Here is a 57,179-nt window from a genome sequence, read left to right on the forward strand (position 1 = left end):
CAGCGGCGACCCGCTGGGCGACCCCGAGTCCTGGGACCAGGCGATCGCGGCCTGGCTCGGCGAGTGCCGCGCGCACGCGTGGATCCCCGGCGCGGTCAGCGTCGGCGAGCGCGCCGCGCGCATCTACCGGCGGCACGGCTTCGACGCCCTCGAACTGGGCGACGAGGCGATCCTGGACCTCACCGACTTCAACCTCGACGGCCGCGAGATGCGGCAGGTCAGGCAGGCCGTGCGGCGGGTCGAGCGGGCCGGGTACACGGTGCGGATCCGCCGCCACTCGCAGATCGCCGCGTGGGAGATGGCCAAGCTGATCCGCAGCGCCGACGCCTGGCGCGGCGAGGACACCGAACGCGGGTTCTCCATGGCGCTCGGGCGGCTCGGCGACCCCACCGACGGCCGCTGCGTGATGGTCGAGGCGTTCGACGCCGAGGGCGAGCTGCGCGGGCTGCTCAGCTTCGTCCCGTGGGGCCGCACCGGGCTGTCGCTGGACCTGATGCGGCGCGACCGCGCGGCCGAGAACGGGCTGAACGAGTTCATGGTGGCCAAGCTCGCCGAGCGGGCCGGCACCATCGGCGTGCAGCGGCTCTCGCTCAACTTCGCGATGCTGCGGTCGGCGTTCGAGCGCGGCTCGCAGATCGGCGCGGGCCCGGTGGCGCGGCTGTACTACCGGCTGCTGTCGTTCGCCTCCAAGTTCTGGCAGCTCGAATCGCTGTACCTGTCCAACGCCAAGTACAACCCCGACTGGCGGCCCCGGTTCATCTGCTACATGCAGAACCGCGACGTCATCCGCCTCGGCCTCGCCTACGCGCGGGCCGAGGGCTTCCTGCCCAACCTCAACCGGCCCAAGCTCGACCGCGCCGCGCGGATGGCGCCGTCCCGGGAGCTGGTCACCAAGATCCATGAGATCGAGGAGGAGGCGGAGGCGGCGCGCGCGCCGCAGCGGCGGCTGTCGGAGCAGGAGCGGGTCCGGCACGCCAAGCTGGAGCAGATCCGCGAGGCGGGGATGGAGCCGTACCCGCTCGGCTTCGAGCGCACCGACTTCGCCGCCGGCATCCGGGAGCGCTTCCCCGATCTGGCGCCCGACACCCTCACCGGCGCGTCCGTCTCCGTCGCCGGGCGTGTCATGCTGGCCCGCGAGCACGGCCGGCTCATCTTCGTGTCGCTGCGCGACGAGACCGGCGACCTGCAGATCATGCTGACCTCCGACGCGCTCGGCGCCGCGTCGCTGAAGTCGTGGAAGTCGCTGATCGACCTCGGCGACCAGGTCGGCGTGACCGGCGAGGTGGTGACGTCCCGCACCGGCGAGCTGTCGGTGCTGGCCCACTCCTGGAAGCTCACCGCCAAGTGCCTGCGCCCGCTCCCGAACAAGGCGACGGGCCTGGCCGACCCCGAGGCGCGGGTGCGGCAGCGCTACGTCGACTACATCGTCAACGACGAGTCGCGCCGGATGCTGCGGATGCGCGGCGACGCGGTCGCGGCCGTACGGGACGGGCTGCGCGATCGCGGCTACCTGGAGGTCGAGACGCCGATGCTCCAGCCGATCCACGGCGGCGCCACCGCACGGCCGTTCACCACCCGCATGAACGCCTACAACATGCAGCTGTACCTGCGGATCGCACCCGAGCTCTACCTCAAGCGGCTGCTGGTCGGCGGCGTCGGGAAGGTGTTCGAGCTCAACCGCAACTTCCGCAACGAGGGCGTGTCGCACAAGCACAACCCCGAGTTCACGATGCTGGAGGCCTACGAGCCGTACGGCAACTACGACACCATGGCCGTGCTCACCCGCGACCTGGTCGTCGCGGCGGCGCGCGCGGCGCTGGGCACCACGGTGGTCGTCCGGGACGGCGTCGAGTACGACCTGGCCGAGCCGTGGCGCGAGATCACCGTGTACGGGTCGGTGTCGGAGGCGCTGGGCGAGGAGCTGACGCCCGACACCGCGCTGACGGCCGTCCGGTCCGCCGCCGAGGGGGCCGGGGTGAACGTCGACCCGGCGTGGGGGCAGGGGCGCGTCGTCCAGGAGCTGTTCGAGGCGCTGGTCGAGGATGACCTCAAGGCACCCACGTTCGTGCGCGACTTCCCGGCGGAGACCTCGCCGCTCACCCGGCCGCACCGCAAGGACCCGCGGCTGGCCGAGAAGTGGGACCTCATCGTCTTCGGCCTCGAACTGGGCACCGCCTACTCCGAGCTCATCGACCCGATCCTGCAGCGGCGGCGGCTCACCGAGCAGTCGCTGCAGGCGGCGGGCGGCGACCCCGAGGCGATGGAGCTGGACGAGGACTTCCTGCGCGCGCTGGAGTACGCCATGCCCCCGGCCGGCGGCATGGGCATGGGCATCGACCGGCTGCTCATCACCCTCACCGGGCGCAGCATCCGGGAGACGGTCCCGTTCCCGCTGGTCCGCCCCGGCTCGTGACCTGCTAGAGGAAGGGGCGGGGGCCGGGGCGGTAGCCGTGCGCGGCGAGCCAGCTCCGCGCCCTGCCGCGCTGCGCCTCCTCGCCCGGTCCGCCGGGGCCCGGCCCGCCCGGGACGAACGTCAGCCACCGCCCCGGGTCGTCGGCGGTGTCGAAGGGCGGCGGGCCGCCGTCGATCTCAGAGTCGATGTCGCCGGTGCGCAGGTCGACGACGTGGACGCCCTCGGACGGGTCGGCGTCGAGCCGGGGGCCGAGCGCGGCCAGGTCGACGGGCGCGTCCGCCAGCGGCGTGGCCGTCCCGTCGAGAGCGGCGGCCAGCTCGGCGGCCAGCTCCGCGTCGCCGGGGCCGTCGCGGCCGGTCAGCTCCTCGACGCATGTGCGTGCGAGCCGGTCGGCGCCGGTTAGCGCGCCCTCCAGCGCCGCGATCAGGACGTCGCCCGCGTACTGAAGCACCGGCCCCAGCGGACGGCCGGCCAGGACGTCGAGCCCCCGCCGGGCGTCCCGCCGGTGCACGGCGGCGCGCAGTCGCCCCCGCGCGTCCTCATCCCAGTCGGCCACGCCTCCCTATATACCGACAACCACTGACACCCGGCGTCACGTCGGGGAATTCTCCTGGTGGGGCCGGTCTCAGTCGCCGCGCCCGCGCTTGTCCTCCACGTGGACGACCTCGAGCTCGCGCCCGTCCTGGTCGCGCCGGGAGCGGCCGAGCAGCCCCACCTTCAGCTCGTCGGCCTCCTCGACCTCGTCGGGCGCGACGTAGCTGAGCACGTCGTCGTGGTGGTGGCCGTACACGACCCAGCCGGGCGCGTCGTCCAGCTCGATGATGCCGAAGTCGGCGGACGGCGTCCCGGCGTGCACGGGCCCGTACTCGCGCAGGATCCCGACGGCCTGCGCGGCGAGGTCCTCCTCGGGCTCCATCAGGATCACGCACGTCCCGTTCCCGAACATCACCCACGACTTGTGGTCGCCCAGGATCACGGTCCGCCAGATACCGATGATCTCTTCTGTCCGCATACAGAGATCATGCCGTTCCGGCCCGCTCCCTCCCACCGATATGTCAGACCCGATCCGTCTCGGGACCCGCGCGTGCCCCCCGGTTTACCGGATGTCCGCATGTGGGCACCTTCCGTCAGGCCGCTCCCCCGCAGGTCACCCGGCTCTAGCGTGCGACCATGCAGAGCTCCGAGCACCCTGGTGAATGGGCGCTCGTGGACGTGGAGACCTCCGGTTTCCGCGCGCACGAGCACCGCGTCCTGTCCCTGGCGATCGTGACCGTCGGCTCCGACGGCGCGCGGACCGGCGAGTTCACGACGCTGCTGGATCCGGGCTGCGACCCGGGGCCGGTGCACGTCCACGGGCTGACCGCCGGGCGACTGCGGGGCGCCCCGAGGTTCGAGGACGTCGGCGGGAAGGTCGCCGAGCTGCTGCGCGACCGGGTGATGGTGGCGCACAACGCGCCGTTCGACTACGGCTTCCTCGCGCACGAGTTCGCGCGCGCCGGGCTGGCGCTGCCGGTCCGGCGGCGGCTGTGCACGCTGGCGCTCAACCGGCGGCTGGCGCCGCCGACCTCGGATCTGCGGCTGGGCACGCTCGCCGCGCACTACGGCGTCGCGCACGCCCGCGAGCACGACGCGCTGGAGGACACCCGCGCGCTCGCCGGGGTGCTGCGCGGCTCCCTGGCGTCCGCGGCGGAGATGGGCGTGCCGCTGCCGCTGGTGCCCTGCCCGCCCAAGCAGAACGGCGCGTACCGGCCGAGGACGTCCAAGGTCCCGTGCGCGTACCGCAACCCGGGGCGGCTTCCCGACGGCGGCCCGCTCGTGCAGGGCATGAAGGTCGCGGTGACCGGCGAGACGGGCGTGCCGCGCGAGGAGCTGGCCGCGCGGGCGGCGGCGGCCGGGCTGAACGTGATGAGCTCCGTCAGCCGCCACACCAGCGCGCTGGTGGCCGGCGACCCGAGGTCGGACTCGGGCAAGGCGCGGCGGGCGCGGGAGGAGGGCGTCCCCGTCATCGACGAGCGGACGTTCGTGCGGCTGCTCGGCGACGTCCGGGCCGGGGTGCCGCACGACGCCCCGGCCCCGGCCGCCGACGCGCCGGAGGCGGCGCCACAGGGCGGCGGGAACGGCGGCAGGGGCCGGAAGGGCGGTCCGCTCGCGGGGCGGCGGGTGCTCGTCGTCGGCGGGAGCCACCCGCAGGCGTCCGGCGCCCGCGGCAGGGTGGTCGAGCTGGGCGGGGCCGCGGCGGTGAACCTCTCGGCGAGCGTCACCGACGTGGTGGTGCTGGCGGGCGGCGAGTCCGACCGGCGCATGGCGCGGGCCCGCGCGCTGGAGCTGCCGGTGTACGAGGGCGAGTGGCTGCGGGCGCCCGTGCCGCGTCCGGCACCGGACCGGGCGGCGGACCCGTTCGTGCTGGCCAGGGGCGCCGTGGCCGACCTGCCCGTCAGCGCCGGGGCGACGCGGTGGACGGTGGCCGCGTCCTGGGCGCAGCACGCGGCCTGCGAGGTCGACGTGGTCGCGTTCGCCGTGGACGCCGACGAGCAGGTCGCCTGCGACGAGGACTTCGTCTTCTACGGCGCGCCGGAGAGCCCCGACGGCGCCGTGCGGCTGTCCGCCGACGGCCCGGCCGAGCAGGCGGTGACCGTCGACCTGGCGCTGCTGCCCGCCGGGGTGCGGCGGGTCGTGGTCGCGGCGGCGGTCGACGGCGACGCGACGTTCGGCGACCTGGGCGCGGTCGAGATCGCCGCGGGCCCCGGCCGGCACGCCCGGCCGCTAGCGCAGGCGACGCTGGACGCGGCGACGACGGAGCGGACGATGCTGCTCGCCGAGCTCTACCGGCGCGGCACCGGCTGGCGGCTGCGCGCCGTCGGGCAGGGCTACGGGTTCGGGCTGGACGGCCTCGCCCGCCTGTTCGGCGTCGACGTCGCGGACTGACCGGTCAGCCGAAGATCTCCCGGTACTGCTCGACCGCGTACCGGACCCGCGCCCCCACCAGCAGTGCCTCGTCCGCCGGGCAGTCCAGCAGCCGGGCGACCAGGTCGACGAGCCCGTCGTCGTCGAGGTCCGGCTCGCGCAGCGCGACCTGCTCCACGATCTCCACCAGCTCCGGGCGCTTGTAGACCGCGATGGACCGCCCCGGCCTGACCCGGACGACCTTCGCGACCGCTTTGGGCTGCCGCCGCTGCCGCGGAGGCTCGGGTTCGGGCGGAGGCGCGGGGGCGGGCTGGGGCTCGGGCTCGGGCGGCTCGGGTTCCGGTTCTGGTTCTGGTTCCGCTTCGACGGGAGGGTCGGGGGCGAAGCGGGTCAGGAGGATCTCGAAGAGCGGCGCGGTCGGGGTGATGATCTCCGCCAGGTCCGGCGGCGGGGCCGAGACCGGCACGGGGCCCTCGGGGGCGGGGAGGGCCGGGCCGCCCTGCCCGACGATGATCACGCGGGGCGCGTGCCACAGGAGGAAGAGGGCCTCCGCCCCCGCGCCGTGCTCACCGTCCGCGATCACCACGTCGAACGCGCCGGGACGGGGCGGCAGCGCCTCGGGGATCCGCCACAGCGGGACGATCCACACCGGGACGATCTCCGCCGGGTCGGTGGCCGCCGGGTCCACGCCCGGCAGGCAGGCGCCCCAGACCTCCTCCTCGGCCAGCCGGGCCGTCACCTCGTCCAGGTGCGCGCGGGCCCGTCCGAGGTCGGCGCGCAGCCGGTCCTCGGCGCCGGAGCGGGACAGCGCGGCCAGGCGGGACGCCGCCGCGGCCCACGCCCACGCCTCCTCCCAGCGCTCCACCCGCCCCGGCCAGGACTCGTCGGCGACGGTGGCGGCGAGCAGGTCGGCGAGCTCGGGGTGGACGGCCCGGACGCGGCCGAGCAGCTCGGCGCAGCGGATCTCCAGGGCCCGCTCGTGCCGCGCCTCGGCGAGGGCGCGCAGGCACCGGCCGTACGCCTCGGCGTCGCGGGCGTCGATCGCGGCCATGGCGGCGTTCAGCTCGGGCGGGCGGTCGCCGTCGTCGCCGGCCCGGGCGACCGCGTCGCGCAGGGCGGTGAGGTCGGCGGTGGCGCGGTTCACGCCCTGGTTGAGCCGGGCGCTCTCCAGGCCGGCGACGTACCCGTACCACTGGAGCGGGTGGGTGAGCGGGATGCCCAGGCCGGCCTGGAAGAGGAGGTCGACGGTCTCGTCGATCGCGGGGACCACGTCCCGGACGCGGGCGAGGCGGGCGTGCGCGCGGCGGAAGCGGGCGACCCGCGTCCCCGGCGGCACGTCAGCCGGGAACGACACCCCGGCCGCCTCCCACACGTACTGGAGCTCCTGGCAGGCCATCCGCACCATCAGCTCGGTGAAGACGGCGTCGAGGGCCTCGGGGGTGGCCGGCGGGCGGCCGTCGACGGTGATGCCCTGGAGGAGGGGTTCGGCCTGGCGCTGCGGCGCGGAGCGCAGCGGGCCGCGCTTGAGGGTGCCGCCGTCGGCGAGGTAGTTGCGGAGCTGCTGGGCGGCGGCGGCCAGCCCGCGCAGGTGCAGCTCGCCCGGCGGGAGCTCGACCCGGTGGCCGGCCAGGGAGCGCAGGGCCCGGTCCGCCCACTCGGCCTGCGAGGCCATCTCCGCGACGCGTTCCCAGACGGCCGGGCGGCGCCGTCCGAGGGCGTCGGTGAACGCGCGGACCGCGTGGTCGGCCTGGTCCCACGCGTGCGGGTGGCCCTCCAGGCCCAGATCGCGGAGCGCGGCGTTCACGGCGGCCGCGCAGCTCTCCAGGCGGGCGATCAGGTGGACGTCGCAGTGCCGCAGCCGCCGGGACAGGTCGCTCTCGGAGCGTTCGGCGCGGGCGGCGGCGGTGGCCTCCGCCTCGATCAGCGTCCGCACGTAGGGAGGGCTGGGAAGGGTGGCCGGGTCGACGTCGCGCTGCGCCGCGCGGGCCTGCCGGACGGGGGTCCGCCCCGCCAGCAGCCGGACCAGCTCGGCGGCCTCGGCGCCCCGCAGCGGGGCGGGGCCGAGTCCGGGGCGCGGCGGCAGCCACCCGTGCTCGGCCTCCTCGGCGCGTATCCGGCGTTCGAGGTCGGCGCGGCCTCCGGTGTAGCCGCCGCCGAGGTCGTGGCGCTCCTCCTCCTCGGCCGCGCGCAGCCGCCCGGCGAGGTCGTCGACGGCGGCCTTCACCTCCTCGTGCCGTTCGACCAGCTCCTCGGTGAGCGCCCGGTGCCGCTGCCGGTCGTGCCCGGCCACGCGGGCGAGCACGGCCGCGGCCACCCGCTCGGGGGACGCGGCGGCCGCCTCGCCCTCCTCGAAGCCGGTCACGGTCGCGCAGAGCCCGGCGACCCCGGCGGGCAGGGAGGCGTGCAGGCTCCGGGCCGCCTCGTCGTCCGGGACGGCGACCAGCACCCGGCGGCCCCGGTTCAGCATCCCGCCGAGCAGGCCGGCGACGGTTTCGGCATCGCGGTCCTGGACGTGCAGCAGCGGCGAGCGGCCGCCCGGCGCCAGGAACCCGGCGAGCCCGGCGGGCACCGGGCCGTCGCCGAGGAGTTCGAGCAGCGTGTCGTAGTGGGCGGCGACGGCGGCCCGGCCCGGCGCGCGGGCGACCAGCGCGGGCGCCAGCCGCAGCCGCGGCACCGGCGGCGGGGGGCCGGCGGGCTGGGCGGGCGCCCAGTCCTCCCGGAACGCCACCGCCTCGCCGCGGTCGCCGAACGCCACCGAGCACCACTTGCGGAGCACGTCCGACACCGAGGCGTGCAGGCCGAGCCCCTGCCCGGACGAGCGCACCGCGTCCCACACCCAGTCGGTGCGGGCGGGCTGGAAGCCGGGCAGCCCGGCCAGCAGCTCGCGGTCGCGCGGGGTCGCGTGGCCGGCCAGGACCACGTCCAGCCGCCCGGACCGGTCGTCCACGACGATCCGGACCGGGGTGGACAGCAGGTGGTCGTGCACCGCGGGGCCGTCGGCGGGACCCCAGCTGAGCAGCCCGGTGGCCAGCACCACGTCCGCGCCGCGCGCGGCGGCGTCCTCGGCCATGTCGTGCAGGGCCCGGTACCAGTGCCGCATGCCCAGCCAGCCGTCGAACTCCTCCAGCACGCCGGGCGGCGACAGCGGGATCACCGGGACGCTGAACAGCACGTCGCCGGGCCCGGCGTCGGTCTCCACGTAGACCTCGCCGGGCAGGTCGGCCAGCCAGTGGACCTGTTCGCGGGCCGCGCCGTCGCGGACCGGCCCGCGGCGGGCCCGGGCCAGGTCGCGCAGGTGCCCGAGCAGCGCGCGGGCGCCGTCGGCGGTGCCCGCCTCCGCGCCGGGGCCCGGCCACCGGCCCTTGTCAGGCACTGGGCTCCCTCCCGGACTCTCGGAAACGCCGTGCCACGATCTAACACCGTGGGATCCCCGGGTCCAAGGGGCTCCGCCGGTCGAAACGGCGTCAGGACGTTATCAGTGCGCCCGCGGGAAATTCAGGAGGAGCGCGCCAAGTGCCGGTCTTCGTTCGGCAGCATGACCCACAGCACGAGGTAGACCACGAACTGCGGGCCGGGCAGCAGGCAGGACAGCAGCGCCAGGATCCGGACGGTGGCGGGCGTGGTCCCGAACCTGCGGGCCAGCCCGGCGCACACGCCGGCGATCATCCGTCCGCGGCGCGGGCGGTAGGTGCCGTTCATGAGAATGCTCTCCCCGTTCCACTTCGCTTGATGCGTGTCCGCCACCTGCGGACACGACATCAACGGTAGGAAACGGGCGGCCGGACGAAATCCCTCTGACGGCCGGTCTTGATGCCCTACTCACGAATTAAGGGATGACCCTTAGGGGCCGTGGGCCCGCCGGAGCCGGGCCGCGAATGGCAATTCCCGGGAAAGGGCGCGGTCAGGCGGCGGCATTGTGCGCGGCGACCAGGGCGGGCAGCCCCTCCAGGTCGTCCAGCACGAACGTGCAGCCCTCCAGGGCCTCGTCGTCCCCCTGGATGAACCCCCACGGGCCGCGCCGCAGGAAGGCCGCCTGCATGCCGTACGCCAGGGAGGGGCGCACGTCGTTGTCGACGCGGTCGCCCACGTACAGCACCTGCCGCGCAGGCACGCCCGCCAGCTCCTCGCACCGCGCGAAGAACGCCGGGTCGGGCTTCTGGAGGCCCCACACGTCCGAGATCCCGACGACGTCGGCCTCCAGGCCCAGCGCGGCGAACTGCTCGGCCGCCTCGACCGGCTGGTTGCCGGCGACCCCGACGAACAGCCCCTGGGCGCGCAGCGCGGTCAGGCAGCCGCGGGCGTCGGGGTAGAGGTCGGCGGGTCCGAAGCCGTTCGGCACCCCCGCCTCGACGCGCCTGCGCTGCTCCTTCTCCAGGTCGAACCCCGGCCGGAAGTACTCCAGGAGGTCCATGTGGGTGCCGCCGGTGGCCAGCAGCGCGCCCAGCTTGGTGAGGAAGGTGTGCCGCGGCACGCCCAGCCAGTCGGCCCACCGGCCGTAGATCTCGCCCTCGTTGATCAGGGTCTCGCCGATGTCGAAGAAGACCGCGCGTATCTCCCTCATGACGCGAGGTCGACGGACTCGCCGGGCTTGAGGCGGCGGAAGTCCTTGCCGGCCTCCTTGCCCGCGTTGGTCACGTGCGTCTCCATCACCGACAGGCCGTTGTCGTTCAGCAGCCCGTCGTGGATGACGAACGCGCGCTCGGGGCGCACCTCGCGGGCGTACTGGTACAGCTCCGGGATCTTCATCCAGGGCGCGTTGCCGGGCAGGCACAGGGTGCGGACGGGCTCGCCGGGGACGGTCAGCGCGTCGCCCGGGTGGAACACCTCCCCGTCGACCAGGAAGCCGGTGTTGGGGATCGGCGGGATGTCGGGGTGCAGGATCTCGTGGTCCTCGCCGTAGACGTGCACCTCGAAGCCGGCCACGGTGACCGCGTCGCCGTGCCCGACCTGGTGGACGCGCCCGCCGAGGTCGGCCAGGTTCTCGGCGACGACGCGGGACGTCCACGCCTCCAGCGCCGGGTTCTCCGCCATGGCCTTGCGCAGCCGGTCGGGGTCGAAGTGGTCGAAGTGCTCGTGCGTGATCAGGACGGCGTCGGCGCCCTCCAGGGCGTCGGCCTCCGTGGTGAACGCCCCCGGGTCGATGACCAGGGTCCGGTCGTCCTTCTGGAGCCGCACGCAGCTGTGTCCGAGCTTGGTCAGTCGCATGATCCGATCCTTTCACGCCCGCCTGGCCCGCCGGGGGCGCCGGATCGCCCGGGGCATTGACCGCGCCCCGGGGCGTTGATAGAACACGTTCTAGTTTGGTGTCCGCCCGGCGTCCGGGGCCGGCCGCCCCACCCTCACCCGGCCGCCCCGGCACCGGCGGCGCGCGAGGAGGCGGCCATGCCCGTACCCGACCAACGCGACCCCGAGATCACCCTGAGGAGCCTGGCCGGCTGGCTGGACGGCCGCCTGCCCGGAGCCCGGATCCCGCACCTGGAGACCCCGTCGACCAGCGGCTTCTCCAACGAGACGCTGCTGTTCGACGCCGCCTGGACCGACCCGGACGACGGCCGCGGGCGGCGCGAGCCGTACGTGGCCCGGGTCGCCCCGGCCCGCTACCAGATCTTCCCCGAGCCGCGCTTCGAGGAGCAGTACCGCCTGATGCGGATCCTGGACGCGCACACCGACATCCCCGTGCCGCCCATCCGCTGGTACGAGCCGTCCGCCGACACCCTCGGCGCCCCGTTCTTCGTGATGGGGCGGGTCGAGGGCCGCGTCCCGACGGACATGCCCCCGTACCACATGGACGGCTGGGTCACCGAGGTGTCCCCTGAGGAACGCGCCGCGATGTGGTGGTCCACCCTGGACATCCTCGCCCGCGTCCACAGGCTCGACCCGGTCGCCCTGGACCTGGGGTTCCTCGACCAGCCCCAGTGGGGCGCCCCCGGGCTGGGCCAGCGGCTCGCCTACTACGAGCACTACCTGCCCTGGGCGTACGACGGCCCGCAGGAGATCGCCCACACGGCCCTGGCCTGGCTCAAGGCCAACCGTCCCGAGGAGCTCGACCCGCCCGCCCTGCTGTGGGGCGACGCGCGCATCGGCAACGTCATCTTCCAGGACGGCGTGCCCGCGGCCGTCCTCGACTGGGAGAACGCCGTGCTGGGCGCGCCGGAGGAGGACCTGGCGTGGTTCATGTTCCTGGACCGGCACCACTCCGAGGGCATCGGCGTGCCCCGCCTGGAGGGCTTCCCCCCGTACGCCGAGACCGTCGCCCGCTACGAGGACCTGCTCGGACGGCCGGTCCGCCACCTGGAGTACTACGAGATCCTGTCCGGCTTCAAGTTCGCCGTGATCATGGCCCGGATCGGGCAGGCGATGATCGACTTCGGCTGGATCGAGCCCGGCAGCGACTTCCCGTACGACAACAACTGCACCCGCCTGCTCGCCCGGATCCTCGGAGGGGACCAGTGACGCTCTCGCCGCTCGACGACTACCCGATCCACCAGGCGCCCGAGGTGATGCGGCACGTCACCACCTCCGACCGCAACTTCTACGACCGGTACTACTTCAACGCGCACGGCTGCTCCGGCGAGCTGATGATGATCGTCGGGATCGGGCAGTACCCGAACCTCGGCGTCACCGACGCGTTCGCGGTGGTGCGGCGCGGGCCCGTCCACAAGGTCGTACGGGCGTCGCGCGAGCTGGGCCTGGACCGGATGGACACCGCGGTCGGGCCGTTCCGGGTCGAGGTCGTGGAGGGCCTGAGGCGGCTGCGGGTCGTCCTGGAGGAGAACGGGCACGGCCTGTCGTTCGACCTCGCCTGGGAGGGCGCCATCCCGGCGCAACTGGAGCCGCCGCACTACCTGCGCTGGCAGGAGCGGGTCGTGTTCGACTCCCGGCGGCTGGCACAGACGGGCCGCTGGACCGGGACGATCGTGGTGGACGGCGAGCGGATCGAGGTCACCCCCGACCGCTGGTGGGGGTCGCGGGACCGGTCCTGGGGCATCCGCCCGGTCGGGGAGCCCGAGCCGCCCGGCATCCAGGCGAAGAACGCGGGGACCTTCTACTGGCTGTACGCACCGATGCAGTTCGAGGACCACTCGATCCTGTGCATCGTCCAGGAGGACGAGAAGGGCCGCCGTCTCCTGGAGGAGGCCGTGCGCGTGTGGCCCGACGAGATGCGCGACCCCGGCTCTGCTTCCCCGGGGACGACCCCGGACCCCGAGTATCTCGGCCGCCCCGAGTACCGCCCGGTCTACAAGGAAGGCACGCGTGAGGTCTCCACGGCGACCATCGCGTTCAACCCGCCCGGGGGCGGCGAGCCGTTCACCGTAAGGGCCACGCCCATCCTCCCCGTCCACATGATGGTCGGCACCGGGTACGGCCTGGAGCCCGAATGGAAGCACGGCATGTACCAAGGGCCCGACCTCAAGGTGCAGGGCGTCTCCTACGACACGCGCAAGGAGGAGGACGCCGCCCGCATGTGGGGCATGGTCGACGCCGTCGCGCGCTACGAATACCTGGACGGCGCGGCGCCCACCCCGGCCGCCACCGGTTACGGCCTGTTCGAGTACTGGGCGCTGGGCCCGCACCCCTCGTTCAACGGGCGGCCATGACCACCGCCACGACGGCGAAAGCGAACGCCGCCGTGGTCAGGAGCAGGAACGCAGCGACGACGGCGCAGGCCAGCCCGCGCGGCTGGTCTCGCCAGTTGCCGTAGTGGTCGCGCACCTGCCGCTCCAGTTCCTCCCGTGGCGGCTGAGGCCGCTCCTCCGGGCCGGGCGGAGAGGACGAGGGCGTCACGCGCCCAGTGTCGCAGAAGCTCCCGGAGCGCGGAGGACGACAAAAGGGCCGGGCGCCGGTCCCTGGTGGGGATCGGCGGCCCGGCCCTGGCCGCGGGGGCGCTCCTGGTCGAGCGGGAAGGGATCAGGAACGCCCGTGCCCGTCCGCGGTCCGGAAGCGGTTCAGTACCGGTTCAGACGCCTCTACCGGTTCAGACGCCTCAGTTCCGGTTCAGACGCCCGGTCCCCCGGGGCCGCCCTGTCCTCCCTCTGCGATGGTGAACGCGACGTCGCCCTGCGGGTCGACCTGCGCGTCCAGGGTCTTGTCGTCGAGCAGCTGGGCGACGGTGGGCTCCAGGTAGACCCGGGCCCCCTCCGCCTCCACGACCTGGTCGCCGGCTTCCGGCTCGGGAGCGACCGAGAGCCGCAGTGCGTCGGAGCCGTCGATCCCGGCCTCGATGCGGATCCCGGTCTCGGGCGGCATCTCGGGGTTTGCGGTCACGGTACGGATCACCTGGACGGCGCCGCTGGTCAGGGTGAGCACGGTCGGCTCCTCATGTCTCGGTTGCAGGCCAGGGCAGGTCAGTGACCTGTTCGCCCCACCCTCCCCGGCGCGCGCGCCGGTAAACCTCCTTCTCCGGCAATCCGGGTGAACGCCCCGTAAAGGACCGGGCCCGGCGCGTCACCGCGACCGGGCCCGGAATCACCGCGACGAACGCCCCTTAATCGCCGGGGGCGAGGGCGCGGACCGCCTCGACCGTCGACAGCCCGCCGCCGGGGACGATCGCGAGCACGGGCGTGGTGAGCCCGTTCTCGACGTACTCCCGGACGCGGGCGCGGCAGGCCGCCGGCGAGCCGTGCACGATCAGGTCGTCGACGACCTCGTCCGGGATCACCTCCAGGGCCTTCTTGCGGTCGCCCGCGGCCCACGCCTCGTTCATCGGTCGCAGCGCCTCGCCGCGTCCCAGCCACTGGTGGAACGCCTGGTAGACCGGCACGTTCATGTACGCGGCGATCATCCAGCGGCCGATGGAGCGGGCCTCCTCGGCGTCGTCGGTCGGGCAGACGAACAGCCGGGCGAGCAGCTCGGGCTCCTCGCCCAGCTCGCCGCGCACGGTCCGCACGTCCCGGGGCGCCAGCCAGTTGGTGATCGCGCCGTCGGCCTCGCGGGCGGCCAGCCGCAGCATGCCGGGACGCAGCGCGGCCAGCACGATCGGCGGCGGCGTCGCGGGGGCCGCCTCCAGCTTGAAGCCCTTGACGGAGAACGTCGCGAAGTCCTCCTTGATCTTCTCCCCGGCCAGCGCGCGGCGCAGGAACCGCAGCGTGTCGCGGGTGCGCTTGTACGGCTCCTCGAACGGGATCCCGTTCCAGCGCTCGACGATGGTGTCGGAGGAGGTGCCGATGCCGAGCACGAAGCGGCCGGGCGCCAGGTCGGCGAGGGTCGCGGCCTGCTGCGCCAGCAGGGCCGGGCCGCGCGTGTAGACCGGCACGATCGCCGGGCCGAGGCGCAGCTCGGGCGCCCACTGGGAGGCCAGCGCCAGCGGGGTGAAGCCGTCGGTGCCGTTGGTCTCGGCGGACCAGGCGTCGGTGTAGCCGAGCGAGGGCAGCTCGGCGACGATCTCGCGGTGCTCGCCCAGGGCGAGCCCGCCCAGCGGAATGGTCAGTCCCCAGCGGTTCATGGTGCCGCTCCTCACGCGATCGAGGGCCGGATGATCGCGCCGCCGTCGATCACCATCGTCTGCCCGGTCATCCAGGACGCCGCGTCGCCGGCCAGGAACACCGCCGCCTTGGCGATGTCCTCGGGTGCGCCCAGCCGGCCCAGCGGCAGATGCTTGCTGATCTGCTCCTCGTTGTTCTCCCACAGCGCGCGGGCGAGCGCGGTCTTGACCAGCCCGGGGGCGATGCAGTTGACCCGGACGGCGGGGGCCAGCTCCATCGCGAACTGCCGGGTGAGGTGGATGACCGCGGCCTTGGTGGCGTTGTAGTACCCGATCCCGTGCTCGGTGATCATGCCGCCGACCGAGGCGATGTTGATGACCGAGCCGCCCCGTTCGCGCATCGAGCGCTTCCAGGCCAGCTGGGTCCACAGCACCACGGCGAACTGGTTGACCTGGACGGTCTTCTCGGCGGCGGCGGGCTCGATGTCGACCATCGGGCCGAAGTACGGGCTGGTGCCGGCGTTGTTGACCAGCACGTCCACCCCGCCGAACTCGGCCACGGCCGCCTCCACGCAGGCCGCGGCGGCGTCGGGGTCGCCCACGTGGGCGGCCTTGGCCAGCACGCCCGCGTCCGGGTGGGCCGCGCGGATCTCGGCGGCGGCCTCGTCGAGCGCCTCCTGCTTGCGCGAGGAGAGCACGACGTTGGCGCCCTCGGCGGCCAGCGCGACGGCGGTCGCCTTGCCGATGCCCCGGGAGGCCCCGGTGATGAGGGCTGTCTTTCCCTGCAGTCCAGTCCGCATGCGCACTCCAGAATCCGGCTCGGTTCGGTCTCACTGTACCGAAGTGACTGACGCGTCAGTTAGGAGACCTTCCCGTCACGCCCGGCCGTCCGGCCTCCGGCCGTTCGGTCCAGCACGAAGCGGCGGAATCCGTCCGCGGCGGGGGTCAGGGTGCGCCCGCCGTGCCAGGCCAGCCCGATCGTGCGCTCCGCGCCCGGATCCTCCAGCGGGATCTCGGCGAGCCCGGCCGACCCGCCGCCGCCCGTCCCCTCCCCGGCGGGCACCACCGCCACACCCAGGCCGGCGGCCACCAGCCCGCGGATGGTGGACAGCTCGTCCCCCTCGAACAGGATCGACGGCCGGAACCCGGCCCGCCGGGCCAGCTCCTCGAAGGTGTCGCGCACCCCGGCGCCCGGCCGTACCGCCACGAACGGCTCCCCCGCCGCCTCGGCCAGCCGCAGCGCCGCGCGCCCGGCCAGCCGGTGATCGGCGGGCACCGCCAGCAGCAGCCGCTCGGTGACCATCGGGGCCCAGGCCAGGTCCCGGGGCCACGGGCTGGTGATCGCCAGATCGGCGGCGCCGCCCCGGACCGCCTCCTCCAGCCCCGCCGCGGTGTCCTGGGCGAGCCGGAACCGCACCCGCGGACGCTCCCGCCGGAAACGGCGCAGCAAGTCAGGGACGAGCCAGGTGCCCTGCGTGTGCAGGAACGCCAGCGCGACCTCGCCGCCCTCGGGATCGGCGGCCTGCGCCAGCGCCCGCCGCGCCGCCTCCTCCTCGGCCAGCAGCCGGCGCGCGTGCGCGGCGAACACCTCCCCGTACCGGCTCGGCCGCACACTGCGCCCCTCCCGGTCCAGCAGCGGGACGCCCAGCTCGCGTTCCAGCCGGGCCACGGCCCGCGACAGTCCGGGCTGGGAGAGGCCCAGCTCGGACGCGGCGTTCGTCACATGCCCGTGCTCGACCACCGCCAGGAACCACCGCACCGTCTCCAGATCCACGCACTCATGCTTACCCGTCATCGATTTCCGTGACAACTCTCATTGGACGCATCACCCCTGCACGGCGGACCCTGGAGCCCATGACGGTCACGGTGGAGGCGGCCGGGCGGCACCGGCTCGGCTCGCCCGGCCTGCGCAGGATCAACCTCGCCCTGTTCGCGGCCGGGCTCTCGACGTTCATGTCGCTCTACTGCACGCAGGCGCTGCTGCCCGAACTCTCCCGCGCCTTCCACGTCCCGCCGGCGAAAGCGGCCCTGCTGGTGTCGCTGACGACCGGGGCGCTGGCGGTCGCGATCATCCCGGTCAGCTCGCTGTCGGAGCGGTACGGCCGCACCCGGGTCATGCTCGTCTCCTCGGTGGCGGCGGCGCTGGCCGGGCTGCTGCTGCCGCTGTGCCCGTCGTTCCCCGCGATGGCCGCGCTGCGCGCCGTCCAGGGCGTGGCGCTGGCCGGGGTGCCCGCCGTCGCGATGGCCTACCTGGCCGACGAGGTCGACCCCGGCTCGCTCGGCGGCGCGATGGGCCGGTACGTCGCGGGCACCAGCCTCGGCGGGCTGCTCGGCCGACTGGTGCCCGGCAGCGCGATCGACGTCGCGGGCTGGCGCTGGGCGCTGGCCGCCACGACCCTGCTCGCGCTCGGCTGCACGCTGCTGTTCTGGGCGCTGCTGCCGCCGTCCCGGTTCTTCCGGCCGGGCCGCGCCGAGCACCGCGCCCTGCTCGCCCACCTGCGCGACCCTGGGCTGCGCCGGCTCTACCTGACCGGGTTCCTGCTGATGGCGGGCATGGTCACGGTCTACAACCTGCTGTCCTACCGGCTGCTGGACGCGCCGTTCCACCTGCCGCGCGCGGTGGTCGGGCTGATCGCGGTGATGTACCTGGGCGGGTCGTTCGCGGCGGCCCGCGCCGGGCTGCTGGCCGACCGGCACGGAGGCCGTCCCGTCCTGCTCGCCGCGGTGGTGGCGACGGCCGGCGGGCTGGCGCTCACGCTGCCCGACTCCGTGCCGCTGATCGCCGCCGGCCTGCTGGTCTTCACGGCCGGGTTCTTCGCGGCCCACTCGGTGGCCGGCGGCCGGGTCGGCCTCCGCGCCACTCGCGGCCGGGCGCAGGCCTCCGCGCTCTACCTCTTCGCGTACTACATGGGCGCCGGCGTCGGCGGGACGGCGGGCGGCCTGGCCTACGAGCACGGGCAGTGGACGGGCACCGGCGTGTACGTGCTCGTCCTGCTGCTCGTGGCGGCGGTGGCCGTCGCCACCCTTGATTTGAACGTGCGCTTGGTTGGTAAGCTGCGCTCGTGACCCCCGGGAGGCGGCGTTGAGCGACACGGCCACACCAGGCGCGAAGGAGCGGCGGCCCGCGGTCGACGGCTGGTTCGCCGCCGCGCCCGCGGACGGAGGCGGCGCCCGCCTCCTCGGCACCCGCTGCGCGTCCTGCGGCACCCCCTACTTCCCCCGCAACGACCTCGCCTGCCGCAACCCGGCCTGCACCGGCCCCCGGGACGGCTCGGAACTGGAGGAGTACGCCTTCTCCAACCGCGGGCGCGTCTGGTCGTACGCCGACTCCCGCTACCAGCCCCCGCCCCCGTACGTCTCCCCCGACCCGTTCCGCACCTACGCGGTCGCGGCCGTCGAGCTGGAGGCCGAGCGGATGGTCGTCCTCGGCCAGGTCGTCCCCGGCGTCGGCGTCGCCGACCTGGAGGTCGGCATGGAGGTCGAGCTGACCGAGGGCGTCCTGTACGAGGACGACGAGGCCCAGTACACCGTCTGGATGTGGAGGCCCTCCCATGGGCGCTGATGTGGCGATTCTCGGTGCGGGGATGCATCCGTGGGGGAAGTGGGGGCGCAACTTCGTCGAGTACGGGCTCGTGGCCGCGCGGGCGGCGCTGGCGGACGCGGGCGTGGCCTGGCCGCAGGTCCAGTACGTGGCGGGCGCCGACACCATCCGGAACGGATATCCGGGGTTCGTCGCCGGTGCGACGTTCGCGCAGGCGCTCGGGTGGTCGGGCGCCCGGATCTCCAGCAGCTACGCGGCGTGCGCGTCCGGGGCGCAGGCGATCAACGCCGCCCGCGCGCAGATCCTGGCGGGCCTGTGCGACGTGGCGCTGGTGGTGGGGGCGGACGCGGCGCCCAAGGGGTTCTTCAAGCCGGTCGGCGGCGACCGTCCCGACGATCCCGACTGGCTGCGGTTCCGGCTGCTGGGCGCGACCAACCCGATCTACTTCGCGCTGTACGCGCGGCGCCGGATGGCGCTGCACGGCGCGACGCGGGACGACTTCGCCGCCGTGAAGGTCAAGAACGCGCGGCACGGCCTGGCCAACCCGCACGCCCGCTACCGCAAGGAGGTGTCCCTGGAGGACGTGCGGGCGTCCGCCGTGGTCGCCGATCCGCTGCGGCTGCTGGACATCTGCGCGACCAGCGACGGCGGTGCGGCGCTGGTGCTGTCGTCGATGGACTTCGCGCGGTCGCGGGGGGGCGCGGATCCGGTGCGCATCCCGGCGCTGTCGACGGTCACCCCGACGTTCCCCAAGACGGTCCTGGACCTGCCCGACTTCGCGACCGATTCGGCGCTGGCCGTGCCCGCGCCCGACACGGCGTTCCGCCCGGCCATGGTGCGGGCCGCCTACGAGGAGGCGGGCCTGGGCCCGGAGGACCTGTCGCTGGCCGAGGTGTACGACCTGTCCACGGCCCTGGAACTCGACTGGTACGAGGACATCGGGCTGTGCGGGCCGGGCGGGGCGGAGAAGCTGCTGCGCGCGGGTGACACGGCGCTGGGCGGGCGGGTGCCGGTGAACGCCTCGGGCGGGCTGGCCTCGTTCGGCGAGGCGATCCCGGCGCAGGCGATCGCCCAGGTGTGCGAGCTGACCTGGCAGCTGCGCGGCCGGGCGGAGGGCCGCCAGGTGGAGGGCGCCCGGGTGGGCATCGCGGTGAACCAGGGCCTGTTCGGCCACGGTTCGGCGATCATCACCGTCCGCTGACGTCCCGGGCACCGGGGGCGTTCCCGGCGACCTTGAGCGCCCAGGCGACCAACGGGACCTGGAGCGGCAGCCGCCCGTACGCGGCGGCGCGCTGCGGGAGCGGCCGGCGGCGCCAGTCGTGCGCCATCTTCACGTTGGCGGGGAAGACGGCGACGAACAGGGCGGCGGTGGCCAGCGCCCCGGCGCGGCGCGTCCTGGGCACGGCGACGGCGGCGGCGCAGGCGAGCTCGGCGACACCGCTGAGGTAGGTCCAGGTGCGCGGCGTGCCCGGCAGGTTCGCGGGGACGACCGTGTCGTAGGGCTTGGGCGCGACGAAGTGGGTGACGCCGGCCGTGGCCAGGAAGGCGGCCAGGGCGCGGGCCGGACGCGCCGAGGGGGAAGCCGAAGCGGGCATGGGCGCAACGCTCTCACACCCCCGTCCCGGCGGGATACGCGCGTCATTGACATAGCGCGCGTCACGGTTGTGCCCGCCGGATCAAGGCATGCGGCGCACCTGTTCGATAAGGCCGGGCATGGCCTCGTTGCCGCCCTGGACGTAGCCGGACAGCAGCCGCAGCTGCGCGTCGGAGTAGCCCGCCATCCGCTCGCCGAACGCCCGCGCGATCGGCTCGAAGTACTGCTCGAACCGCGCCGCGTTCTCCGGCACCAGCTCCACGATCACCCGCCGCCGGTCGTCGGGGTCGCGGCTGCGCTTGACGTACCCGGCCCGCTCCAGCCGGTCGATGACCGCGGTGATCGCGCCGCCGGTGGTGATCCCCATGAGTGCCGCGAGCCGTCCCGGCGTCAGGGGGCCCTCCAGCGACAGCGCGTTCAGGCACTGCGCGTCGGTCACGTTCAGCCCCGCCTTACTCGCGGCGGTGTGGTGGAGCAGCATCGTGTAGAGCGTGCTCCGTTGCATCGCCTCCCGCAGCTCCGCCACCGCCCGCTCGCGTTCCGGGGTCGACACGCTTCCACCTCGATCTCCAGGTTTTCCGAGGGGAGCCTAGTGCCCGCGGGGCACCCTCCACTCCCGACACACAGAGATCAACGCCTGGGCGCGTCCATCCTCTCCAGCTTCTCGCTCACCCGGCTATCCCGCCGCCTCCTGGGCGACCTGTTTGGCCCACCGGTAGTCGGCCTTGCCCGCGGGACTGCGCTTCATCTCCCCGACGAACGCGTACACGCGCGGCACCTTGTAACCGGAGAGGTTCTTGCGGCAGTGGGCGTCGAGGTCCGCCGGCGCCGGCGCCTCCCCCTGCGCCTGGACGACGGCGGCCACGCGGAACCCGAAGCGCTCGTCCGGGATCCCCGTCACGACCGCGTCGAACACGGCCGGATGCCCCTTCAGCACGGCCTCCACCTCCTCCGGGAACACCTTCTCGCCACCGGTGTTGATGGCCTGCGAGCCCCGGCCGTAGACGGCGATGCTGCCGTCCTCCTCCACCGTCGCGATGTCGCCGGTCAGCAGCCACCGCCGCCCGTCCACCTCGGGGAACGTCCGCGCGGTCTTGTCCGGGTCGTTGTAGTAGCCGCGCGCGATGTAGCCCGTGCGGGCCACCTGCCCCAGGACGCCCGACCCCGGCTTGACCGGCTGGAGCGCGTCGTCCAGGACGGTGACGTTCTCGACGTCGGCGGTGAACCGCAGGCCCTTCTCCGGTGTCGAGCCCGCCACCGCCTCGGCCGTGGAGCCCGACTCGGTGGACCCGAACCGGTCCATGATGATGACGTTCGGCATCGCCGCCGCCAGCCGCTCCCGGACCGTTCCGGTCAGGATCGCGCCGGTCGAGACGTAGGCGAACAGCGACGACAGGTCGTACGACGAACGCTCCAGGTCCTCCACCATCGGGATCGCCATCGCGTCGCCGGTGATGGTGAGGGAGTTGACCTTCTCCCGCTCGATCGTCCGCCACACCTCGGCGGCGTCGAACCTGCGCACGTACACCACGGTCGCGCCCATCCACCAGGCGATCCACGTCGCCATCTGCGCGGCGCCGTGCATCAGCGGCGCCACCGGCATCATCACCATCGGGCCCGAGTTCCGCGCCATCTCCACCACGTCCTCCGGGACGTCCGGGCGCGGCAGCGTCGGGTTCCAGAACGCGAAGAGCAGGTCCTTCAGCCCCCACATCACCCCCTTGGGCATCCCGGTCGTGCCGCCGGTGTAGATGACGTAGGTGTCCTCGGGCGAGCGCGGCCCGAACCCGCGCGTCGCGGGCTGCGCGGAAAGGGCCTCCTCGTACTCGACGGCGCCGGGCACCGACGTCGGGCCGCCGACCGCGACCAGGTGCCGCAGCCCCTCCACCTGCGGGACGGTCGCCGCGACCCGGTCGTCGAACTCCACGTCGTACAGCAGCGCCACGCTGTCGGAGTCGCGGAACAGGTAGAGCAGCTCGCTCTCCACGTACCGGTAGTTGACGTTGATCGGAACGGCCCGGATCTTCAGCGCGGCGACCAGCGCCACGGCGTACTCGACGCCGTTGTACAGCTGGAGGGCGACATGCCGGCCGGGCTCCACCCCGGCCGCCTCCAGATGGTGCGCGAGCCGGTTGGCCTGCGCGTCCAGTTCGGCGTAGGTGAGACTCCTGTCGCCGCAGACGAGCGCGACGCGGTCCCCGATCGCGTCCGCGACTCCCTCGAACAGATCGGCGTGGTTGAACTCCATCGGTCGTCCTCCGGAGATCGAGGGGGGTGGGGTGGAGGCGCCCGGGGGGCGCTTCTAGGGCTTCTCTGAGCCGACGATCCACATCGCGAAGAACTGCGCGCCGCCGCCGTAGGCGTGCCCCAGGGCGCGGCGCGCTCCGTCCACCTGGTGCTCCCCGGCGAGCCCGCGCACCTGCAGCGCCGCCTCGGCGAACCGGATCATCCCGGAGGCGCCGATCGGGTTGGACGACAGCACGCCGCCCGAGGGGTTCCACGGGATGTCCCCGTCCAGCGCGGTCGCGCCCGCCTCGGTCAGCTTCCAGCCCTCGCCCTCACCGCAGAACCCCAGGTTCTCCAGCCACATCGGCTCGTACCAGGAGAACGGCACGTACACCTCGGCGCAGTCCAGCTCGCGGCGCGGGTCGGCGATCCCGGCCTGCCGGTACACGTCGGCGGCGCAGTCCTTGCCGCCCCGCGGGTTCACGGTGTCGCGCCCGGCGAAGAAGATCGGCTCGGAGCGCATCGCGGTGCCGTGCACCCAGGCGGGCCTGTTCGGGGCCTGCCGCGCCGCGTCCTCGGAGGCCAGCACCATCGCGCAGGCGCCGTCGGACGACGGGCAGGTCTCCAGGTAGCGGATCGGCTCCCACAGCATCGGCGTCGACTCGACCATCGCGCGCGAGATGCCGGGGATCTTCAGGTGCGCGTACGGGTTCTTCAGCGCGTTCTCCCGGTCCTTGACCGCGACCAGCGTGCCGATGTGGTCGGGGGCGCCGGACCGCCGCATGTACGCCCGGATGTGCGGGGCGAAGTAGCCGCCCGCGCCCACCACCAGCGACGTCGAGTACGGCGAGTTCACCGTCAGCGCCCACGTCGCGTTCGACTCCGACTGCTTCTCCCACGCCACCGTCAGCACCCGGTCGTGCACGCCGCCCTGGATCAGGCTCGCCGCCACGATCGCGGTCGACCCGCCGACCGACCCGGCCGTGTGCACCCGCATGACCGGCTTGCCCGCCGCGCCCATCGCGTCCGCCAGGTACGCCTCGGGCATCATCACGCCCTCGAACAGGTCCGGCGCCTTGCCCAGCACGACGGCGTCGATGTCGTTCCAGGTCAGCCCGGCGTCGTCGAGCGCCTTCGCGGCCGCCTCGCGCAGCAGCCCGGCCATCGACACGTCCAGCCGCTTGGTCTTGTAGGCGGTCTGCCCCACACCAATGATGGCGCACGGGTTACCCATGGTCTTCTTCTCCCGAGAGGACGCAGACGAGGTTCTGCTGCAGGCACGGGCCGGCGGTGGCGTGGCCGAGCGTCCGGGTGGCGGAGCCGTCGTGGATCCGGGCCGCGGCCTCGCCGATCCTGATCAGCCCGGCCGCCATCGGCGGGTTGGCCGACAGCGGGCCGCCCGACGGGTTGACCGTGACGTCCTCGCCCAGCCCGAGCGCCTCCCGCAGGATCAGCTCCTCGTGCGAGAACTGCGCGTGCAGCTCGGCGACCTGCACGCCGGCGGCGCCCGCCCTCTCGCCCGCGATCCGGGTCGCCGCCGACCGGGACAGGTCCCGCACGCCGGGCGAGTGCGCCTCGCTGCGATGGTCGATCCCGCGGATCCACGCGGGCCGCTCGCACAGCTCGCGGGCCTTGTCACCGGTCGCCAGCACGATCGCGACGGCGCCGTCGGCGGACGGCGCGACGTCGTACGGCCGCAGCGGCGCCACGTCGTAGCCCTCGTCACCGGACGGGTCGGGCAGATGCAGCGCGAACGGGTTCTCGCGGCCCGCCGCCCGCGACCGCGCCGCCACGGCCCGCAGATCGTCCTCCTTGGCGCCCGAGCGCTCCAGGTAGGCGCGGGCCTGCAGCGCCGCCAGCGACACCTGGTCGATTCCGAGCGGCGCCAGGTAGTACGGGTCGAGCTGCTGCGTCATCAGCTCACGCAGTACGGTCTGCGACGCCTTCCCGAACCCGTACACCAGCGCGGTATCGACCTCGGAGTGGCGCAGCTTCACCCACGCCTCGTACAGCGCCCAGGCCGCGTCCATCTCCACGTGGCTCTCGGAGATCGGCGGCCAGGCCCCCACCGCGTCCAACCCGGACACGAACGAGAACGGTGCCCCGACCAGGTAGTCGTTGGACCCCGAGCAGGTGAACCCGAACCGGCTCAACCCGGTCCGCTCCTTGATCTCGGTGATGACGGGCGCGAGGATCTCCACCTCCGACAGCCCGGCGTCCTCGGCCGCGTGCTCGCTCTGCACGAACGCGACCACCGCTATGTCGGTATTCATTGCCTCGCCTCCGCTCGGCGGCTCGCGGCCGTTTCTTCGCGACGGCTTCCCTCGTCGCTCCGGTCGCTCGTCCCTCGCTCCCTGCGCTCCTCAGTCCAGCCGCCGCGCGGCCGCTCGCGATTCACACGTAGTCCTTGATCGTGTCGAAGGGCACGTCGGGCTCGTCGAGCGGCTCGAACCACTTGATGTTGGCCATGCTCCGGTCCCACTCCTCGCGCGGACGCCACGCCGCCTTGACCCGCATGCCCATCCGGACCTGGTCCGCGGGGATCCCGGCGACCAGGGCGAGCATGGGCAGGCCCGCGCCGTCCAGGAGGACGTACGCCGACACGAACGGGACCTCGGGCGCGCGCGGATCGGGCAGGTTGTTGACCGCGAAGGTGGTGACGGTGCCGGTGTCGGGCAGCTCCACCTCCTCGGTGGTCGGCACGCCGTCGCGCGAGCACAGCCCCTTCATCGGGACGATCACCTCGCCGCACACGCCGCAGCGGTGGCCGAGGATCCGGCCCTCGGAGATCCCCTCCAGGAAGCGGTCCAGCGCCCGCCCGCCGCGGAGCCGGTACTCCAGCCGGGTCGGCGCGTTGATCATCGTGACCTCGGGGACGAAGCACTCGATGTCGCCGATCGCGCCGGTCCGCTCCGCCCGGTACCTCGGACGGACCCGCATCCCGGTCTTGAGGAACCGCGGCGGATCGGCGCCCTCGTCGACGACGCCCAGATCCAGCGCGTGCAGCAGGGCCGTGTCGGCGCCGTCCGGGCGGATCAGCGCCCACGCGAACGGGCGGTCCAGCGGATGGTTCTTCAGCGGCCGCGGCACCCACGACCAGGTCTGCACCGTCCCGATCGGGCCGACCTCGACGAACTCCTCCGTCACCGGCTCGCCGCCGTCGGGGTCGTACTCCACCGGCGGGACCAGCACCCGCCCGCCGGCCGTCCGCACGCCGACCAGCCGCCCGTCGCGCAGCTCGCTCAGGAACCGCCCGATGACCGGCCCGACCGACCGCGTGTACCCGCCGGGGAACTCCAATACATGGTCGAGGGCCTCAGATGGCACGCTGGTGGTCCTTCCAGTACGGGTCGCGCAGCTTGCGCTTGAGGAGCTTGCCGTTCGGCTCGCGCGGCATGACCTCGATGAAGTCGATCGACCGGGGCCACTTCATCCGCGCCAGCCGGCCCTCCAGGGACGCAAGGATCTCCGCCGCCAGCTCCGGGCCGGGCGCGGTGCCCGCGGCGGGCTCCACGACCGCCTTGATCTGCTCGCCCCACTCCTCGTCCGGGATGCCGAAGACGGCCACGTCCGCGACCTTGGGGTGCAGCACGATCTCGTTCTCGATCTCGGCCGGGTAGATGTTGGCGCCACCCGAGATGATCATGTCGGACTTGCGGTCGGACAGGAACAGGAAGCCGTCCTCGGTGAGGCGGCCGATGTCGCCGACGGTGAAGAAGTCCTTGAGGCGGTTCTTCTCGGTCTTCTCCCGGTCGCCCTTGTACTCGAACTCGGTGCCGGCCATCTTCATGTAGATCGTGCCGTCGCGGCCGGCCGGGACGGGCTCGCCGGCGTCGTCCACGATGAGCAGCTCGCTGATCGGCCACGCCTTGCCGACCGTGCCGGGATGCTCGCGCCACTCCTGCGGGCTCGCGATCGTCCCGCCGCCCTCGGTGGCCGCGTAGTACTCCCAGACGCAGTCGCCCCACCAGTCGAGCATCTGCTTCTTGATGGGGACGGGGCAGGGCGCGGCGGCGTGGATCGCCCACTTCATGGACGACACGTCGTACCGCTTGCGGGTCTCCTCCGGGAGGGCCAGCAGCCGCTTGAAGTGGGTCGGGACCATGTGCGTGTTGGTGATGCCGTACTTCTCGATCACCCGCAGGCAGTCCTCGGCCTCCCACTTGTCCATGTAGACGAGCGTGTGGCCCATCTGGAGCGACGTGCCGCCGAACTGGGTGACGGCCGTGTGGTAGTTCGGCGAGGTCACCAGGTGCGCCTGCGGCTCCCGTCCCGCGGGCCTTCCGGGCGGGATCCCGAACAGCCCCAGCAGGAAGGACATCAGCTCCGCGCTGTCGTCGGGGTCGATCCCGCCGAGCGTCCTGCGCACCCCCTTGGGCCGTCCGGTGGTGCCCGAGGTGTAGTGCATGGTGGCGCCGTTGCTGCGGTCGTCCGGCAGCGTGTCCGGCTGCCCGTCCACGAGCTCCCCGCACGGCCGGAACCCCGCGACCTCGCCGAACGCGAACCGGCGCCGCGGGTCGATCCCCGACTCCTCGGCCCCGCGCGCGCCCTCCACCGCGTACCGCTCGTGCACGAAGAACGCCTTGGCCTCGCTGTCGGCCACGATGTAGCCGATCTCGGGGCCGGTCAGGTGCCAGTTGACGGGGGTGTAGTACCAGCCCGCCTGGAGCGCGGCCAGGTACAGCACCAGGCCGTCCACCCCGTTGGGGACGAGCCCGCAGATGCCGTCCCCCTTCTCCACGCCCAGCGCGCGCAGCCCGTGCACGAGCCGGTTGGCCCGGGCCAGCAGCTCGCCGGCGGTGTGCTCGGTCCCGTCCGGGTCGACGGCGGCGATCCACCCGGGATCGGCCTGCGCCAGCCGCCAAAAGCCCAACGACCCCATCGGTTCTCCTCGGTGATCGCGGTGCACCCGCAGGTGCCGGGGGACCAAAGTAGATCACGTTCTCGTTTTCCTGGGCAAGACCCGTTGACAGGCAACTCCTGTCACTAGAATCTGTTCTTGTTTACTGCCGGTTGAGTGGAGGAACGATGGCCGAACGGCTGCCCATCAGCACGGCGCACTGCACCGTCGAGCAGGACGGCCACGTGGTCGTGGTGACGCTGAACCGCCCCGAGGCGCGCAACGCGCTCAGCAACGACATGCTCGTCGGGCTGGCCGACGCGTGGGCCTACATGTCCGAGACGCCGGAGGTGCGGGTCGGCATCCTCACCGGGGCCGACGGCCAGTTCTGCGCGGGCGCCGATCTCAAGGCGATGGGCACGCCCTCATCGGACGCCCGCGTCCGGGAGCGCGCGGCCCAGATCCCCAACTTCCACTGGAAGGGCCTGCTGCGCGAGGGCCGTCCCACCAAGCCCCTCATCTGCGCCGTCGAGGGCTACGCCGTCGCAGGCGGCACCGAACTCCTCGTCGGCACCGACCTGCGCGTCGTCGCCGAGGGCGCCACCCTGGGCCTGTACGAGGCCAAGCGCGGGCTGTTCCCGATGGGCGGCTGCGCGATCCGCCTCCCCCGGCAGATCGGGTACGCCAACGCGATGGACATCCTGCTGACGGCCCGTTCCGTCACCCCGCAGGAGGCGCTCGACATGGGCCTCATCAACACGATCGTCCCGGACGGCCAGGCCCTCGCCGCCGCCCGCGAACTGGCCGGCCAGATCGCCGAGTGCGGCCCGCTCGCCGTCCAGGCCATCCTCCGCACCTACCGCGAGACCGAGCACCTCTCGGAAGAGGAGGCCCTGAAGATCTCCGACGAGATCGGCTGGCCCGTCATCGGCTCCGAGGACGCCAAGGAAGGCTCCAAGGCATTCAAGGAAAAGCGCCCCGCCGTCTTCAAGGGCCGCTGACCCCGCACCCGCGGGCACCAGACATCCCTGAGTGATCGAATCGACACATCGGGTAGTGACCCTGACGTCCGGGTACGAGGGGCGGAGGGGGAATCGGGGTGTTGAAGAAGAAGCAGGTCGTCGGGGTGTCTTGGGGCGGTCGTACGATGTGCGCCTGCGGGGAGGGGGGCGCCATGGACGAGGCCGCGTTCGCGGAGATGGCCGAGCGGTACCGGCACGAGCTGCGGGTGCACTGCTACCGGATGCTCGGGTCGTTCACGGACGCCGAGGATCTCGTCCAGGAGACGCTGCTGCGCGCCTGGCGGAAGCGGGAGAGCTGCGAGGGGCGCTCCACGTTCCGGGCCTGGCTGTACCGGATCGCGACGAACGCCTGCCTGGACGCGCTGGCCGGGCCGGTGCGGCAGCGGGAGATGTCGGCGGCGCCCGCGATGATGGCCGAGGTGTCGTGGCTGGAGCCGTTCCCCGACCGGCTGCTGGACCTGGCGGCGGACGGCCCGGACGCGGCGGTCGTGGCGCGGGAGACGATCGAGCTGGCGTTCCTGGCCGCCATCCAGCACCTGCCCGTCCGGCAGCGGGCCGTGATCATCATGCGGGACGTGCTGGGCTGGCCGGCCGCGGAGACGGCCGAGGTGCTGGAGACCAACGTCGCCGCGGTGAAGGGCATGCTGCAGCGCGGCCGGATGACGCTGCGGGCGTACCTGCCGAGGGAGCGCGCCGAGTGGAGCGCGCAGGCCGGTCCGGACGAGCGGGAGGTCCTGCGCCGGTACGTGGAGGCGAATGAGCGCTCCGACCTCGCCCGGCTCAAGGAGCTGCTGCGTGAGGACGCGCGGCAGACGATGCCGCCGCACGGGCTGGTGTACGAGGGCCGTGAGGCGATCCTGGAGCTGTGGGGGCCGGTGCTGGCCGGGGACGCGGCGTGGGGCGAGTGGCGTTCGCTGCCGCTGTGGGCCAACCGGCAGCCGGCGGTGGCCAACTACGTGCGCCGGGTGGGCGAGGAGCGGTTCACGCCCGTCAACCTCGACGTGCTGGCGGTGCGGGACGGGCGGATCGCGGAGATCACGACGTTCGATCCGCGGCTGCTGGAGTCCTTCGGGCTGCCCGCCGCGCTGTGACCGATTCCTTTTCCGGGGCCCGGCCGTCTTATGCCGAATCCCCAACGAGAGGAGCGGTCATGAAGGAGCTTGAGCGGCTGGTCGGGACGTGGCGGGTCACGGGCGGGGGCGAGGGAACGGTCACCTACCGGTGGATGGAGGGCGGGTTCTTTCTGCTGCAGGAGGTCGATCTGCGGCAGGACGGCCAGGACGTCAAGGGGATCGAGGTGATCGGGCGGCTGCTGCCGTTCGGCGCCTCCGATCCCAGCGAGGACATCTGGTCGCGGTTCTACGGCCACCAGGGCGTCACGTTCGACTACGTGTACGAGCCGGACGGCGACACCCTGACCATCTGGGGCGGGGAGAAGGGGTCTCCCGCCTACTTCCGGGGGACGTGGAGCGCGGACGGCAACACCCTGGACGGCGCCTGGGTGTACCCGGGCGGCGGAGGCTACCCGTCCACGATGGAACGGCTCCCCTAATTAAGGATGTCCGAAATTACGGCCATCGTTTGGTCGCGGCCGGTCGCGGGAGACAAGGGAGCGACTGTTCCGCGGAAGGAGCGTGACGAGGCGATGGCCGTTTCCATCTTCCGGCGGCGCGAGCACCGTGCGGCCGACACGGACCCGGCGGTGACCGGGCCGGGCGAGACCGGCGCCGCGCCGCGGCGCACCGTGGTGGTGCGCAGGCCGTCCCGGTGGCGGCGCAGCAGGCACAACCCGATCAGCGCGACCATCCTGGCCGCGGGCTGGGCGGCCGTCCTGGTGCTGGGGCTGGGCATGCTGCTGACCTGGAGCGACGCCAATCCCGGCAACGCCCTGGTGGACGCGACGCTGGACGCGGGGCGCTGGCTGGCGAGCCCGTTCCACGACGTCTTCACCAGGTCCTCGCCCGAGCACCAGCTCTACCTCAACTGGGCGATCGCCGCCGGGGTCTACTACGCGCTGGCGCGCGTGCTGGCCTGGCTGACGCGCTTCTGAGACGACCCGGGCCCGCCCCCGCGCCGGGGCGGGCCCGGGGGCGGGGGGCGGGGTCTCAGTCGGCCTGGGTGATGGTGTTCAGGCGGTCGAGGGCCTCGACGTACTCCTCGATGAGGTCGTACACGACCTGGGCGGCCGGTTTGACCTGGTTCATGGAGCCGACGATCTGGCCGACCGGGAAGGTGACCAGTTCGCCGTCACCGGACCGGCTGATGCGGCGCAGCGCGTCGGAGATCAGCATGAACTGCATCGGCATCGGGAGGTAGCCGGGCGAGGACTCGCTCTCCCACGCCTCGGTCCAGGCGGTCTTGAGGAAGCGGGCGGGCTTGCCCGTCCAGGCGCGGGAGCGGACGGTGTCCCGGGAGGTCGCGTCGAGCAGCTTGCCGCGCGCGTTCTCGGGGGTGTCGGCCTCGTCCACGGTGAGCCAGATCGAGCCGGTCCACACGCCGTCGGCGCCGAGCGCCATGCCCGCGGCCATCTGGCGGCCGCGGCCGATGCCGCCGGCGGCGAGCACCATGGTGTCCTCGCCGACCGCGTCCACGACCTCGGGGATCAGCACCATCGTGGACACGTCGCCGGTGTGGCCGCCGGCCTCGGTGCCCTGGGCGACGATGATGTCGACGCCGACCTCGACCTGCTTGCGGGCGTGCCGGGCGTTGGACGCGAGCCCGGCGACCTTGACGCCGTGCTCGTGGGCCTCCTGGACGACGTCGGCCGGGGGCGGGCCGAGCGCGTTGGCGAGCAGGGCGATGGGGTGCCTGAGCGCGACCTCGACCTGGGGGCGGGCGGTGGCGTCGGTCCAGCCGAGCAGGGCCCGGCCGGCGCCCTCCTCGCTGAGCGGCTCGACACCGTGCTCGGCGAGCAGGTTCTCCAGGAACTCCTTGTGCCGAGCGGGGATCATGCCCTGGAGCTTGCTGAGCATCTCGCCCGCGTCACCGAGGTCCGCGCCCTCGTACTTGGCGGGCATCACCACGTCGACGCCGTAGGGGCGGCCGCCGACGTTCTCGTCGATCCACTTGAGCTCGAGTTCGAGCTCCTCGGGGGTGAAGTAGAGGGCGCCGAGGACGCCCATGCCGCCGGCGCGGCTCACCGCGGCGACCACGTCGCGGCAGTGACTGAACGCGAAGATCGGGTACTCGATGCCGAATAGTTCGGTGACTCGTGTCCGCACGCCTCGACCCTAGGCCGCCCGAGAGAAAACTGCAACAGGTTCTAGTTCACTTCGGGCATGGGCAGGCCACAAAGGAGGGGGGTGAGTAGAACACGTATCAAGCAGCGGGGTCAGCGGCGGCGGGACGGGGCCGAGGGGATCTGGCGGCCGGGCGGGGGCGCGGCGGGCGCGCCCGAGGCCGGCGCGCCCGAGGCCGTGTCGCCGAACTTGCCGTCCGAGCGGCGCGGCGCCGGTACCGGACCGCCGCCCCGGCGCTCGCGGACGCCCCCGGCCAGACCGCCGATCGCGCCCGCCACCAGCAGCGCCAGCCCCAGCAGGACCGCCGTGACCGGCACGTACGACCGCACCATGCCGAGCTTCAGCGCGTTGCTGTTGGCCATGTCGACCAGGCTCTTCTGGAACGCCTCCATCGTGACCAGGTCCGCCGACGCGACCGTCATCCTCCCGCGCTGGTCGGGGGTGCGGACCGTGCTGTTGATGGTCTGGCGGTGCTTGACCGGGATCCCGGTCCGCGGGTCCACCCACACCGTGATGGTCGCCGAGGAGTAGCGGTCCACCTTCTGGTCGGGGGTCTTCGCGGGCAGCCCCAGCATGCGGGCCGGCAGCTTGACGTCCAGGGCCGCGGTCTTGGTGTCGGGGACCTGCTGCACGAAGCGGTACGCCCGCATCCCGCGCACCTCCTCCTCACCGGAGTAGCGCATCGGGACGGCCTGCTTCGTGGTCATGTCGAAGAACGGGTAGTCGCGCTTGCGCACGTTCGCGAGCGGGAACAGCAGCCCGTAGCCCCGCATCTTCACCGAGCCGTCGCCGTCGACGTGGGCGCCGCAGCACTGCACCAGCTGGGAGCTGGCACGGTCGAACGCGATCCGGTAGCCCTGGATCTGGACGGGCTTGTCCGGGTTCGCGGTGTCGTAGATGTTGGTGGAGGAGTCCCAGACCGCGATCCGGTCGTCGCCCCCGTTGGCCCGCACGTCGCCGCGGACGGTGTTGCTCGCCTGCAGCGTGACGCCCGTCTTCGTCTTCAGGCTCGCCTGGTCGAAGTACGTGGCGTTCCGGGCCTCCAGCCGGGTCACCTGGTAGCGGTTCAGCGGCGCGCGCACCATCTGGTCGGCCATGTAGAACCGGACCAGCGGGGCGAGCGTGAGGCAGAAAGCGCCCAGGCAGATCAGTGCCAATCCGACCGGTCGCCGCATGAACACCTCCGGGGGATGAGGTCCTCGCTCGGCGTGTCCCGCGTTACCCTACAGGACCTCCAATAAGCCGAACGCTACCGGAAGGTACCCCTTGTCCCGCGCCGCACCGCATCCGGGGGGTCACTCCGCGGGCCGCCCCGGCGACCGTGCGGGGACGCGCCGCTGGCTCGCGCTGCTGGCGGTGCTGCTGGCCACGTTCATGGACCTGGTGGACGTGACGATCGTCGGCGTGGCGCTGCGGGCGATCCAGACCGACCTGCACGCCTCGTACGCGGCCGGGCAGTGGTTCACCGCCGGGTACGCGCTGGCCTTCGCGCTGCTGCTGGTGACCGGCGGGCGGCTGGGCGACCTCTACGGGCGGCGCCGGGTCTTCATGGCCGGGGTGGCCGGGTTCACGGCCGCCTCGGCGCTGGCCGCGGCGGCGCCGTCCGCCGGCCTGCTCGTCGCGGCGCGGGTGGCGCAGGGCGCGTTCGGCGGGGTCATGGTGCCCCAGGTCATGTCGATCATCGCCACCGAGTTCCGGTCCGCGCGGGAGCGCACCCTGGCGATCAGCCTGTACGGGCTGGTGCTGGGGGCGGGCCAGGTCAGCGGGCCGCTGCTGGGCGGGCTGCTCACCGGGGACGCGCTCGGCTGGCGGCTGATCTTCCTGATCAACCTGCCGGTGGGACTGGTCGCGCTGGCGGGCGCGTGGCGCTGGATGCGCGAGTCGCGCGCGGACCGGCCGTCGCGCCTGGACGTCTCCGGCGTGCTGCTGGTCGCGCTGGGCTCCCTGCTGCTGGCCTACCCGCTGGTGCAGGGCCGCGAGCAGGGCTGGCCGCCCTGGACGGCGGTGTCGATGGCCGCGGCGGCGCCCGTCCTGTACGCGTTCGTGCGGCACCAGCGGCGGCGGGAGCGGGCCGGGCGGCCGGTGCTGGTGCCGACCGGGCTGTTCCGGCGCCGGTCGTACTCGGCCGGGCTGGCGCTGATGTTCGTCCTGTTCTGCGGTGTCTCGGGGTACTTCATCGTGATGACGTGGACGCTGCAGTTCGGGCTCGGCTGGTCGCCGCTGCGGGTGGCGCTGGTGGGGCTGGCCTGGCCCGCCGGGATCGCCTGCACGGCCCAGCTCACCAACCGGTTCGGCCAGCCGAGGGCGCGCGCCCTGGTCGCGCTGGGCACGCCGGTCATGGCGCTGGGCACGGCCGGGCTGGCCTGGTCGGTGGCCCGGCACGGCGCGGCGACGACGGCCCCGGACCTGATGCCGTGGATGTTCGGCGCCGGGATCGGGATGGGGCTGACCGTCCCGATCCTGTCCAACCTGGTGCTGGGCGAGATCCCGGCGGCGGACGCCGGGGCGGCCTCGGGCGTGCTGAACTCGGTGATCCAGTTCGGCAACGCGATGGGCGTGGCGCTGGCCGGGGTGGTCTTCTTCGGCGGGCGGGCGGCTTCCGGCACGGTTTCCGGCACGGTGTCCGGGACGGTGTCCGGGGCGCTGCCGGACGCGGCCGGGCACGCCGCCGGGGGCGCCCGCACGCTGCTGGCCTGCGCCGCGGCGTTCGCGCTCGCCGCCGCCCTGTCGCCGCTCCTGCCGCGCCGGGTCGCGCGGACGGGGCCGGACGCGACCGGCGGCGACGGCGACGGCGGCGACGGCGGCGGGCCGGAGGTCTCCCGCCTGCTGTCTACCGGTCGGTAGTATCCGGCGTTACGCAACCCTCGAACCCCCCGCGAGGTGGCCATGTCGACGGTCCGCCCCACCGGCTCCCACGGCTCCCCGGGCGCCTTCGGCCCCGCTCCCGGCCCCGCTCCCGGCCTCGGCCACGGTCCCGGCCGCAGGCGCGCGGCGACGCTGGCCCGGTCGGTCCGCCTGCTCTCGGCCTTCCGGCGCGAGCAGGCCGACCCGGCGACCTTCTACCGGCTCATGGCGCGCGACACGATCGCCCAGCTCGCCTCGTACACCGGCCTGGACGGGGCGACGGTCGTCGACGTGGGCACGGGGGCCGGTTTCTTCGCTCGCGAGATGGAGGCCCACGGAGCGCGCTGCGCCGGCATCGACCTCGACCCGGCCGAGCTGACCGCGTACGGCGCTCCGGCCGGGAACAACCTGGTGGCCAGTGCGCTGGCGTTGCCTTTCCGGACGGGCACCGCCGACGTGTGCTTCTCCTCCAACGTCCTGGAACACGTCCCCGACCCGTGGCGGATGTCGGCGGAGATGGTGCGCGTGACGCGGCCCGGGGGGATCGTCTTCCTGTCCTTCACCAACTGGCTGTCGCCCTGGGGCGGTCACGAGACGTCCCCCTGGCACTACCTCGGCGGTGAACGGGCCGCGCGCCGGTACGAGCGCAGGAACGGCCGTCCGCCCAAGAACCGCTTCGGCGAGAGCCTGCACGCCGTGTCCGTGGCCGCCGCCCTGACATGGGCCCGTTCCTGCCCCGAGGCGGAGGTGCTGGACGCGATCCCGCGCTATCACCCTCGCTGGGCGGACGGCATCGTGCGCGTTCCAGGGGTACGCGAGGTCGCCACATGGAATCTCGTCCTCGTCCTGCGCAAGCTGCCGGGTGCAGGCGATGAGTGACCCGGGCACGGGCGGCGGCAAAGGCCGGTGGAGCGTCACGCCCGCCCAGCAGCCCGCGCAGCAGCCCGCCGCTGTGCAGTGGCGCACCGCTCCTCCGCCCGTCAGCGCCAACGAAAGGGCCCTGCCTCCCATCTCCGGGCACCAGGACACCCTCGACGGTGTACGCGCCGTGGCCGCCCTGGCCGTGCTGGTGTACCACGTGGCCAGCACCTCGGGAGACCTCACCGCTCCAGGCACGTCGGGCTGGCTCTACAACGGGGGCCAGATCGGCGTCCCCATCTTCTTCATCCTGTCGGGCATGCTCCTGTACCGGCCCTGGGCCGCGGCCGTGCTGGACGCGCGCCGTACCAAACCGCGCACGCGCACGTACCTGCGCAAGCGCGCGCTGCGCATCCTGCCCGCCTACTGGGCCGCGGTCATCTGCTTCATGCTCACCGCGGGCTGGAGCCACATCACCGACCCGGGCACCTGGGCGCCCCTGCTCACCCTCACCCACACCTACCTACCCGACCCGTGGTGGCAGAGCAGCCTGGGCCCGCCACAGCTCGGCCAGATCTGGAGCCTGGCGGTGGAGGCGGCCTGGTACGCGAGCCTGCCCGCCACCGCGGCGGTCCTCGGCTGGTACGCGAGGCGCGGCCGTAACGGCGACGTGGGCGAGCGGGCGCGCAGGCTGCTGCGGGGCCTGGCCGTCTACGCGGCGCTGTCGTTCGTCTACACGACGGCGATGTTCGTGCCCGAGCACCACCCGCTGCTCGGCCTCTGGCTGCCCCGCTTCTTCGCCTGGTTCGCGATCGGGATGGCGCTGGCCGTGCTGACGGTCTGGGCGCGGCTGGAGCCGGACGGCCCCGTCGCGCGCCTGTGCCGTACCATCGCCGGTTCCTGGGGCGTGTGCTGGGCGGGGGCGGCGCTCCTGTACGTCATCGCCTCCACGCCCGCGACGGGCCCGCTCGACCTGGTGTCCCTCGACGTGGTGTGGACGTCGATGCTGGACATCGCCGTCAACGGCCTGTGCGCCGCCGCGTTCGTCGCGCCCGTGGTCCTGGCGCCGCCCGGCCACGCGGCGCTGGGGGCGGTCCTCGGCAACCGGGTGATGCGGTTCCTGGGGCGGATCTCCTACAGCCTGTTCCTGTGGCAGATGCTCATCATCGTCGGCTGGTACGAGTGGTCGGACCGGGTGTTCCGCGGGGACGTGGCTACCGATCTCCCGTTGCTGCTCGCGGCGTCCATCGCAGCGGCGACGGCGAGCCATTATCTGGTGGAACGTCCGGCTCAGCGTCTGGCGCGCTCTCGTCCTCGTCGGCGCGACCCGGAGGACCCTCCGGCCGAGGCGAGGATGCCGGGGCCCGGCGCCCATCCGGCGGCGACGCATCCGGACTGGCCGCCCAGTTCAGCTCGATCGACCCTTCCGGATCTGCCGGCGAACCATGGCGGGGCGTCCACAGGTGGAGAGCCACCAGGCCCAGGATGACCAGGCCCAGGAGTTGCGGGACGACATCACCGAGATATCCGGACGGGGCCGCGGGGTTGTTCACGGCGCCCGTCCAGTAGCCCACGGCCATGCATCCCGTTCCGGCGACCATGAGCAGTGCCACCGTCCAGGGGGACGCGGGCGCGCGCAGGAGTCGACTTCGCCGTCCACGGGACCACCCGCAAACGGCGGCTGTCGCCCCTGTGACGGCCAGTCCGGGTACTCCGGCCACCCAGAAGCCCAATGCGGCGGCGAGTCCTAGGGCGGCCCATACGGGCCAGCCTCGCGCCTCACGTGTGCGGGCAAGGCCGGGGGTCGGCTCCTTTCGGCTCGTTCCGGTGCCACCGCCACCGCCGGGCCATACGGCGACCAGCAACATCACCAGCAGGAGGTTGAGCCCTGCCACGACCGCGAGGCGCTGGGCCGCGTCAGGGCGGAAGGTGAGTTCGACAGTGCCGCTGGTTCCGGCAGGTACGAGCCAGCCCTGTTTCCAGCCGTCCAGGCGTACCGGGCGCAGCGTCCTGTCGCCGATGCGCGCCCTCCAGCCCGGGTTGTAGTTCTCGTTCACGGTGAGGAAGGAACGGCTCTGGGCGTTCACCTGGAGCCTGCGCTCGCTCTGGGACCACTGCGTCACGCGCACGGGTCGCGGGGCATCGCCCAGGGCGGGCGGGTCTCCGACCACGGCGGTCTCGATCCGGAAGCCGTCAAACGAAACGGAGCTCAGCCGGTTGGCCCCGGCCTGCACCGGGACCTGCCGGCATGCCTCGAACGCGACCGGCCGCCCTTCCAGCAGGTCGCCCAGGGTCCCGGTGGCCCTGGTCTGGACGACCCCGCCGCCGGCGCCGTTCGGCCCGATCCGCAGCTGGGGCCCGAACCCGCACTTCAGCCCGAGCGGGAAGGAGCCGGCGTCGCGCGCGGGCCGTACCCCGGGCACCCTCACCTCGGAGATCTGCACGGGCTGGAGCCGCCCGGCGCGCCGGAACGTCAGCGTCAGCCGGTCGGTGTCGAGGGGCGCGAAGGTGATCCGGCCGCGCGAGTCGGACAGGGCCTCGCGGGTCCCGCCGTCGCGTCCCTCGATGCGCACCTGGACGGGCCCGGACGCCGAGGGCGGCCGGTCGAGCGTGATGGACGAGACGCGGGCGCGGCGCTTCCACTGGAGGGTGAGCGTGGGCGCCTGGTCGTCGGACGCCGCGATCCAGGACGTCCGGTGGTCGCCGTCGAACGCGGACCGGGCCCGGGCCGCCGGGTGCGTGCTGACCGCCGAGGAGGCCGCGACCCGGGGATCGCCGTCCAGCGTCGTGTACCGGGCGATCAGCGCCGGATCGGTGAGCACCGCGGTACCCGACAGGGCGGTGCGGCCGGCGCGCCCGGCCGTGAACGTCCGGTCGAACCCGGTGCCCTCCTCGTCGCGGGCGCCCAGCGTGTCGGAGCAGACCCAGCGCCTGATGCCCTCCATGCACTCGGGCTTGGCGCCGGGGGCGCGGTTCATGACGTACGAGGGCGTCCCGGTGACCCCGCGCGGGGTGGGGAGCGCGAAGGTGCGGGAGGGCCGGACGCCCTCGATCGTCAGCTCGGAGATCCCCGCCCGGGTGAACGTCCTCGCGCCTCCTCCGCCGTCGGCGACCCCGGTGATGCGCAGCCGCACCCACCGCGTGGCCCCGGGCGCGGCCCGCAGCGGCTGCGGTTGCGCGACGGCCCGGACCGCCTGGTCCACGACGCCGCCCTCCGTCTCCACCGCGACGCGCGTGACCGGCGGCCCGTACCTGCGGTCCTGCACGAACGCGGCCGTGAGCACGGGGTTCTCGCGCGCCCGGTCGAGGTCGGCCCGGAGCCACTGCCCGACCGGTCCCTCCCAGCCGCCCGTCTGCCAGGCGCTGAACGCGTCGCCGTCCAGGGCCGCGTAGGGGATGGCGTCCGGACGGCGCAATTGCGGGATCGCGCTGTTCCCGCCCAGGGACGAGGACGCGACGACGTTGCGGAGGCCGCCGCCGTAGACGGCCGTGCTCGCGTACTTGCGCCAGCCGCCGTCCAGGACGTCGCCGGCCCGCCTCCGGTCGGCGGCGGCCAGCGTCTGGGACGTCTGGTGCAGCTCCCCGAAGTTGCGGCGCAGCAGGCGCTGCGCATCGGTGACGATCGGGGTACCGCCCAGATCGGAGGCGTCGTCGTTCAGGAGGACGGGGCCGCGCGGCAACGCCTTCGCGTCGGCCATCGGCAGCAGCGACTCAGGGCCGCCGTACACGCGCACGGGCTCGTCTGCGTCCGCCAGGCTCGCGACGGTGTCGGCGCCTTCGACCTCGTACACCTCCAGGGCCGGGTAGGGCTGGTCCACGGCAGAGACCGCGTCGTCATTGAAGTCACCGCCGACGGGTGCGCCGAACGCCGCCGCCCTGCGCAGCCCAGGCGAGGCGTCCAGGGACTGGTGCAGGCGGGCGGGCCAGCCGCCGCGCAGCGTCTCGCGGCGCAGGTCGTTCCGGACGAGCAGGTAGCGGACGCCCATGCGCCCCAGGAAGTCGGCCAGCCCAGGCGAACTCTGGCCCGACCTCACCTGCTGGTCGATCGCGTCAAGCGCGCGCGTGTAGCCGGGCGATCCCGCTGGGACGAGCTGCCGTACACCCCAGCGCGCAGTCAGGAGAGGCTGGACGATGTCGTCCATTGGACGGCCCCACAGGTACTCCCCGAACGCGGCGCCCGGCAGCGCGAGCACCCCCTGCTGCCCCGCGCGCCCGTTGAGCCAGGACGCGGCGTCCTTCCAGTAGCGCGGCACCTGCGTGAACTCCCCCGGCCCGGACAACCCCTGGGAGACGGCCGTGACACCGATGCCGCTCAAGCCGACCACCGCGACCACGGGAACGCTCAGGACGACCCGGACCCGCTCACGCCAGCCGTCCCCGCGCCTGAGGGCGTCCACGCGCGCCGAGGCGGCGGCGGTCGCGACGGTCAGCAGATGGGCCAGCCCCAGCGCGATCGGCAGCCGCACCACCGCGTCGAACTTGTGCAGGTTGCGCAGCGGGGCCAGCGGGCCGTCCAGCAGGTCGCGCAGCTCGGCGGCGAACGGCCCCGGCAGGTCGCTGAGATGCCCCATCGAGATGATCGCCACGCCGCTCAGCAGCGTGATCAGCAGGAACGTGCGCTCCGGCAGCAGCCGGGACAGCAGGCCCGCCAGCCCGAGCGCCGCGACCAGCCCGGTGCACAGCACCGGCAGCGGATCGAGCGAGAGCCCGTACCCGACCGGCCACCACACCTGGCCGTCCACGATCAGGTAGTTCACCCAGCGTTCGGCGCCGCGCAGCACGTTGACCAGCCCGGTCGGGCCGGTGGTCGTCTCCGCCTTCTCGGTGTAGGTCAGCCAGGAGAAGCCGTACGTGCCGGTCAGCAGCAGCGGGATCAGCCACCACGCGGCCGCCGCGCCCACCGCCGCCGACCACCAGGCCATGAGGCGCACCCGTCCCCGGCCGCGCCGCCGGGTCAGCAGGTACAGGACCGGCACGACCAGGACGGCCACGGTCGCGGTCGCGTTGACGCCGCCGCAGCAGGCGACCGCCACACCCGACCGCGCCGCCGCCCGCACCCGGCCGCCGCCGCTCTCCGACGCCGTGACCAGCGGCAGCACGATCCAGGGCAGCATCGCGGCGGGCAGGTACTCCGAGGACAGCTGGCCCATCGTCGCGAGCGCGTTCGGGGCCAGCGCGTACGCCATCGCCGCCGCCAGGCGGGTCCCCGGGCCGCCCACGCCCAGCCTGGCCGCCAGCCGCCGCGCGCCGAGGAAGGCCAGGCACATCAGCAGCGACAGCCAGAACCGCTGGGTGATCCAGGCGGGCATGCCGATCAGGTCGCCCAGCGCGTAGAACGGTCCCATCGGGAACAGGTAGCCGACCGCCTGGTTCTGCAACTGCCCGAACTGCTCGGGGTCCCACAGGTGCAGGGCCCGGCCGAGGAAGCCCAGCGGGTTCACCGCCATGTCGATCTTGGTGTCGGCGAGGATCGCGCCGGGACGGGTCGAGAAGGCCAGCGCGGTCAGCGCCAGGCAGCACACCGCCGTGCGCAGCCGGTCGCGCAGCCTGGGGTCGACGCCCCCGGCGGCCTGCGCGCCCCCGGCGGCCCGCGGCCGCCCCGCCTCTCCCACGGCCATGCTCGCCCCGGCTCCCTTCCCGATCCCTCGCGCCCGATCCCTCGCGGTGGTGCGGCCCGCGCCGCCCTCAGACCCCGGCACCGCCCGCGGCACCCGTCCCGGCGCCGCCGGCCGCCGCCTCTATCTCCGCCTCGATCTCCGGGGGCGGGTCGGCGGCGGCCCAGGTCCGTCCGAGCAACCGCTCCAGCGGCGTCGCCTCCCGCAGCACCGGCGGGCGCCCGCCGACGCGGTCCGCGAGCAGCAGATCGCGGTCGGGCCCCTCGGCGACCCGCGGCCGATCGTCACCGTACCGCCGCACGATATGCGCCCGGTGATCTTCGGAGGCGGCCGACCCGGTCGCCACCGCGGCCGTGATCAGCCGCGCCCACCGGCCGGCCGTGCCCGCCCAGCCGAACATCCCGGCCCACTCCCGGCACGCGGCGGCCACCTCGCGGCGCCGCACCGGATCCGCCCGCTCCTCCAGCGCGCGCTCGACCGCCCCGGCCAGGTCCTCCCCCGGCCCGACGAGCCATCCGGTCGCGCCGTCGCGCACGGCGTCGCGCAGGCCGTCGACGTCGTAGGCCACGGTCGCTACGCCCAGCGCCGCCGCCTCGATCACGCTCAGCCCCCAGCCCTCGCCCTGGGACGTGCTGAGGTGCAGGTCGGCGCGCGCCACCAGCGCGGCCTTGGTCTCCTCCGGGACGAACCCGTGCGCGACCACGACCTCCCCCAGGCCACGCCCCTCGATCTGGGCCGCGAGCCAGGACGCCTCGGGGCCGTCCCCCACCACGTGCAGGCGAAGGCCCGGATAGCGGCCGCGCAGGTGCTCGGCCAGGTCGAGCAAGTGGGAGAGCCTTTTGTGCGGGACGAGCCGCGTCACGCACACCAGGTCCGGATCGCCCCTGGGCACGTCCACGGCTCCAGGGCCCTGCTTGGAAACGGTGGCTCCGTTGGGCACGACGTAGGCCGACCCCTTCCAGCCGAGCCGTTCCCGTACGGCGTTCAGGGTGGACGGCGACACGCACACGAACGCGTGGCGGCGGTAGGCCCAACGGCTCACCGGCCCCTCCAGGAGGCGGCCGACCCACGCCATCCACCGCGGGAAGTAGAGCCCGAACTGCGCGTCGTGCACGTGATGGATCACGCAGAAGACGGGGACCCGCCGCGGAAGGACCCACGGGGTGAAGAAGGGGATGCCGTTCTGGCAGTCGATGACCGCGTCGAACGACCTGCGTCTCAGCAGCGTCCAGAGCAGCACCAGCGGGTACACGGTGAACCGTCCGCCGAGCCGGACGACGTCCACCCCGTCCACACGGTCGCGGCGCTGCTGCCCGCGCGCGCGGGACGTCACGTACCGGACCCCGGCGCCCTCCAGGGCGAGCCGCCGCGCCACCTCCCACGCGTAGCGCTCGGCGCCGCCCGCGGCCGGATGCCAGGGATCCCGCCAGTTCACGATGGCCAGCCGCAGGCCGTTCATGTCCTACGGCTCATCTCGTACGGCTCATCCCGGCCCGGCCCCGGTCCCTTCCGACAGCACCAGAGGCGACGCGGGCTGGGCGGACGACGGCGACGAACGCGTCCACGCGGAGGCGGAGGCGCCCGCGTTCGCCGCGCCCGTCTCCCGCGCGGCGCGCACGGGGCGCGGACGGCCCGCGCGGGCCCGGATGCGGGCCAGGTCGAGCATGCATTCGGCGGTGTGGCGGCGCACGGAGAAGGTGGTGCCCGGCCGGTCCCGCCACACCACCGGGATCGCGGTGACGGGCGCGCCGCGGCGGACGCAGTGCATCAGCAACTCGACGTCGAAGGTGAACCCCGCGGTCTTCAGGTCGGCGGCGGCGGCCCTGGCCAGCGGGCCGGTGAAGAACTTGAAGCCGCACTGGGTGTCGGGGATGTCGTCGGCCAGGTCCCGCACGAGCCGGTTGAAGGTGACCGCGCCGAGCCTGCGCAGCGGCTGCCCGTACCCTTCCACCAGCGAGGATGGGTGGCGGCGCGAGCCCACCACGACCGGGTGCCCGGCGCGCAGCAGGGCGAGCACCTGGTCCAGCGCGGCCAGGTCGGTGGCCATGTCGGCGTCGCAGAACCCCACGTACGGGGCGCGGGTGGCCAGCAGCCCGACCCGCACCGCGGCGCCCTTGCCGCGCCGCGCGCAGTGCAGCAGCCGCGCCGGAACGGGCCCGCGCCACTGCCGCACGATCGCGGCGGTGCCGTCGGTGCTGGCGTTGTCGACCACGAGGATCCGCGACCGGACGCCGAGCCCGGCCAGCTTCTCCCCGAGCAGTGCGAGCCCCGCCGGGAGCCGTTCGGCCTCGTTGTAGGCCGGGACCACGATCTCCAGGTGAACGGGTTCGGTGCCGTGGGCGCCCACGGGGTGGCCTTGGCCCCGGCCGTCAGCGCGAGCCGTAGTTGTAGAGCGGCTTGATGACGGGGTCCTTCTGGGAGGCGTTCGACAGCTGGACCACGCTGAACGAGGTACCGGCCGCCAGGACGACGCCGACGAGTGCAGCGATCGCGATCCGCATCAGGGGGCCCTTCGACGGGGGATACTGCCCAGTAACGGGCTGCCCAGAGTAGTGGCTCGCGTCACCAATGACCAGAAAAGCGCCACACTTACGACAATCCAGGCGGCGACCACGGCGGTGACCGGCGTGTTCTCCTCAGGACTGTGACGGGTCCCCGGGATTCGGTACAGCACCAAATCCTTGTCTTGGACAAGCCGTTCAGCCCCCGGCAGCCGCTCGGTGGCGCCGCCGGCATCGACCACGACATACCGGACGCCCGCCGCGCGGAGCACCTCCGTCAGCGGACCGCCCGCCCTGATCGCCCCGTCCAGCCGCACGGCCTTCGGGTCCTCGGGCGCGACGGTGGTCGCGTCGACCGTCACCGCGTCGTTCACGATGACCGGCCGGTGCAGGTAGCGCGGCAGGGGGTCCAGGACACGGCGGCCGTGGTTCCACGGGTAGCTCCGGTACGCGGCCCACGGCAGAACGAGCACGTCCCCCGGCTCGCGGTCCGCCTCGATGATCTGCTTCGCCCGCGCCCAGCCGGACGGATAGTCCACCGAACGCAACTGACCCGCCGCCCCCCACGCGAGGGACGGCAGCAGCACCACCGGAGCGAGCAGCGCCCCCACCGCCACGGCCGGGTGCCGGGCCTCGATCGCCCGGTCCGCCGCCAGCCCCAGGCCCACGGCGACCACGACCGCGAGCGGTGCGACGAACTGCTGGCCGTCCCGGAACACCGCGAGCCCCGACCACAGCCCGATCGCGCCCTCCAGCACCGGCGGCGCGACCGCGCCCAGGGCCGCCACCGCGAAACCCGCCACGGCGGCGATCGCCGCACCACGCCACCAGGACTCGACGCGGTCGCGGAACCTCCCGAAGGCGAACAGCGCCCCGGCCACCACCAACGCCCACAGGGAGGCCGTCACCGGCGCCCCATAACCGACCGGGACCGTCTCCCCGTTCCACACACCCCCCAGCAGCAGAAGGCTGCCGAGCGTTCCGAACGGAGTATCGGCGCGCGCCGCGAACGCCTCCACGGCCACCCCGTCCCCCGGCACGCCCCCAGGACGCAGCAGCCCGGGCACAAGCCACGGCAGACTCAGCACGGCCAGCGCGGCAACGACCTTGGCGCGTCCACCCCAGCCACCACGCCAGGGAACCATCAACAAGGCCGCCAGCCCCGACATCGCCAGCGCAGCGAAACCACCGACCGCCGCCGGAATCAGGGCGCACACCAGGCGGCGCCCACCACCGCGCTCCCCCGCCCTGGACGCCGCGACCAGAACCCAGGGCAACGCCGCATACCCCAGAAGCAGCGCCCACTGCCCCAGAAGCAACCGCTCCGCGACGAACGGATTCCACGCGTAGCAGACCCCCGCCACAAGCCGCGGGAGAAGCCGCCGCGACGGCACCAGCGAAGCCGCGGCCGTGCACGCCATCACGAACACGCCCAGCAGCACCAGCCGCTGCGCCGCCCACGCGGGAACGACCGCCGCCAGCGCGGTGACGACGACGTCGCTCGGCACGTGCCGCGGCACCGTCCCGGTCAGCCCGAACGTCATGCGCGTGAACGCGGGATCCGGGACGAACACCATGTCGTACGACAGCACGAACCCCGGCGCGAGCCCCGGACCCAGCACCAGCAGACCGAGCCCCAGCCCGGTGAGCGCGGCCGCCGGATGATGCCGCGTCCGCCCCACCGCGGCCGTCAGGAAGCGATCTTCAACCGGGTCAGGAACTGGTTGACGTCCGGCCACATCTTCTTGTGCGTGTTCGGCACCGACACGAACGCGACCGCCGGCGCCGGCCGCCCGGTGTCGACCACCGCGGTGACGACGACCTCACCCGTGGCCCGCACGCCCGCCCTCTTGTAGGTGAGGTACGAGGCGACCAGCCAGCCCTTCCGGCCGTCCACCGTCAGCGCCTGCGACGCCAGCGGAGCCGTCCGGTGCGGGAAGTCGTAGTACTGCGCCTCGATGCCCTTGTGCGCCAGCACCGCGACGCCCGGGACGCTCTCCGCGCCCGTGTACGCGCTGTGCAGGTTCGGGTTGAGCGTGCCGGTGAGCAGCTGGCCGTACCAGACCTGCGTGCCGCGCCGCTCGGTGACCAGCACCTGCTGCCCCGACCAGCCGGGCGTGGCCAGCTTGTTGGCCTTGGTCGGCGGCTGCCACGGCCGCGCCAGCCGCGGGTACGCCAGGCCGGAGGTCCGGTCGGAGACCATGCCCAGCAGCCTGCTCGGACGCCCGGCGAACCGCTTCAGCGGCTTGGCGGCCGGCATCTGCACCTGCGGCGGCTGCGGACGGCTGTCGGACGCGGCCCGTCCAGGCCGCACCTCGCCCGCGCCGGAGTCGCCGCCCCGCTGCTTGAGCAGGTAGACGCCGCCGGCCGCCAGCAGCGCGACCACCAGCAGGCCCACGCCGCCGTACAGCACCAGCTTGTTGCGGCCCTCGCCGCCGTCGCCCAGGCCCTCGCCGCCGCGCCCGCGGGGCTGGCCGTCGAAGCCGCCGGACGAACGGCCCAGCTTGGCGTCCGCGGCGTCCTCGTCGGCCATCCAGTCGGGCATCTGCCAGTTGCCGCTGCTCGGCTTGCCGGGCTTCGGCGGCGTCGCCGGGCCCATGGTGGTGACGCCCGCGTACTGCGGGTCGCCCTCACCCCCGAACAGCTCGTCATCGGATCCCTGCGCGCTCTCAAGCCCCTTCGCGTCATCGAAGGCCTTGGGAACGGGCGCGACCTTCACATCGTCAGCCTCGGCGCGCTCCGGAGCCAGGGCGGGCCCGGAGAAATCGGTCCGGCCTTCCGGCTCGGGCACCTCGACCTCGGGAACGGTCACGCGCACGTTCTCCTCGCGGCCGGCGGAGTTGTCACTCATCTCGGTCCAGCGCCCCCCGCGCTCCCCCTCATCGGACATGCGGCACAGGTTACGGCAAGATCACTGGCCCCGACGGGGCAGGTCATCACGCTCAGGACACATCTTTCCAACACCTCAGCCATGTGCCGGCGGCCCTCCCGCGCCCGGAGCGTACGGCCCCGGGGCGTACTGCCCGGGCGTGTACGGCCCCGGCGCCTGAGGACTGTGCGCCTGCGGCCCCGGAACCTGAGGACCGTGGCCCGGCGCGCCGGGCGCCTGCGGCGCCGCGGGCGCCTGCGGAATGCCGGCCGCCAGCCGCTCCCGGGCGAGCAGCGTGCCGGCCGCCACCGCGCCCGGCATCGCCAGCACCGCGCCCAGCGGGATGAGGAACACCACGACCGTCGCCACGCCGAGGCCGACCACCAGCATCCGGTTCTGCTTCATCAGCGCGAACCGCTGCTTGCGCCGCACCCCGCGCCGGTCCAGCGCGACCGACGTCAGCTCGCCCGCCAGGAAGTAGCCCGACACGCACGCCGCCACGACCGGCACCACCGTCTGCCCCACCAGGGGGATGAACCCGCAGGCGAAGAACACGATCGCGAAGCCCAGCGCCACCACGCCCAGCAGCACCGCGTCCTTGACCGCCCGCGCGATCTGCGTCATCAGCGGCTCGTCCGGCTCCGGCGGGGCGCCGCCCTGCGACTCCTCGACCTTCTCCGAGATGTTCTCGTAGAAGGGATCGCCCACCATGAGCGTGCACGCGGTGAACGTCACCAGCGCCAGGAAAAGGGACGCCCCGAACAGCGCGAGGCCCGCCACGACCCGCGTGGCCTGCCGAACCCCGTCCGACCAGTCGTCGGCGAACGGGGTCAGCCACCCCACCACGCCGTCCAGGTTCCAGGCCAGCACGCCGAGCACCGTCCCGTACACCACCAGGACGATCACGGCCGGGATGAGCCCGAACAACCACAGCAGGGGATGCCTGGCCACCCACCCCAGCCCGCGGAAGAGGTAGCCGATTCCGGAGATCAGATCACTGAAACCTTGGCGCACACGCACCAAACTATCGTTCAGAGGCGCACGAGCGCCGCCGAGCGCTCCCAGACCGCCGCGCGCAGGCCCGCGTCCCTGCGCGCCGCCACGACCGGCAGCAGCCGCGCCCCCGGAATCGTGGAGTGGAACCGCCCGGACTCGAACCGCTCCTCCACCGCCAGCCTCACCGGCACCCGGGCGCCCTGCGCCGGCGTCCGCACCAGCGGCGTCCGCGCCATCAGCCGCTCCGCCCGCTCCGCGCCCGGCACGTCCCGCACCAGCCCGGTGGCGACCCACCCGGGACAGACCGCGTTGACGGCCACGCCCTTGACCCGCTCCGCCAGCTCCTGGGCGAACAGGATGTTCAAGAGCTTGGAGCGCCCGTACACCCGCACCGATCCCAGCGGCCCGTAAGCCCCGGGCTCGGCCAGCCGCGCCACGTCCCAGCGGCCCGCCCGGCGGTGCATCTCCGACGCGATCATCACCACCCGCGACGGCGCCGCCTCCTCCAGCCGCTCCAGCAGCAGGTTCGTCAGCAGGAACGGCCCGAGATGGTTGGTCGCGATCATCCGGTCGTAGCCGTCCGCGCTCACCTTGGCGCGCAGGTTGTGCACGCCCGCGTTGTTGACCAGCACGTCGATCCACCCGTACCGGTCGCGCAGCCGTCCGGCGACCTCCCGCACGTCCGCGAGCACCGACAGGTCCGCCTCGAACATCTCGACCTCGGCCCCGGGCGCGCTCCGCCTGATCTCCGCGACCGCGGCCCGGCCCCGCACCGGATTCCGGCACACGACCCCGACCCGGAAACCCCGCCGCGCCAGCTCCCGCGCGATCTCCCTCCCGATCCCCGAGCCCGCCCCGGTCACGATGGCGATCTTCTCCATCCCCCCACTCTCCCACCCACCGACCAACCCCCGACACGCCCTCAGCCCCACCGCCCGAACAGCCGCACCCGCACGGCCAGGAGGATCCGCCGCCATTCGGGCTGGAGCAGCCGCACGAGAACGTCGTCCTTGACGGTCCGCCTCCCGCCGCCCCCGCTGCCCGCCCACCGCCGGACGAGGTCCACCATCACCTGAGCCCGCGCCGGCTCGTGCCCGGCGGCCCGGCAGAACGCCGCCACAATTCCCGGCCGCAGGTCGGCGCGCCGCGCCGCCGTGTCCAACCACAGTCGCGCCACCTCCTCGAAACCCCCGTAGCCGGTGTCGCGACGCCGCGCCGGCGACGCCGCCCGCGCACCGGCCACGGGCTCGGGCGGCGGTTCGGCCCCCAGCGCCACGGCCCACGCGGGCGTGCAGGCGTACGGATCGACGGCGGCAGGCCCGGTCAGCGCCGTGGCGAGCCCCTCGTGATCGCGCTCGGCCGCCAGGTCCAAGAACAGCTCGGTCCCGATCCTCGCCTGCTGCGCCTCGTCCCCGTACAGGCCGCCGCCGCTCCCGACCCCCGCCCACGTCAGCGCGGCGTCGAGCACGTCCGCGCGGTACCGAGCGGCCAGCTCCCGCGCCGTGTCGAGGACGATCGGCCGGATCTCCGGTCCGCCCCGCTCCGCCAGATCCCCGAGAACCCTCAGCACACGCCTGAGGTGGTGCGGGTCGGCCGGGCCCTGCCCGTCCAGGAATGCGCACAGCAGCCGGAGACCCGCACGCGTCCGGCGCGCCCTGTCCTGCTTGGACAAGTTGGGGTTCGGTTCGCACCACCGCATCGCCGTGACGATGACCGTGGCCCGATTCTGGACGGCCAGCTTGAGCGCCACGTCGTGAACCTCGGCCTGCACCTGCTCATCGCCGTACGTCGTCAGGTGCTTGAGCCGGGTCAGCGCGATCGACACGTGCGCCTCCCCCAGCACCTGGCAGACCCGCGCCACCGTCAGCTTCAGTGTCTGCGGGGCCCGCCGCTCGGTGGACCACTCGTAGAGCCGCCTGCGCACACGTCCGCCGACAAGCGGATCCAAGCAGGTGTTCGCCAGGGCGATATAGGCCAGGTTCGCCCCCAGTTGGTCCTTGCCGGTCCACCTCCGGGCCGTATCGGCGATGAACGCCGCTTCGCCGTGCCCGGCCGCCAGTTCGGCGAACACCTCGGCGAGCCGGTTACGCAGCGCGGTCTCCAGGCCCACCGCGTCGATGGCCAGCTTCGACAGCCATGTCAGCAGGTCCATGCGCGTCAGGGGGTACTCGTTCCAGACGTACCGGAGCACCGACTCCCGGTAGCTCTGGCGGCGAAACACGATCTTGCTCCCGTCGCGCTCGGCCTCGAGCAGCGCGGCGAGTCCCGTCGTGGGACACCAGGCCAGCCCGCCGCCCGCGACGGACATCTCCAGCTGCCGGGCCAGCCACAGGGCCGCGTCGTACACGCTCGTCTCGTCGGCCGGAGTGATCGTCGCCGCGGCCACCATCAGCGTCTGCTCCCGCAGGTCATGCCTGGCGAACCAGTGGCGCAACTCATCGGCCCAGCCCTGGTAGGCCCGCTCGACCTGCTGCTCGTCCCCGCCGGCCGCCGTGACGTCCAGCACGAGATCGGCCAGCCGCCGCCCATCCCCGGGCAGGGCGCGCTCCAGCAGCTCCGCCGCCCGCGGCCAGCCCGGCCAGCCGGTGCCGCCCAAGCCTCGGCAGGACAAACGGCGCCGGTACACCGCATCGGTCGGAGGCGGCTTCACCTCGATCGTGGCGAGGAACTCGGCGAAGTCCTGGCACTCCTCCGGCCTGCCGACGACCAGCAGGTAGCCGCCGACCTCGCGAACCCTGTCCAGGCAGGCCCACAGCCTCGTCTTCGATTCGTCGTGTGCGCGCACCAGGTAACCCTGGGCACCGGCGACCTGGATCTCCTCCATGTCGTCGCTGTCGGTGGAGAAGTACCGGATGGGCATGCTCGGCTGCAGCTGGCGCAGCGCCGCGATGGCCGTGGTCGCCGTCCCCGCGCCCCGCGGTCCAGTGACGGCGACGCCCCTGAAACGGCGGAGCGCCTCAACGATCTCGTCGTGGTTGTGAGCGGTCACGTAGCCGGTGACCCGCTCGACGATCCGGTCCTCCGTCATGACCATCTGAGGGCGCCCGCGCACGATCCGGATCTGCTGTTGGACGAGGTCACCGTTGACGGTGTTGCCGAACGCGGCCTGCGCCTCGTCCCCGCTGAACTCGACGTTCTCGATCGTCATGATGAGCGCCCCTGCCGGAGGTCACCGCCGACCGTGTTACCGAACGCGGCCTGAGCCCCGTCCCCGCTGAACGTGACCCCGCTGATGTTCGCTCCGCCTGTGGAAGGCCGCGGCGGGGCCTCCTCGGGCGGTCCTGCAGATGGCTCCACGGGCTTGACGGACGGGACGGGCACGTAAAGGTAGGCGGGCCGGGCGTACTGCTTCACCTTCACCGCCACCTCCGTGAACTGGCTCTCGCGCAGGCTCGTCCATTCTCCGAGCACGTACGGCCGGAAGATCTCCTCCGACAGCAGGAACGCGGCGAAGGTCACCCGGGGATCGCTGTGCTCGAGGGCGTCGCGGAGCGGGTCGCTGTCGAGCAACCGGTTGACATCGACGGTGGCGGTGGAGATGCCCGGCGCGTCGAGACGTTCGTCGTCCACGAGCCCGACGTGCAGCGCCACCCGCAGCCGCAACCGCAACTCCCGGGCCCGGAACTCCGGCGCCGCATCGTGCAGCGCGTCCTGGAGCCTGCGCGGGAACGGGTCGATGAGCGCGGCGCTCGACTCGTGGGGCAGCGCGGCCAGGACACCGTCGCCGGTGCTCTCCTTGAACTGTGCGTTCTCCCACGCCTCACCGAGCCCGCTGGCCTGGCACGCCTTTCCCAGGACGCGCCGGATCTCCAGGTGGACGTCGGGCAGCTTCTTGTCAGGGTGTGCGCTGAACTTCTCGGCGTCGACGACGAGCAGGGCGCGAAACTGTTCCACGGCGGTGTCTCCAGGGAGGCGGCGGGTTCTCCACCACCATGCCGACTCTCCGTTGACACGAGTGTCGGATATCAGACATTCCAGCGACCCGATTCGGCCAGCGCCCGCAGCCGCTCCGGGTCGGTGATGACGATCCTGCGCCGGGCGGTCCGGACTATCCCCTGGTCACGCAGCTTGCCCAGCTCAGCGGCCACCACGCTGCGGGACAGGCCCACGGCCTGGCCGATCTCGCTCTGGCCGAGGCCCACGTCCACCGGCCCGCCCCGCCCGGGGACCGCCAGACGTACCAGCGCCCGTACGACCCGCGGCCCCGCGGGCAGCGCCGCCGTCTCGGCCCGCCACGCCTCGCCCTCGCGGATACGCCGCATCGCCCGCTGCAGCAGTTCGGTCTCCAGGCCCGACGAACGCACCAAAGCCCGGAACCGGTCGGCCGGCAGCATCCGCATGACGCACGGCTCGATCGTGACCACGGTCGCCGAGCGCTCGTCCCCGCCCAGCACGGCGATCTCCCCGATCAGTTCCCCCACGCCCCGGAGAGCCAGCAGGAGCACCTCACCGCCGGGCAAAGAGAGCGACACCTTCACCCGTCCCGAGACCAGCAGCAGGACGTGCGTGGGCGGATCCCCCTGCCGGAGCACGACCTTCTCCGCCTCGAACCGCCGTTCGCTGCCCGCGGCATGCAGCCGCTCCCACATCTCCACCGAAACTTCCACGACCCAAGATCTCCGGCGCACGGCGATAGGTCCGACCCGTCCCCACCACCCTGCCAGACCACACGGACGAGGGCGTTCGGGACGGCATTCCGGTCTCTCGCGCGGCGGGAACAGGAGATCCCGAAACGCATCGCCGGCTCCGGGGGGAGCCACCGCAGTGCCGGGAGCACCGGCGCCCACCCTGTGGCGATTAGTGTGGCCGGGTGGTGTTCGAGGAGCGGCTGGAAGCGCACCGGGTGGAGTTGACCGCCCACTGCTACCGGATGCTCGCCTGTGCCGCAGAGGCCGAGGACGCCGTTCAGGAGACCTTCGTCCGCGCCTGGAAGAACGCCGACCGGTTCGACGAACGCAAGGCGCGGCTGCGCACCTGGCTGTACAGGATCGCCACCAACGTCTGCCTTGACATGACCCGCAGCGTGCAGCGCCGCGCGCTCGCGATGGATCTCGGCCCGTCCGGGGGTCCGCTCGGTGCGCCGCTGGACGCCGCCGCGTTCGTCCAGCCGATCCCCGACCGGCTCGCGCTGCCCGACCCGGCCGAGCTCGCCGCCGAGCGCGAGACGATCAGGCTGGCGTTCGTCGCCGCCCTCCAGGCACTGCCGCCGCGCCAGCGGGCCGTCCTCATCCTGCGCGAGGTGCTCTGCTGGACGGCGGAGGAGACGGCCGCGCTGCTCGACACCAGCCCGGCCGCAGTCAACAGCGCCCTGCAGCGCGCGCGTGCCGCCATGTCCGCGCGGCGCCCGTCCAACGAGATCGACGAGGACCTGCTCGAGCGGTACGTCAAGGCGTTCACCGCCTACGACGTCGACGGCCTGGTGTCGCTGCTCCACGAGGACGCCACCATGTCGATGCCGCCGTTCGCCTGGTGGCTCAGCGGCAGGGAGGCGATCCGGGCGGCCCTGCTGGGCGCGGGCGGCGCGTGCGCCGGCGACCGGCTGGTCCGCACCGCGGCCAACGGCTCGGCGGCCTTCGCGCAGTACCGCGACGGGAAGGCGTTCGGCCTGGTCGTCCTGGACGTCCGCGACGGATTGATCGCAAGCACCACGACCTACCTCGACCCGTCCCTGTTCGCGTTGTTCGGGCTGCCGATGAATCCGGGGACGCCGTCCCGTATGTAGTGCATGACCGACATCGTTGACATGTGGCATGACGAGCGCGGCGCGGGCGACCCGGTGGTGCTGCTGCACGGCGGGATGACCGACGGCCGCTGCTTCACCGGCAACCTCGACGGACTCGCCGACACGTTCCGGCTCTACCTGCCCGACCGGCGCGGCCACGGCCGTACACCCGACGCCCCCGGCCCGATCACCATCGAGCTCATGGCGCGGGACACGATCGCCTTCCTCGAACGCGTGGTCGGCGGTCCGGCCCGGCTGGTGGGCTACAGCGCCGGCGGCACGGTCGCGCTGTGGACGGCGATGCTCCGCCCCGACCTGGTCGAGCGCCTCGTCCTGATCAGCACGGCCTACGACCTGGACGGGCTGATCTTCAAACCGTCGGCGGAGGGCCCGATGCCCGCCGAGATCGTCGACGCCTACGCCGAGGTGTCGCCCGACGGCCGCGACCACTTCCCGATCGTCGTCCGCAAGATCGCGGATGCGGCCGCGACCGGGCCGGGCCCGGCCGACCTGCGCGCGGTGACGGCCCGTGCCCTGGTGCTGGCCGGGGACGACGACCTGGTCACCCTCGACCACACCGTGGCGCTCTACCGGGCACTGCCCACCGCCGAACTGGCCGTGCTGCCGAACGCCAGTCACCTGCTGCTGATGGAGCACCCCGAAACGGTGCGCGCCATCGTCCAGGCGTTCCTGACCACGGACCCCACCCCGACGTACATGCCCATCGCACGCAGGTAGCTCCCGAGGACATTCGCGGGACACTTCGTGCGGATACCGTGGAGAACGTGCGATCCCCGTAGGCGATCGCACGCTTCTCCGAGAAGCTGTCGACATGACCACGAATCGCGGCGCCCCGACGTGGCCGGTGCACCGGAAACGCAAATGGGGAGGACGGGTCGTAGCGTTCTTCCTGCTCGCCGGGATAGGCGCCGCGATCGTCTCCTACCTGGCGATCGGGGGCTCGTGGAGAATCTGCGAAAGCGGCCCTGGACCGGGCGGGGCCTTCGTCATGAACTTCCTGGGCATCGTCGGGTTCCTGGTCATGCCGCCACTGGCCGCACTATGCGGCGCGCTGGCCGTCGCCGCCCACGCCCTACTCAGCCGGTCGACGAGGCTGCGACGGTTTGAGAACACCGTGCCCACGCTCATCACCGTGGCGGGAATCATCATGCTGATCGCGCTGGTCGTCCTGTGGATAGCGTGGGGCAGCCCGCCCGACGGCTACTGCGACAAACCGCTCGGCTGAAGCAGAACACCCAGCCCGAGATCCCGACCAGGCCGCACGATCGTGGCGGCGCACCCCCCGGAAAACATTGGGGGCGACTCGTAAAGGTAATCACGTCCTGCTCGAACACATACGACCTGGTCAGAGATATATGCGTCCGGCTGACCGGCACGCCCGCAACCTCCGGCTTCGAGATGGTCGTCACCGATCTGGACGGACTCGTCCGGGCAGTTCGACCTCAACGCCGTGTTCTGTGAACATGCGCAGGAGATACTCCAGGGTGACCGCAGGGCCGTGTCGATGACGGTCGTAGCCTGCCACCAGGCGTTCGCGGGCTACTGCCGAGTCGTGCCAGACCAGGCGGAACGGCGCGCGGACTCCCCACTTCCCGCTCAGACAGTCATCGAAGGCGTCCAGGTTCCAGCCGAAGTAGCCACCCGGACCGTTGATGGCCTCACCGATGGCGCAGTAGAAGCCCTCGACGTCGGTGACGAAACGGCCGTCGAGGTCGAACGCGGTCCCTGCCGGACGATCGGGGACGTCGGAGCGATGATGGGCCAGCGCCACGCCGGCCCACTCGTGCCGCAGCGTCCGGTCGTAGTCGCCCCACAGGTTGCGCCGCGTGGGTCGGCCGGTGAACCACAGGTCCAGAATGCCGCGTGTGCCGGCCGGACGTGGTTCTGCGTTGCCGGCGATGGTCACGTCCAGGAGGCCGGCGCCGTGTGTGGACGGCACGCACGCCACGATCGTCCCGGACACACCGCAGTCGATCAGGGGTGTCACCGAGCCGTCGGCGGCAACGGCTCCCACCTGCGCGGACACCCGGCGGCGGCGCTGAGCGGCCTTCGTGGACCGCGGTAGTGCGGCGATCGCGTCCAGCAGCGGCGGCTCGGGCCGGCAGCCGATCAGGATGACCTGCGGTACCGGGGGCTCGGCCGGCTCCCGGAAGAGGCCGGTGACGTCGGCGCAGGTCCCGCATGGCGCACCGTCGGGATCGGTCAGCGCGAATCCGGTGACGTCGTCCGGACGAGCGATGCCGTCCGTACGGTCGTCGACATCGGCCAAGCCCTCCAGCTCGAGGTCGACACGCCCCGGCCAGTCCCGTGACGGCCGGTGGCCCAGGACGATCACGTCGAGCAGTCGTTCGCCCAACCAGCCGCGCCGCACCGCCGGATCGTCGGGCTTGGCCGACACCCATAGGTCGCCTGCCCACGCACCCTCGGGATCGGGATTCTGGGTCGGCCGATCGAGTGCCGCGGTGAGCACCCCGTCCGGCACACACCCCAGGAGGGTGAAGCGTTCCCGCGGACGAGGCGGCAGATCGACGAACAGCCCGTCGATGTCGGCGCACACCGCCACGGCTTCCTCATCGGGGTACTGCGGCGTACCGGTGTGCCCGACGAGCAGCCAACGCGGCGCAACCCCCACGTTCCACCTCCATGGCTGTTCGGCCAGGCGATCGTTTGTCACTGGCCAAACGTACCGGTCACCAAGAAACCGCCTCATCACCGCGGATCGCAGACGGCCGCCCGCACGGGAATGCTTTGAGATCCGGGGATCCGGTGACCAAACGGCCCGACCGGTGGGTCAGGCCGCACCCACCGCCCGTGGGGCGTCCCCCGCAAGGCGGGCGACCGCCTCAGTAGCAGCTTTCTATGGACTACCGCAGTCCCAGTACCTTTGCGGATGCACCACCCGATCCCTGGCCTTCCGCTTTCACCGCAGGTCAAAGCACCAAGGGCGGTGCACGATCTGGGAGCAGGCGGTGCCTTGATCCCAGTGGATCTGGACGCGACCATCGTGATCACGCACTCCGCCAAGGAGCAGGTCGCGCCCACCTGGAAGCGCAGCTTCGGGTTCCATTCGATTGACCGCATTTATCGCAGCCGGGCCACCACGCCGACCCGCCGACAGAACACCGGTCGTTGGGTCGCTCCACGCCCCGACCAACGGTATGGCTCGGGAAGGAGCCCCGAGGCCCGGCCGCTCAGCCTCGGCGCGCGGAATACACCGTCAGGTAGCGGTATTCGGGCGAGGTCACTTTGGCGTTCTCATCCTTTTTGGCCAGGGCCCGCTGCTTGTTCACCTCTTTCCATTGCGCCATCATCACGTCCTGGTATTTCTCGTGAAGCCGGCCCTCGCCGTCGACCTCCATCTGACCGATGTTCTGATCCCGGATGTAGATCTTCTCACCTTCCTTGAAGAGGGCGGCGGTATGGCCGAGTCGCCGCCCGATCGAGGACTCGGTGAAGCAGAGGAGATAGCCGGTGTTGTCGTCCAGGGCGTCGAACGGATCAAACTCTCCGTCATCGGCGATCTTGCGGGTCTGCTTCCGCTCGACCGTGAATCCGCGCGATGCGGCGTACTCGATGAGGCCGGCGTCGCCGTTCCGTTCCTCGGCGATCCTCCGGTACTCCAGCTGCTGGGCGGCCAATTGCCGCAGGTTTTGCCCCGCGAAGGCCGCGGGGGCGGTGTCAGTGGTGTACACGAGCGTCAGCCAGTCGAGTGCGATCGCCACGCAGATCCCGGCGTTCTCGGTGCCGTGGATCACGGTTTCGAGTTCGCGATAATCCGCTTCGGTCATCAGGTAGGTCGTGATCCTTTTCGGCATCGGCTTCGTCCTCTCCGTTGAGGCGTCGGTAGGGTGCAGCGTAGCCCCATATCAGAAATTTGTGGACTGAATAGCCACTTCCGGACGACAGGGCAGACGACGTCTCATGATCCCGCCATTCGGTTGCCAGTGGGTGGTGGCACCATTCGCTCATTGACTCCCGTGGATCACAGCGGATCTGGAATGTGCAGTCGAGAACGCGCGAGATCGACCAGAGCCATGCTCGAAGATCCACACGGCGATCCGCGTGCGTGACTTGAATATGCACTCGGCATGCCCCTCGGCGGTACGCTGGGCGACCACCAGCCGCTCTGCGTTTTCCTTGTTGCCGAGTTCCCCTCCGCGACTTCCGCTCCCGCGGCGTCAGCACCGTGTCAACGGCCTGTCCGGCCAGCCGGGCTCCGGCTCCGCATCCTCCGCGGACGGCGTCCCGGCACGCGTTGAAGAGCGCCAGGCAGGTGTCATCGCCCGGCGCGGGCTGCGGAGCCGCTCAAGGCGGCCGAACCCGACAAGCGACGCGCCGGCCGCGGTTGTCCTGTGCGGCGCGAACTTCACCACGCGTTCGAGGGACAGCTGCACGGACTCGGCGGCGCGGCACGGTCACGAGCGCCTCGCCGTTGATCCTGACGGCTCGTCGCGAGGAATGATCAACGGCGAGCCGGGGCGTGTCGCCCGCTCGCCCAGCCCGAGCGCAGTCGCAGTCCGCGTAGCGAAGACTGGGTATCGGGGGGAACCAGG

49 protein-coding genes and 1 pseudogene (1 of these 50 running past the window's edge) are annotated in these 57,179 nt (G+C 73.0%); 17 read left to right on the top strand and 33 right to left on the bottom strand.

Annotated elements, in window-relative coordinates; all coding sequences use genetic code 11:
• Positions 1-2,413: the 3' portion of a bifunctional lysylphosphatidylglycerol synthetase/lysine--tRNA ligase LysX gene (gene lysX, locus ACFPZN_RS00970; protein WP_378279093.1), read on the top strand. The gene continues 905 nt to the left of window position 1, outside the view; the window shows 2,413 of its 3,318 coding nt (coding positions 906-3,318); its start codon lies beyond the left edge, outside the window; the stop codon is at positions 2,411-2,413.
• Positions 2,414-2,417: 4 nt separating this feature from the next.
• On the opposite strand, the gene ACFPZN_RS00975 is transcribed toward lysX, so the two are convergent.
• Positions 2,418-2,969, bottom strand: coding sequence for a hypothetical protein (locus ACFPZN_RS00975; RefSeq protein ID WP_378279095.1), 552 nt, complete (start codon positions 2,967-2,969; stop codon positions 2,418-2,420).
• A 69-nt stretch (positions 2,970-3,038) separates the two neighbouring features.
• Positions 3,039-3,425 (bottom strand): hypothetical protein, encoded by a 387-nt coding sequence (locus tag ACFPZN_RS00980; RefSeq protein WP_378279097.1) that lies wholly within the window; start codon positions 3,423-3,425, stop codon positions 3,039-3,041.
• 158 nt (positions 3,426-3,583) lie between these two features.
• Between ACFPZN_RS00980 and ACFPZN_RS00985 the strand changes: the two genes are divergently transcribed.
• Positions 3,584-5,338 carry a TerD family protein gene (locus tag ACFPZN_RS00985; RefSeq protein WP_378279099.1) on the top strand — a complete coding sequence of 585 codons (1,755 nt, stop codon included), beginning with the start codon at positions 3,584-3,586 and terminating at the stop codon, positions 5,336-5,338.
• A 4-nt stretch (positions 5,339-5,342) separates the two neighbouring features.
• On the opposite strand, the gene ACFPZN_RS00990 is transcribed toward ACFPZN_RS00985, so the two are convergent.
• From ACFPZN_RS00990 to ACFPZN_RS01005, 4 genes are all read right to left on the bottom strand, one after another.
• Positions 5,343-8,690 (bottom strand): hypothetical protein, encoded by a 3,348-nt coding sequence (locus tag ACFPZN_RS00990; RefSeq protein ID WP_378279101.1) that lies wholly within the window; start codon positions 8,688-8,690, stop codon positions 5,343-5,345.
• Between the two features lie 122 nt (positions 8,691-8,812).
• Positions 8,813-9,016, bottom strand: a complete 204-nt coding sequence (locus ACFPZN_RS00995) for a PspC domain-containing protein (protein WP_378279102.1) — start codon at positions 9,014-9,016, stop codon at positions 8,813-8,815.
• A gap of 202 nt (positions 9,017-9,218) precedes the next feature.
• Positions 9,219-9,878, bottom strand: coding sequence for an HAD family hydrolase (locus ACFPZN_RS01000; protein ID WP_378279103.1), 660 nt, complete (start codon positions 9,876-9,878; stop codon positions 9,219-9,221).
• Positions 9,875-10,522 (bottom strand): MBL fold metallo-hydrolase, encoded by a 648-nt coding sequence (locus tag ACFPZN_RS01005; RefSeq protein ID WP_378279104.1) that lies wholly within the window; start codon positions 10,520-10,522, stop codon positions 9,875-9,877. The genes ACFPZN_RS01000 and ACFPZN_RS01005 overlap by 4 nt, the downstream gene beginning before the upstream one ends.
• Positions 10,523-10,699: 177 nt before the next feature.
• On the opposite strand from ACFPZN_RS01005, the gene ACFPZN_RS01010 reads away from it, so the two are divergent.
• Positions 10,700-11,770 (top strand): phosphotransferase family protein, encoded by a 1,071-nt coding sequence (locus ACFPZN_RS01010; protein ID WP_378279106.1) that lies wholly within the window; start codon positions 10,700-10,702, stop codon positions 11,768-11,770.
• The gene (locus ACFPZN_RS01015) at positions 11,767-12,915 is read left to right on the top strand and encodes an Rv3169 family protein (protein WP_378279108.1); all 1,149 of its coding nucleotides are present in this window, start codon (positions 11,767-11,769) and stop codon (positions 12,913-12,915) included. Before ACFPZN_RS01010 ends, ACFPZN_RS01015 begins: the two co-directional genes overlap by 4 nt.
• Here the strand turns inward: ACFPZN_RS01015 and ACFPZN_RS01020 are convergent.
• From ACFPZN_RS01020 to ACFPZN_RS01040, 5 genes are all read right to left on the bottom strand, one after another.
• Positions 12,899-13,102, bottom strand: coding sequence for a hypothetical protein (locus tag ACFPZN_RS01020; protein ID WP_378279110.1), 204 nt, complete (start codon positions 13,100-13,102; stop codon positions 12,899-12,901). The genes ACFPZN_RS01015 and ACFPZN_RS01020 overlap by 17 nt on opposite strands.
• A 210-nt stretch (positions 13,103-13,312) precedes the next feature.
• Positions 13,313-13,624 (bottom strand): Fe-S cluster assembly protein HesB, encoded by a 312-nt coding sequence (locus ACFPZN_RS01025; protein ID WP_378279112.1) that lies wholly within the window; start codon positions 13,622-13,624, stop codon positions 13,313-13,315.
• Between the two features lie 178 nt (positions 13,625-13,802).
• Complete coding sequence (locus ACFPZN_RS01030) at positions 13,803-14,759, bottom strand: LLM class F420-dependent oxidoreductase (RefSeq protein ID WP_378279114.1); 957 nt, start codon at positions 14,757-14,759, stop codon at positions 13,803-13,805.
• 11 nt (positions 14,760-14,770) lie between these two features.
• Entirely contained in the window at positions 14,771-15,538 is a 768-nt protein-coding gene (locus ACFPZN_RS01035; RefSeq protein ID WP_378279116.1) for an SDR family oxidoreductase, read from the bottom strand.
• Between the two features lie 59 nt (positions 15,539-15,597).
• Positions 15,598-16,533, bottom strand: a complete 936-nt coding sequence (locus ACFPZN_RS01040; protein WP_378279118.1) for a LysR family transcriptional regulator — start codon at positions 16,531-16,533, stop codon at positions 15,598-15,600.
• Between the two features lie 59 nt (positions 16,534-16,592).
• Here ACFPZN_RS01040 and ACFPZN_RS01045 point away from each other — a divergent pair, with 59 nt between their 5' ends.
• The 3 genes from ACFPZN_RS01045 to ACFPZN_RS01055 are packed head-to-tail and all read left to right on the top strand — an operon-like array spanning position 16,593 to position 19,480.
• Entirely contained in the window at positions 16,593-17,804 is a 1,212-nt protein-coding gene (locus ACFPZN_RS01045) for an MFS transporter (protein WP_378279120.1), read from the top strand.
• Positions 17,805-17,820: 16 nt separating this feature from the next.
• Positions 17,821-18,300 (top strand): Zn-ribbon domain-containing OB-fold protein, encoded by a 480-nt coding sequence (locus ACFPZN_RS01050; protein ID WP_378279123.1) that lies wholly within the window; start codon positions 17,821-17,823, stop codon positions 18,298-18,300.
• A complete protein-coding gene (locus ACFPZN_RS01055; protein ID WP_378279125.1) occupies positions 18,290-19,480 on the top strand; it encodes a lipid-transfer protein in 1,191 nt (396 codons plus the stop codon). The genes ACFPZN_RS01050 and ACFPZN_RS01055 overlap by 11 nt, the downstream gene beginning before the upstream one ends.
• On the opposite strand, the gene ACFPZN_RS01060 is transcribed toward ACFPZN_RS01055, so the two are convergent.
• The 7 genes from ACFPZN_RS01060 to ACFPZN_RS01090 form a co-directional block, all read right to left on the bottom strand.
• Complete coding sequence (locus ACFPZN_RS01060) at positions 19,467-19,874, bottom strand: DoxX family protein (protein WP_378279127.1); 408 nt, start codon at positions 19,872-19,874, stop codon at positions 19,467-19,469. The genes ACFPZN_RS01055 and ACFPZN_RS01060 overlap by 14 nt on opposite strands.
• Before the next feature lie 81 nt (positions 19,875-19,955).
• Positions 19,956-20,426, bottom strand: a complete 471-nt coding sequence (locus ACFPZN_RS01065) for a MarR family winged helix-turn-helix transcriptional regulator (protein WP_378279129.1) — start codon at positions 20,424-20,426, stop codon at positions 19,956-19,958.
• A 123-nt stretch (positions 20,427-20,549) separates the two neighbouring features.
• The gene (locus ACFPZN_RS01070) at positions 20,550-22,121 is read right to left on the bottom strand and encodes an acyl-CoA synthetase (RefSeq protein WP_378279131.1); all 1,572 of its coding nucleotides are present in this window, start codon (positions 22,119-22,121) and stop codon (positions 20,550-20,552) included.
• Between the two features lie 54 nt (positions 22,122-22,175).
• Positions 22,176-23,333, bottom strand: a complete 1,158-nt coding sequence (locus ACFPZN_RS01075) for a thiolase domain-containing protein (protein ID WP_378279133.1) — start codon at positions 23,331-23,333, stop codon at positions 22,176-22,178.
• Positions 23,326-24,372 (bottom strand): thiolase domain-containing protein, encoded by a 1,047-nt coding sequence (locus ACFPZN_RS01080; RefSeq protein ID WP_378279135.1) that lies wholly within the window; start codon positions 24,370-24,372, stop codon positions 23,326-23,328. Before ACFPZN_RS01080 ends, ACFPZN_RS01075 begins: the two co-directional genes overlap by 8 nt.
• Positions 24,373-24,493: 121 nt before the next feature.
• Positions 24,494-25,426 (bottom strand): Zn-ribbon domain-containing OB-fold protein, encoded by a 933-nt coding sequence (locus ACFPZN_RS01085; RefSeq protein WP_378279137.1) that lies wholly within the window; start codon positions 25,424-25,426, stop codon positions 24,494-24,496.
• Positions 25,416-26,981: an acyl-CoA synthetase gene (locus ACFPZN_RS01090; RefSeq protein WP_378279139.1), complete on the bottom strand. Its 1,566-nt coding sequence runs from the start codon at positions 26,979-26,981 to the stop codon at positions 25,416-25,418. The genes ACFPZN_RS01085 and ACFPZN_RS01090 overlap by 11 nt, the downstream gene beginning before the upstream one ends.
• 146 nt (positions 26,982-27,127) lie before the next feature.
• Between ACFPZN_RS01090 and ACFPZN_RS01095 the strand changes: the two genes are divergently transcribed.
• The 4 genes from ACFPZN_RS01095 (at position 27,128) to ACFPZN_RS01110 (ending at position 30,011) form a co-directional block, all read left to right on the top strand.
• Positions 27,128-27,940 (top strand): crotonase/enoyl-CoA hydratase family protein, encoded by an 813-nt coding sequence (locus ACFPZN_RS01095; protein ID WP_378279140.1) that lies wholly within the window; start codon positions 27,128-27,130, stop codon positions 27,938-27,940.
• Positions 27,941-28,113: 173 nt separating this feature from the next.
• Complete coding sequence (locus ACFPZN_RS01100) at positions 28,114-29,052, top strand: RNA polymerase subunit sigma-70 (protein ID WP_378279142.1); 939 nt, start codon at positions 28,114-28,116, stop codon at positions 29,050-29,052.
• Between the two features lie 59 nt (positions 29,053-29,111).
• On the top strand, positions 29,112-29,513 hold the full coding sequence (locus tag ACFPZN_RS01105) for a hypothetical protein (RefSeq protein WP_378279144.1): 402 nt from the start codon (positions 29,112-29,114) through the stop codon (positions 29,511-29,513).
• Positions 29,514-29,606: 93 nt separating this feature from the next.
• Positions 29,607-30,011, top strand: coding sequence for a hypothetical protein (locus ACFPZN_RS01110; RefSeq protein ID WP_378279146.1), 405 nt, complete (start codon positions 29,607-29,609; stop codon positions 30,009-30,011).
• Positions 30,012-30,066: 55 nt separating this feature from the next.
• Here the strand turns inward: ACFPZN_RS01110 and ACFPZN_RS01115 are convergent, their stop codons facing one another.
• Complete coding sequence (locus ACFPZN_RS01115) at positions 30,067-31,182, bottom strand: NAD(P)H-dependent flavin oxidoreductase (RefSeq protein WP_378279147.1); 1,116 nt, start codon at positions 31,180-31,182, stop codon at positions 30,067-30,069.
• Positions 31,183-31,292: 110 nt separating this feature from the next.
• A complete protein-coding gene (pgfA, locus tag ACFPZN_RS01120) occupies positions 31,293-32,375 on the bottom strand; it encodes a cell envelope lipid trafficking protein PgfA (RefSeq protein ID WP_378279149.1) in 1,083 nt (360 codons plus the stop codon).
• A gap of 91 nt (positions 32,376-32,466) precedes the next feature.
• Here pgfA and ACFPZN_RS01125 point away from each other — a divergent pair, with 91 nt between their 5' ends.
• The 3 genes from ACFPZN_RS01125 to ACFPZN_RS01135 are packed head-to-tail and all read left to right on the top strand — an operon-like array spanning position 32,467 to position 36,391.
• Positions 32,467-34,044: an MFS transporter gene (locus ACFPZN_RS01125; protein WP_378279151.1), complete on the top strand. Its 1,578-nt coding sequence runs from the start codon at positions 32,467-32,469 to the stop codon at positions 34,042-34,044.
• 42 nt (positions 34,045-34,086) lie between these two features.
• Positions 34,087-34,923, top strand: a complete 837-nt coding sequence (locus ACFPZN_RS01130) for a class I SAM-dependent methyltransferase (RefSeq protein ID WP_378279153.1) — start codon at positions 34,087-34,089, stop codon at positions 34,921-34,923.
• Entirely contained in the window at positions 34,916-36,391 is a 1,476-nt protein-coding gene (locus ACFPZN_RS01135) for an acyltransferase family protein (RefSeq protein WP_378279155.1), read from the top strand. Before ACFPZN_RS01130 ends, ACFPZN_RS01135 begins: the two co-directional genes overlap by 8 nt.
• A 985-nt stretch (positions 36,392-37,376) precedes the next feature.
• Here ACFPZN_RS01135 and ACFPZN_RS01140 read toward each other — a convergent pair.
• The 11 genes and pseudogenes from ACFPZN_RS01140 to ACFPZN_RS01190 form a co-directional block, all read right to left on the bottom strand.
• A pseudogene (locus ACFPZN_RS01140) lies at positions 37,377-40,520 on the bottom strand (alpha-(1->3)-arabinofuranosyltransferase domain-containing protein); the annotation flags it as partial.
• Between the two features lie 67 nt (positions 40,521-40,587).
• Complete coding sequence (locus ACFPZN_RS01145; RefSeq protein WP_378279157.1) at positions 40,588-41,976, bottom strand: glycosyltransferase family 4 protein; 1,389 nt, start codon at positions 41,974-41,976, stop codon at positions 40,588-40,590.
• A 24-nt stretch (positions 41,977-42,000) separates the two neighbouring features.
• A complete protein-coding gene (locus tag ACFPZN_RS01150; RefSeq protein ID WP_378279159.1) occupies positions 42,001-42,864 on the bottom strand; it encodes a glycosyltransferase in 864 nt (287 codons plus the stop codon).
• Between the two features lie 22 nt (positions 42,865-42,886).
• Positions 42,887-43,018 carry a hypothetical protein gene (locus tag ACFPZN_RS01155; RefSeq protein WP_378279161.1) on the bottom strand — a complete coding sequence of 44 codons (132 nt, stop codon included), beginning with the start codon at positions 43,016-43,018 and terminating at the stop codon, positions 42,887-42,889.
• Entirely contained in the window at positions 43,018-44,700 is a 1,683-nt protein-coding gene (locus ACFPZN_RS01160; RefSeq protein ID WP_378279162.1) for an MmpA family trehalose lipid delivery protein, read from the bottom strand. The genes ACFPZN_RS01155 and ACFPZN_RS01160 overlap by 1 nt, the downstream gene beginning before the upstream one ends.
• A gap of 8 nt (positions 44,701-44,708) precedes the next feature.
• Positions 44,709-45,908 carry a hypothetical protein gene (locus tag ACFPZN_RS01165; protein WP_378279164.1) on the bottom strand — a complete coding sequence of 400 codons (1,200 nt, stop codon included), beginning with the start codon at positions 45,906-45,908 and terminating at the stop codon, positions 44,709-44,711.
• 75 nt (positions 45,909-45,983) lie between these two features.
• Positions 45,984-46,907 carry an EI24 domain-containing protein gene (locus tag ACFPZN_RS01170; RefSeq protein ID WP_378279166.1) on the bottom strand — a complete coding sequence of 308 codons (924 nt, stop codon included), beginning with the start codon at positions 46,905-46,907 and terminating at the stop codon, positions 45,984-45,986.
• Between the two features lie 11 nt (positions 46,908-46,918).
• Positions 46,919-47,764 carry an SDR family NAD(P)-dependent oxidoreductase gene (locus ACFPZN_RS01175; RefSeq protein ID WP_378279167.1) on the bottom strand — a complete coding sequence of 282 codons (846 nt, stop codon included), beginning with the start codon at positions 47,762-47,764 and terminating at the stop codon, positions 46,919-46,921.
• Between the two features lie 41 nt (positions 47,765-47,805).
• Positions 47,806-50,031 carry a hypothetical protein gene (locus ACFPZN_RS01180; RefSeq protein ID WP_378279169.1) on the bottom strand — a complete coding sequence of 742 codons (2,226 nt, stop codon included), beginning with the start codon at positions 50,029-50,031 and terminating at the stop codon, positions 47,806-47,808.
• Positions 50,028-50,777: a hypothetical protein gene (locus ACFPZN_RS01185; RefSeq protein WP_378279172.1), complete on the bottom strand. Its 750-nt coding sequence runs from the start codon at positions 50,775-50,777 to the stop codon at positions 50,028-50,030. The genes ACFPZN_RS01180 and ACFPZN_RS01185 overlap by 4 nt, the downstream gene beginning before the upstream one ends.
• Before the next feature lie 71 nt (positions 50,778-50,848).
• A complete protein-coding gene (locus ACFPZN_RS01190) occupies positions 50,849-51,490 on the bottom strand; it encodes a Crp/Fnr family transcriptional regulator (RefSeq protein ID WP_378279174.1) in 642 nt (213 codons plus the stop codon).
• Positions 51,491-51,693: 203 nt separating this feature from the next.
• On the opposite strand from ACFPZN_RS01190, the gene ACFPZN_RS01195 reads away from it, so the two are divergent.
• The 3 genes from ACFPZN_RS01195 to ACFPZN_RS01205 all read left to right on the top strand — a co-directional run bounded on the left by ACFPZN_RS01195 (position 51,694) and on the right by ACFPZN_RS01205 (position 53,851).
• Positions 51,694-52,605, top strand: coding sequence for an RNA polymerase subunit sigma-70 (locus ACFPZN_RS01195; protein ID WP_378279175.1), 912 nt, complete (start codon positions 51,694-51,696; stop codon positions 52,603-52,605).
• A gap of 3 nt (positions 52,606-52,608) precedes the next feature.
• Positions 52,609-53,343: an alpha/beta fold hydrolase gene (locus tag ACFPZN_RS01200; protein ID WP_378279177.1), complete on the top strand. Its 735-nt coding sequence runs from the start codon at positions 52,609-52,611 to the stop codon at positions 53,341-53,343.
• A gap of 94 nt (positions 53,344-53,437) precedes the next feature.
• Positions 53,438-53,851, top strand: a complete 414-nt coding sequence (locus ACFPZN_RS01205; protein ID WP_378279180.1) for a hypothetical protein — start codon at positions 53,438-53,440, stop codon at positions 53,849-53,851.
• Positions 53,852-54,031: 180 nt separating this feature from the next.
• Here the strand turns inward: ACFPZN_RS01205 and ACFPZN_RS01210 are convergent, their stop codons facing one another.
• Both ACFPZN_RS01210 and ACFPZN_RS01215 read right to left on the bottom strand, forming a co-directional pair.
• Positions 54,032-55,336 (bottom strand): barstar family protein, encoded by a 1,305-nt coding sequence (locus tag ACFPZN_RS01210; RefSeq protein WP_378279181.1) that lies wholly within the window; start codon positions 55,334-55,336, stop codon positions 54,032-54,034.
• A gap of 481 nt (positions 55,337-55,817) precedes the next feature.
• On the bottom strand, positions 55,818-56,441 hold the full coding sequence (locus ACFPZN_RS01215) for a hypothetical protein (RefSeq protein WP_378279183.1): 624 nt from the start codon (positions 56,439-56,441) through the stop codon (positions 55,818-55,820).
• Positions 56,442-57,179 lie beyond the last annotated feature (738 nt).

This window comes from Actinomadura rugatobispora, from assembly GCF_042656285.1.
GTDB classification, from domain to species: Bacteria; Actinomycetota; Actinomycetes; order Streptosporangiales; family Streptosporangiaceae; genus Spirillospora; species Spirillospora rugatobispora.

Coding starts and splice junctions, on each gene's coding strand:
- ACFPZN_RS00980 (WP_378279097.1), bottom strand. CDS start 3,425: ATGCGGACAGAAGAGATCATCGGTATCTGGCGGACCGTGATCCTGGGC.
- ACFPZN_RS00985 (WP_378279099.1), top strand. CDS start 3,584: ATGCAGAGCTCCGAGCACCCTGGTGAATGGGCGCTCGTGGACGTGGAG.
- ACFPZN_RS00995 (WP_378279102.1), bottom strand. CDS start 9,016: ATGAACGGCACCTACCGCCCGCGCCGCGGACGGATGATCGCCGGCGTG.
- ACFPZN_RS01000 (WP_378279103.1), bottom strand. CDS start 9,878: ATGAGGGAGATACGCGCGGTCTTCTTCGACATCGGCGAGACCCTGATC.
- ACFPZN_RS01005 (WP_378279104.1), bottom strand. CDS start 10,522: ATGCGACTGACCAAGCTCGGACACAGCTGCGTGCGGCTCCAGAAGGAC.
- ACFPZN_RS01010 (WP_378279106.1), top strand. CDS start 10,700: ATGCCCGTACCCGACCAACGCGACCCCGAGATCACCCTGAGGAGCCTG.
- ACFPZN_RS01030 (WP_378279114.1), bottom strand. CDS start 14,759: ATGAACCGCTGGGGACTGACCATTCCGCTGGGCGGGCTCGCCCTGGGC.
- ACFPZN_RS01035 (WP_378279116.1), bottom strand. CDS start 15,538: ATGCGGACTGGACTGCAGGGAAAGACAGCCCTCATCACCGGGGCCTCC.
- ACFPZN_RS01040 (WP_378279118.1), bottom strand. CDS start 16,533: ATGACGGGTAAGCATGAGTGCGTGGATCTGGAGACGGTGCGGTGGTTC.
- ACFPZN_RS01045 (WP_378279120.1), top strand. CDS start 16,593: ATGACGGTCACGGTGGAGGCGGCCGGGCGGCACCGGCTCGGCTCGCCC.
- ACFPZN_RS01055 (WP_378279125.1), top strand. CDS start 18,290: ATGGGCGCTGATGTGGCGATTCTCGGTGCGGGGATGCATCCGTGGGGG.
- ACFPZN_RS01060 (WP_378279127.1), bottom strand. CDS start 19,874: ATGCCCGCTTCGGCTTCCCCCTCGGCGCGTCCGGCCCGCGCCCTGGCC.
- ACFPZN_RS01070 (WP_378279131.1), bottom strand. CDS start 22,121: ATGGAGTTCAACCACGCCGATCTGTTCGAGGGAGTCGCGGACGCGATC.
- ACFPZN_RS01075 (WP_378279133.1), bottom strand. CDS start 23,333: ATGGGTAACCCGTGCGCCATCATTGGTGTGGGGCAGACCGCCTACAAG.
- ACFPZN_RS01080 (WP_378279135.1), bottom strand. CDS start 24,372: ATGAATACCGACATAGCGGTGGTCGCGTTCGTGCAGAGCGAGCACGCG.
- ACFPZN_RS01090 (WP_378279139.1), bottom strand. CDS start 26,981: ATGGGGTCGTTGGGCTTTTGGCGGCTGGCGCAGGCCGATCCCGGGTGG.
- ACFPZN_RS01095 (WP_378279140.1), top strand. CDS start 27,128: ATGGCCGAACGGCTGCCCATCAGCACGGCGCACTGCACCGTCGAGCAG.
- ACFPZN_RS01100 (WP_378279142.1), top strand. CDS start 28,114: ATGGACGAGGCCGCGTTCGCGGAGATGGCCGAGCGGTACCGGCACGAG.
- ACFPZN_RS01105 (WP_378279144.1), top strand. CDS start 29,112: ATGAAGGAGCTTGAGCGGCTGGTCGGGACGTGGCGGGTCACGGGCGGG.
- ACFPZN_RS01110 (WP_378279146.1), top strand. CDS start 29,607: ATGGCCGTTTCCATCTTCCGGCGGCGCGAGCACCGTGCGGCCGACACG.
- pgfA (WP_378279149.1), bottom strand. CDS start 32,375: ATGCGGCGACCGGTCGGATTGGCACTGATCTGCCTGGGCGCTTTCTGC.
- ACFPZN_RS01130 (WP_378279153.1), top strand. CDS start 34,087: ATGTCGACGGTCCGCCCCACCGGCTCCCACGGCTCCCCGGGCGCCTTC.
- ACFPZN_RS01135 (WP_378279155.1), top strand. CDS start 34,916: ATGAGTGACCCGGGCACGGGCGGCGGCAAAGGCCGGTGGAGCGTCACG.
- ACFPZN_RS01145 (WP_378279157.1), bottom strand. CDS start 41,976: ATGAACGGCCTGCGGCTGGCCATCGTGAACTGGCGGGATCCCTGGCAT.
- ACFPZN_RS01155 (WP_378279161.1), bottom strand. CDS start 43,018: ATGCGGATCGCGATCGCTGCACTCGTCGGCGTCGTCCTGGCGGCCGGT.
- ACFPZN_RS01165 (WP_378279164.1), bottom strand. CDS start 45,908: ATGTCCGATGAGGGGGAGCGCGGGGGGCGCTGGACCGAGATGAGTGAC.
- ACFPZN_RS01175 (WP_378279167.1), bottom strand. CDS start 47,764: ATGGAGAAGATCGCCATCGTGACCGGGGCGGGCTCGGGGATCGGGAGG.
- ACFPZN_RS01180 (WP_378279169.1), bottom strand. CDS start 50,031: ATGACGATCGAGAACGTCGAGTTCAGCGGGGACGAGGCGCAGGCCGCG.
- ACFPZN_RS01200 (WP_378279177.1), top strand. CDS start 52,609: ATGACCGACATCGTTGACATGTGGCATGACGAGCGCGGCGCGGGCGAC.
- ACFPZN_RS01205 (WP_378279180.1), top strand. CDS start 53,438: ATGACCACGAATCGCGGCGCCCCGACGTGGCCGGTGCACCGGAAACGC.
- ACFPZN_RS01210 (WP_378279181.1), bottom strand. CDS start 55,336: ATGAGGCGGTTTCTTGGTGACCGGTACGTTTGGCCAGTGACAAACGAT.
- ACFPZN_RS01215 (WP_378279183.1), bottom strand. CDS start 56,441: ATGCCGAAAAGGATCACGACCTACCTGATGACCGAAGCGGATTATCGC.